The organism is Novosphingobium sp. SG720 (genome assembly GCF_012275365.1).
Classification (GTDB): domain Bacteria; phylum Pseudomonadota; class Alphaproteobacteria; order Sphingomonadales; family Sphingomonadaceae; genus Novosphingobium; species Novosphingobium rhizosphaerae.
In genome coordinates this window covers 332,484-389,070 of the sequence record NZ_JAAZQN010000004.1, presented here as the reverse complement: position 1 = coordinate 389,070, position 56,587 = coordinate 332,484, and the positions used below count along the sequence as shown (strand labels likewise).

51 protein-coding genes and 1 riboswitch (1 of these 52 running past the window's edge) are annotated in these 56,587 nt (G+C 66.8%); of the genes, 30 read left to right on the top strand and 21 right to left on the bottom strand.

What is annotated here, in order from left to right; all coding sequences use genetic code 11:
* The first annotated feature begins 1 nt into the window (after position 1).
* Positions 2-1,648, top strand: coding sequence for an ATP-binding protein (locus FHW94_RS16525; RefSeq protein ID WP_168556916.1), 1,647 nt, complete (start codon positions 2-4; stop codon positions 1,646-1,648).
* Positions 1,649-1,661: 13 nt separating this feature from the next.
* Positions 1,662-2,288, top strand: a complete 627-nt coding sequence (locus tag FHW94_RS16520) for a response regulator transcription factor (protein ID WP_168556915.1) — start codon at positions 1,662-1,664, stop codon at positions 2,286-2,288.
* Between the two features lie 78 nt (positions 2,289-2,366).
* Here FHW94_RS16520 and FHW94_RS16515 read toward each other — a convergent pair whose 3' ends face one another.
* Positions 2,367-3,212, bottom strand: coding sequence for a class III extradiol dioxygenase family protein (locus tag FHW94_RS16515; protein WP_168556914.1), 846 nt, complete (start codon positions 3,210-3,212; stop codon positions 2,367-2,369).
* Positions 3,209-3,616 (bottom strand): protocatechuate 4,5-dioxygenase subunit alpha, encoded by a 408-nt coding sequence (locus FHW94_RS16510; protein WP_210425703.1) that lies wholly within the window; start codon positions 3,614-3,616, stop codon positions 3,209-3,211. Before FHW94_RS16510 ends, FHW94_RS16515 begins: the two co-directional genes overlap by 4 nt.
* Positions 3,617-3,809: 193 nt before the next feature.
* Here FHW94_RS16510 and FHW94_RS16505 point away from each other — a divergent pair, with 193 nt between their 5' ends.
* The 5 genes from FHW94_RS16505 to FHW94_RS16485 all read left to right on the top strand — a co-directional run bounded on the left by FHW94_RS16505 (position 3,810) and on the right by FHW94_RS16485 (position 10,194).
* Positions 3,810-4,178, top strand: coding sequence for a hypothetical protein (locus FHW94_RS16505; RefSeq protein WP_168556913.1), 369 nt, complete (start codon positions 3,810-3,812; stop codon positions 4,176-4,178).
* 129 nt (positions 4,179-4,307) lie between these two features.
* Positions 4,308-5,291, top strand: a complete 984-nt coding sequence (locus FHW94_RS16500) for a sensor histidine kinase (protein WP_168556912.1) — start codon at positions 4,308-4,310, stop codon at positions 5,289-5,291.
* A gap of 159 nt (positions 5,292-5,450) precedes the next feature.
* Positions 5,451-7,181: a type I secretion system permease/ATPase gene (locus FHW94_RS16495; protein WP_210425702.1), complete on the top strand. Its 1,731-nt coding sequence runs from the start codon at positions 5,451-5,453 to the stop codon at positions 7,179-7,181.
* The gene (locus FHW94_RS16490; protein ID WP_168556910.1) at positions 7,178-8,530 is read left to right on the top strand and encodes an HlyD family type I secretion periplasmic adaptor subunit; all 1,353 of its coding nucleotides are present in this window, start codon (positions 7,178-7,180) and stop codon (positions 8,528-8,530) included. Before FHW94_RS16495 ends, FHW94_RS16490 begins: the two co-directional genes overlap by 4 nt.
* A 14-nt stretch (positions 8,531-8,544) precedes the next feature.
* Positions 8,545-10,194, top strand: coding sequence for a TolC family protein (locus FHW94_RS16485; protein ID WP_168556909.1), 1,650 nt, complete (start codon positions 8,545-8,547; stop codon positions 10,192-10,194).
* 13 nt (positions 10,195-10,207) lie between these two features.
* On the opposite strand, the gene FHW94_RS16480 is transcribed toward FHW94_RS16485, so the two are convergent.
* From FHW94_RS16480 to FHW94_RS16465, 4 genes are all read right to left on the bottom strand, one after another.
* Complete coding sequence (locus tag FHW94_RS16480; protein ID WP_246866184.1) at positions 10,208-11,506, bottom strand: alginate export family protein; 1,299 nt, start codon at positions 11,504-11,506, stop codon at positions 10,208-10,210.
* A 156-nt stretch (positions 11,507-11,662) separates the two neighbouring features.
* Positions 11,663-13,219, bottom strand: coding sequence for a methyl-accepting chemotaxis protein (locus tag FHW94_RS16475; protein WP_168556907.1), 1,557 nt, complete (start codon positions 13,217-13,219; stop codon positions 11,663-11,665).
* Positions 13,220-13,349: 130 nt separating this feature from the next.
* On the bottom strand, positions 13,350-14,075 hold the full coding sequence (locus FHW94_RS16470; RefSeq protein ID WP_168556906.1) for a response regulator transcription factor: 726 nt from the start codon (positions 14,073-14,075) through the stop codon (positions 13,350-13,352).
* Between the two features lie 3 nt (positions 14,076-14,078).
* Positions 14,079-15,617, bottom strand: a complete 1,539-nt coding sequence (locus tag FHW94_RS16465) for a DUF4118 domain-containing protein (protein ID WP_168556905.1) — start codon at positions 15,615-15,617, stop codon at positions 14,079-14,081.
* Positions 15,618-15,766: 149 nt separating this feature from the next.
* Between FHW94_RS16465 and FHW94_RS16460 the strand changes: the two genes are divergently transcribed.
* Positions 15,767-17,731 (top strand): potassium transporter Kup, encoded by a 1,965-nt coding sequence (locus FHW94_RS16460; RefSeq protein ID WP_168556904.1) that lies wholly within the window; start codon positions 15,767-15,769, stop codon positions 17,729-17,731.
* Positions 17,732-17,922: 191 nt separating this feature from the next.
* On the opposite strand, the gene FHW94_RS16455 is transcribed toward FHW94_RS16460, so the two are convergent.
* The 3 genes from FHW94_RS16455 to modA are packed head-to-tail and all read right to left on the bottom strand — an operon-like array spanning position 17,923 to position 20,028.
* Positions 17,923-18,543 (bottom strand): ATP-binding cassette domain-containing protein, encoded by a 621-nt coding sequence (locus tag FHW94_RS16455; protein ID WP_168556903.1) that lies wholly within the window; start codon positions 18,541-18,543, stop codon positions 17,923-17,925.
* Positions 18,533-19,243 (bottom strand): molybdate ABC transporter permease subunit, encoded by a 711-nt coding sequence (modB, locus tag FHW94_RS16450; RefSeq protein ID WP_168557014.1) that lies wholly within the window; start codon positions 19,241-19,243, stop codon positions 18,533-18,535. Before modB ends, FHW94_RS16455 begins: the two co-directional genes overlap by 11 nt.
* Positions 19,244-19,251: 8 nt before the next feature.
* A complete protein-coding gene (modA, locus tag FHW94_RS16445; protein WP_168556902.1) occupies positions 19,252-20,028 on the bottom strand; it encodes a molybdate ABC transporter substrate-binding protein in 777 nt (258 codons plus the stop codon).
* 163 nt (positions 20,029-20,191) lie between these two features.
* Between modA and FHW94_RS16440 the strand changes: the two genes are divergently transcribed.
* The 3 genes from FHW94_RS16440 (at position 20,192) to FHW94_RS16430 (ending at position 22,554) form a co-directional block, all read left to right on the top strand.
* Complete coding sequence (locus tag FHW94_RS16440; protein ID WP_168556901.1) at positions 20,192-20,944, top strand: thioredoxin domain-containing protein; 753 nt, start codon at positions 20,192-20,194, stop codon at positions 20,942-20,944.
* An 80-nt stretch (positions 20,945-21,024) separates the two neighbouring features.
* Positions 21,025-21,480, top strand: coding sequence for an Lrp/AsnC family transcriptional regulator (locus FHW94_RS16435; protein WP_168556900.1), 456 nt, complete (start codon positions 21,025-21,027; stop codon positions 21,478-21,480).
* A 3-nt stretch (positions 21,481-21,483) separates the two neighbouring features.
* Complete coding sequence (locus FHW94_RS16430; RefSeq protein ID WP_168556899.1) at positions 21,484-22,554, top strand: serine hydrolase domain-containing protein; 1,071 nt, start codon at positions 21,484-21,486, stop codon at positions 22,552-22,554.
* Here FHW94_RS16430 and FHW94_RS16425 read toward each other — a convergent pair whose 3' ends face one another.
* Entirely contained in the window at positions 22,555-24,033 is a 1,479-nt protein-coding gene (locus tag FHW94_RS16425) for an MFS transporter (protein ID WP_168556898.1), read from the bottom strand. It lies immediately after the preceding gene.
* A 115-nt stretch (positions 24,034-24,148) separates the two neighbouring features.
* Entirely contained in the window at positions 24,149-25,183 is a 1,035-nt protein-coding gene (locus FHW94_RS16420; RefSeq protein WP_168556897.1) for a substrate-binding domain-containing protein, read from the bottom strand.
* 370 nt (positions 25,184-25,553) lie between these two features.
* Here FHW94_RS16420 and FHW94_RS16415 point away from each other — a divergent pair, with 370 nt between their 5' ends.
* The 6 genes from FHW94_RS16415 (at position 25,554) to FHW94_RS16390 (ending at position 36,011) form a co-directional block, all read left to right on the top strand.
* Positions 25,554-28,385, top strand: a complete 2,832-nt coding sequence (locus FHW94_RS16415; RefSeq protein ID WP_168556896.1) for a TonB-dependent receptor — start codon at positions 25,554-25,556, stop codon at positions 28,383-28,385.
* Positions 28,386-28,479: 94 nt separating this feature from the next.
* Complete coding sequence (locus FHW94_RS16410; RefSeq protein ID WP_168556895.1) at positions 28,480-30,000, top strand: tryptophan halogenase family protein; 1,521 nt, start codon at positions 28,480-28,482, stop codon at positions 29,998-30,000.
* Positions 29,997-31,847: an alpha-amylase family glycosyl hydrolase gene (locus tag FHW94_RS16405; protein ID WP_168556894.1), complete on the top strand. Its 1,851-nt coding sequence runs from the start codon at positions 29,997-29,999 to the stop codon at positions 31,845-31,847. The genes FHW94_RS16410 and FHW94_RS16405 overlap by 4 nt, the downstream gene beginning before the upstream one ends.
* Entirely contained in the window at positions 31,844-33,469 is a 1,626-nt protein-coding gene (locus tag FHW94_RS16400) for an alpha-amylase family glycosyl hydrolase (protein WP_168556893.1), read from the top strand. Before FHW94_RS16405 ends, FHW94_RS16400 begins: the two co-directional genes overlap by 4 nt.
* Positions 33,470-33,475: 6 nt before the next feature.
* Entirely contained in the window at positions 33,476-35,545 is a 2,070-nt protein-coding gene (locus FHW94_RS16395) for a glycoside hydrolase family 97 protein (RefSeq protein WP_168556892.1), read from the top strand.
* A 142-nt stretch (positions 35,546-35,687) separates the two neighbouring features.
* The gene (locus FHW94_RS16390; RefSeq protein ID WP_168556891.1) at positions 35,688-36,011 is read left to right on the top strand and encodes a GIY-YIG nuclease family protein; all 324 of its coding nucleotides are present in this window, start codon (positions 35,688-35,690) and stop codon (positions 36,009-36,011) included.
* A 24-nt stretch (positions 36,012-36,035) separates the two neighbouring features.
* Here FHW94_RS16390 and FHW94_RS16385 read toward each other — a convergent pair whose 3' ends face one another.
* Together FHW94_RS16385 and FHW94_RS16380 are read right to left on the bottom strand one after the other, a co-directional pair.
* Positions 36,036-36,479, bottom strand: a complete 444-nt coding sequence (locus tag FHW94_RS16385) for a c-type cytochrome (RefSeq protein WP_168556890.1) — start codon at positions 36,477-36,479, stop codon at positions 36,036-36,038.
* A 142-nt stretch (positions 36,480-36,621) separates the two neighbouring features.
* Entirely contained in the window at positions 36,622-37,599 is a 978-nt protein-coding gene (locus FHW94_RS16380; protein WP_168556889.1) for a GAF domain-containing protein, read from the bottom strand.
* Between the two features lie 225 nt (positions 37,600-37,824).
* Between FHW94_RS16380 and FHW94_RS16375 the strand changes: the two genes are divergently transcribed.
* A complete protein-coding gene (locus tag FHW94_RS16375; RefSeq protein ID WP_168556888.1) occupies positions 37,825-38,874 on the top strand; it encodes an aldo/keto reductase in 1,050 nt (349 codons plus the stop codon).
* A 197-nt stretch (positions 38,875-39,071) separates the two neighbouring features.
* Here the strand turns inward: FHW94_RS16375 and FHW94_RS16370 are convergent, their stop codons facing one another.
* Positions 39,072-39,254 carry a Flp family type IVb pilin gene (locus FHW94_RS16370; protein WP_168556887.1) on the bottom strand — a complete coding sequence of 61 codons (183 nt, stop codon included), beginning with the start codon at positions 39,252-39,254 and terminating at the stop codon, positions 39,072-39,074.
* A gap of 224 nt (positions 39,255-39,478) precedes the next feature.
* Positions 39,479-39,943, bottom strand: coding sequence for a preQ(1) synthase (gene queF, locus FHW94_RS16365; protein ID WP_168556886.1), 465 nt, complete (start codon positions 39,941-39,943; stop codon positions 39,479-39,481).
* Positions 39,944-40,135: 192 nt separating this feature from the next.
* On the opposite strand from queF, the gene FHW94_RS16360 reads away from it, so the two are divergent.
* The 4 genes from FHW94_RS16360 (at position 40,136) to FHW94_RS16345 (ending at position 44,639) form a co-directional block, all read left to right on the top strand.
* On the top strand, positions 40,136-41,416 hold the full coding sequence (locus FHW94_RS16360) for a hypothetical protein (RefSeq protein ID WP_168556885.1): 1,281 nt from the start codon (positions 40,136-40,138) through the stop codon (positions 41,414-41,416).
* A 120-nt stretch (positions 41,417-41,536) separates the two neighbouring features.
* On the top strand, positions 41,537-42,394 hold the full coding sequence (gene sseA, locus FHW94_RS16355; protein WP_168556884.1) for a 3-mercaptopyruvate sulfurtransferase: 858 nt from the start codon (positions 41,537-41,539) through the stop codon (positions 42,392-42,394).
* 53 nt (positions 42,395-42,447) lie between these two features.
* The gene (gene metC / locus FHW94_RS16350; RefSeq protein WP_168556883.1) at positions 42,448-43,695 is read left to right on the top strand and encodes a cystathionine beta-lyase; all 1,248 of its coding nucleotides are present in this window, start codon (positions 42,448-42,450) and stop codon (positions 43,693-43,695) included.
* Positions 43,692-44,639, top strand: a complete 948-nt coding sequence (locus tag FHW94_RS16345) for a mechanosensitive ion channel domain-containing protein (protein ID WP_168556882.1) — start codon at positions 43,692-43,694, stop codon at positions 44,637-44,639. The genes metC and FHW94_RS16345 overlap by 4 nt, the downstream gene beginning before the upstream one ends.
* Here FHW94_RS16345 and FHW94_RS16340 read toward each other — a convergent pair.
* The 3 genes from FHW94_RS16340 to FHW94_RS16330 all read right to left on the bottom strand — a co-directional run bounded on the left by FHW94_RS16340 (position 44,607) and on the right by FHW94_RS16330 (position 47,425).
* Complete coding sequence (locus FHW94_RS16340; RefSeq protein ID WP_246866183.1) at positions 44,607-45,887, bottom strand: chloride channel protein; 1,281 nt, start codon at positions 45,885-45,887, stop codon at positions 44,607-44,609. The genes FHW94_RS16345 and FHW94_RS16340 overlap by 33 nt on opposite strands.
* Positions 45,888-45,968: 81 nt before the next feature.
* A riboswitch (Fluoride riboswitch) is annotated at positions 45,969-46,057 on the bottom strand.
* 136 nt (positions 46,058-46,193) lie between these two features.
* Positions 46,194-46,436 (bottom strand): hypothetical protein, encoded by a 243-nt coding sequence (locus FHW94_RS16335; RefSeq protein ID WP_168556880.1) that lies wholly within the window; start codon positions 46,434-46,436, stop codon positions 46,194-46,196.
* Positions 46,437-46,555: 119 nt separating this feature from the next.
* Positions 46,556-47,425 (bottom strand): GGDEF domain-containing protein, encoded by an 870-nt coding sequence (locus FHW94_RS16330; RefSeq protein ID WP_168556879.1) that lies wholly within the window; start codon positions 47,423-47,425, stop codon positions 46,556-46,558.
* 319 nt (positions 47,426-47,744) lie between these two features.
* Here FHW94_RS16330 and cobA point away from each other — a divergent pair, with 319 nt between their 5' ends.
* From cobA to FHW94_RS16290, 8 genes are all read left to right on the top strand, one after another.
* Positions 47,745-48,512, top strand: coding sequence for a uroporphyrinogen-III C-methyltransferase (gene cobA / locus FHW94_RS16325; protein WP_168556878.1), 768 nt, complete (start codon positions 47,745-47,747; stop codon positions 48,510-48,512).
* 26 nt (positions 48,513-48,538) lie between these two features.
* Positions 48,539-48,838 (top strand): DUF2849 domain-containing protein, encoded by a 300-nt coding sequence (locus FHW94_RS16320; RefSeq protein ID WP_168557013.1) that lies wholly within the window; start codon positions 48,539-48,541, stop codon positions 48,836-48,838.
* A gap of 2 nt (positions 48,839-48,840) precedes the next feature.
* On the top strand, positions 48,841-50,475 hold the full coding sequence (locus FHW94_RS16315; protein ID WP_168556877.1) for a nitrite/sulfite reductase: 1,635 nt from the start codon (positions 48,841-48,843) through the stop codon (positions 50,473-50,475).
* A complete protein-coding gene (locus FHW94_RS16310; RefSeq protein ID WP_168556876.1) occupies positions 50,468-50,908 on the top strand; it encodes a DUF934 domain-containing protein in 441 nt (146 codons plus the stop codon). Before FHW94_RS16315 ends, FHW94_RS16310 begins: the two co-directional genes overlap by 8 nt.
* 4 nt (positions 50,909-50,912) lie before the next feature.
* Entirely contained in the window at positions 50,913-51,722 is an 810-nt protein-coding gene (locus FHW94_RS16305; RefSeq protein ID WP_168556875.1) for a phosphoadenylyl-sulfate reductase, read from the top strand.
* A 107-nt stretch (positions 51,723-51,829) separates the two neighbouring features.
* Positions 51,830-53,224, top strand: coding sequence for an MFS transporter (locus FHW94_RS16300; RefSeq protein ID WP_210425700.1), 1,395 nt, complete (start codon positions 51,830-51,832; stop codon positions 53,222-53,224).
* A gap of 88 nt (positions 53,225-53,312) precedes the next feature.
* Positions 53,313-53,519, top strand: a complete 207-nt coding sequence (locus FHW94_RS16295) for a DUF2945 domain-containing protein (protein WP_168556874.1) — start codon at positions 53,313-53,315, stop codon at positions 53,517-53,519.
* A gap of 3 nt (positions 53,520-53,522) precedes the next feature.
* Complete coding sequence (locus FHW94_RS16290) at positions 53,523-53,849, top strand: hypothetical protein (RefSeq protein ID WP_168556873.1); 327 nt, start codon at positions 53,523-53,525, stop codon at positions 53,847-53,849.
* A 242-nt stretch (positions 53,850-54,091) separates the two neighbouring features.
* Here the strand turns inward: FHW94_RS16290 and FHW94_RS16285 are convergent, their stop codons facing one another.
* The 3 genes from FHW94_RS16285 to obgE all read right to left on the bottom strand — a co-directional run.
* Positions 54,092-55,027: an NAD(P)-dependent oxidoreductase gene (locus FHW94_RS16285; RefSeq protein ID WP_168556872.1), complete on the bottom strand. Its 936-nt coding sequence runs from the start codon at positions 55,025-55,027 to the stop codon at positions 54,092-54,094.
* 10 nt (positions 55,028-55,037) lie between these two features.
* Complete coding sequence (proB, locus tag FHW94_RS16280; protein ID WP_168556871.1) at positions 55,038-56,171, bottom strand: glutamate 5-kinase; 1,134 nt, start codon at positions 56,169-56,171, stop codon at positions 55,038-55,040.
* 125 nt (positions 56,172-56,296) lie between these two features.
* Positions 56,297-56,587, bottom strand: partial view of a GTPase ObgE gene (obgE, locus tag FHW94_RS16275; RefSeq protein WP_168556870.1) — the end only. Its footprint extends 765 nt past the window's final position; the window shows 291 of its 1,056 coding nt (coding positions 766-1,056); its start codon lies off the right edge, out of view; its stop codon occupies positions 56,297-56,299.

The following is a 56,587-nucleotide window of genomic DNA, read 5'->3' as shown; positions in this document are numbered from 1 at the left end:
CATGTTCTCGCGGCGCAGCGGCAAGGTTCTCGCCTTGTGCCGGATGACGATGGCGCTCCTGTTCATGGCCGGCATCGTGTTTGCCGCCGACGTATCCTTGCGCAATCCCGATCTCACCACGCTCCTGGCGGGCGGCTACGTGCTGTGGGCCATCGTGCTGGCGGGCATTGCCTGGCAAGACTGGTGGTTCGATTGCCGCCTGGCCCCGGTTGCGCAGATCATCGATTTCATCGCCTTTGCCTCTGCCATCTATTTTACCGAGCAGCCCCATGGCGTGTTGACCGGCCCATTCCTGGTGTTCGGCACGTTCCTGCTGCTGGTGGCGCTGGTTCGCTGGGGCACGATCGGCGTGGCCGCCACTGGCATGGGGCTCATACTCTCGGCAATCGTCCCTGCAGCGGCGCTGGCCATGGAAAGCGCCGGCCCCGATCCGCTGCGCTTCGTGCGCGGGCTGATCTGCATGGTGGTGGTATCCATGCTGATGCTGTGGCTGGCCAGCCGCCAGCGCGGCTTGCGCGTGGTCACGCTGCCAGACCCGATCGGCGCGCCCGGTGCCCGGCGCAACCGCGTGTTGACCGGCGCACTGGGGCAGGCCTGCGCCACCATGGGCGCACGCGGCGCGGCACTGGCCGTTGCCTGGGGTGACGAACCGTGGATCGACCTGCTGGTCGAGCGTGACGGCGTCGTCACCACCGAACGCCAGGGTCCGGGGTTGCTGTCGGAAACCCTGGGTGCGCCAGGGTACCCCACCTTGTTCGATTTGCGCCGCCGCCGCCGCATCGGCCTGGCCGCCGAACACCAGTTGGTGATCGAGCACGAAGCCTTCACTGCGCCGCTGGCCGTCCGCTGCGAGGTGAACGAAGGCATCATCGCCACGTTCAATTCGGTTTCGAGCCAGGGGCAACTGCTGGTCTGGGGCATTCCCGCCATGGCCGTGGACGATCTGCCCTGGATGGCAGCACTCGTGCGCGAAATCGGCCTGGCACTCGATCGCGAGGAAATGGCAACCCTGGCAAAGAGTTCGGCCGTGGCCGAAGTGCGCAATGCCCTGGCCCGCGACCTGCACGACAGCGTGGTGCAGTTCCTGGCGGGCACGATGTTTCGCCTCGAGGCGCTGCGCCGGCGGCTGCGCGATGGCAAGGACCCCGAAGGCGAAATCGTGGCCATGAAGGACGCGTTGCGCCGCGAACAGGCCCAGTTGCGCGTGATGATCGACCGCCTGCGCCGGGGCGAGGACGGCGACCGCGCCACCGACCTGACCGAGGAATTGCGCAGCCTCGTCGAAGAGATGTCCGCCCACTGGCGCATCCGCGTGACCTTTGCCGCCCATGTCGGCTCGCTGTCGGTTCCGATCCACTTATCCTATGAATTGCGACAAATGGTGCGCGAGGCTGTTGCCAACGCAGCGCGACATGGCCAGTGCAGCGAAGTGTCCATCTCGCTCGATCACGACGGCTCGCTGCTGACCGTCACCATCGCAGACAACGGCATCGGCTTTCCCCGTGCCGGGCAATTGCGCCAGCCCCGCTCCATTACCGAGCGCGTCGCCGCGCTGGGCGGGCGGATGCATATTGCCGAACATTCCAACAACCACCTGCGTCCGGGCGCCCGTCTCGATATCGAAGTGCCCATCCGCCTCTATGCATGACAGGCCTCCAGGCATGACCAGCGTTCTTGTCGCAGACGATCACGGCTTCATCCGCGCTGGCGTGGCCGCCGTGCTGCGTGACAGCCAGTTCCATTTGGTGGCGGCCACGGCCAGCGGCGAAGAAACGCTGGCGGCGATCACCACCCACGATCCCGATATCGTACTGCTCGATATCAACATGCCCGGCATGAATGGCGTGCAGGTGCTCGAAACCCTGCGCGCGCGCGGCGACAAGCGCCGCATCGTCCTGCTGACCGCAGAGCTGACCGACCGCAATCTGCTGGCCGTGATGCGTGCCGGGGTGGAAGGTATCGTGTCCAAGGACGGCGCGGGAGACGAACTGATCGAAGTGCTCGACAAGGTCCAGGACGGCGAGCGTGCGATCTCCGCCGATCTGCTGCAACGCGCGCTCGATCTTTCGCTTCATCCCGAAGGCGCGGGCCCGCTCGACCGGCTCAACCCGCGCGAGCGGCGCATTGCCCGGCTGGTGGCACGTGGCATGCGCAATCGCGACATCGGCGCCGAACTCAATATCGGCGAAGGCACCGTGAAGGTCTATCTCCACGCGATGTACCAGAAGCTGGGCATCGAGAACCGCACCGAACTGGCGCTCATGGCGGTGAACGACCTGGCAGAGTGAACCGGCGCGCCCTCCCCCCAGGAAGACGCGCCGGCCAATCGATCCACGCGTGCGGCACCTGGACCGAACGGCAAACGCTCACGCCGGCGTCAGCACCAGCGTGGCCGCGGCGGTATTGCTGATCGGGATATGATAGTTGCGCGTCACTTCGGCCTGGGCGCCATCGCCCAATGCCCCGCGCGCGGCGATCCAGTTGACGATCTCCACCCCCTGCGTCCCGGCGATGGCCGCCACTTCCTCGGTGGAATGGCGCAGCAGGGCCTGCGGATCGTTGGCCAGGTGATCCAGGCAGAACCGGTCGTAATCGGCATTGATGAAGCCAGCCCGCGCCCCGTCGAGCTGGTGCGACAACCCGCCCGAGCCGATCACCACCACGCGCGTATCGTCCTGCCAGGATTGCAGCGCCCGGTTTACCGCGCGGCCCAGGTCATAGCAGCGCTGGGGTGAGGGCAGCGGATATTGCACCGTGTTGATCGCGATCGGCACGATCTTGACCGGCCAGGCATCGGCATCGGGATAGGCCAGTTCGAAGGGGATCGACAGCGCATGGTCCACTTTCATCTTCTGGCACATGGTGATGTCGAACCCGCTGCCCACCAGTTCCTCGATGATGTGCCAGGAAAGCCCGGGATCGCCCTGAAACGTCTTGTAGACCGGCAGGCCCCAGCCCTCGTCCTCGTTGGGATAGGATGCTGCCGCACCCACGGCAAAGGTCGGCATCGCGTCGAGGAAGAAGTTGAGCCCGTGATCGTTGTAGAACACGATGGCGACATCGGGCCTGGTCTGGGAAAGCCACGCGCGCACCGGGGGATAGCCATCGAAAAACGGCTTCCAATAAGGCTTGTCCTGGTCACCCCGAGCGATTGCCCCGCCGATGCCGGGCACGTGGCTGCTGAAATAGCCGCCGATGATCTGCGCGCTCATGCCGCCAATCCTTCATCCTTCCGCGCCGCGACGCAGCCTGCCGCCGTTCCCTGGTCGATCAGGTACTGCTTGAATTCGGGCACGCTCATGCCCGTTTGCAGCGCGCCCAGATCCTGCACGTTAAGACCGAATATCCCGGCCAGCTTGGCCAGGTAATAGACATTGCCGCCGGCCTCGATCATGCCCAGCACGTCGCGCCGGGCCACGGCATCGCGCTGTTCGGGCGTGAGGCGATACCGCGCGCAATAGCCTTCCTCGTCAGCGAGGAACGCGGCGCGATTGGCGCTGTCGTTGAACGAAAAGCACATCGCGTTGAGTTCGAAACCCCGGCTGGCCAGTTCGCCGTCGAACAACAGCGTGCCGGCGATCCCTCGCCGCAACGCCATACTTTCAGGATTGGTCATCGCTGCATCCTCCTTGCCCATCCGCCCGATCGCCGTTGCGGATCAAGCCACCATGCTACGATAGCAAGGCTGCGCCCGCCCTCCTTGACGCATGTCAAATGGGCCAGCGCATGTGGGTCAACGGGCATAGGGATGGTTACGCAAGGGCGTGACCGGGCTTTCCAAGCGCAAGAAATCCCCGTCTAGGCATGCCATGGCCCTGACCAATGCCGAAAGGCAACGCCGCTATCGCCAAAAGCTAAAAGCCCGCGCATCGGGAGAAGCGGCGGGAGACCTGGTGCGCGCCATGGTCGAGCGCGCCATCGGCGTGCTGTGGCGTATCCAGGCGGCGGCATCGCCCGAAGATGCCTTGATCGTCACCGGCCAGTCCGACGCCAACGCGCACGTGCACTCGCTAGCCGAGTTCCGGGCCAACCTGGCGCGCCATCCGGCCAGCCTGCTTGCGCTGTGCCGCGCCACCCTTAACCATGGCGTTGCCCTTCTCCCCGAAGAACGGGCGCTCCTGGCCAGCCTGCTGGAAATAGAAGCCGCCTTGCGCCTTGCGCCACCCCGCCCGCGTTGACGGATTTAACCCCTTTCGCTTGACCCAGGATAAAAAAGCGCTGCGGTTTGCAGGCTATGCCGTTAACACTGTTTTGCAAACGGTCTGACACTGCGGATTCGCGATTCTGCAAGGGCTTAAGGGGCGTAAATGAAAGTCTTGACCGGGGTTTCCGGTGTGATGCAGGCCGCGCTGATCAAGCAGCGCAGCCTGGCCGAGCAGGCCTTGCTGTCTGCCGGCCTTGCCATCGTGCCTGCGCTCCTGCGCCTCGTGATAGATCCCGATCCTGGCACGATGCCGTTCCTGGTGTTCTGGCCCACCGTGCTGCTGTCCGCGCTGCTGCTCGAACCATGGTTCGCCGCGCTGGCCGTGATCGGCTCGTTCGCCTTGGCCCTGATGCTGTTTGTCCGCCCGCTTGCGCAGATGGCGTGGACGGGGCAATTGCTGGTATCGCTGGTTCTGGCCCTGTGCTGCGTCGTGCTGGCAATGACCATGGCGATCGTGGCGCGGACCACCGTGCGCGAGTTGCACTCGGTGACGCGCCAGCAGGACTCGTTCAACCGCGAATTGCGCCACCGCACGCGCAACCTGCTGGCCATCATCCAGGCGCTGTCCGCGCGCGGCCCGCGTGCCGAAAACCCGCTGGATTTCTTCCGCGAGTTTTCCGATCGGCTCGAAAGCCTGGCCAAGGCCAGCGACCTCTTGCGCATCGGCACAGAGGCGGAAGGCCACCTGCCCGAACTGATCGAGCGCACCATCGCGCCGTTCAGCCTGGGATCGCGCATCCGCCTGAGCGGCACCGCCTGCGTGGTGCCCGATCAAAGCTGCATTCCGCTGATCATGGCCGTGCACGAGTTGTGCACCAACGCCATCAAGCATGGCGCCCTGTCCGGCCCGGCCGGCTGGGTCGACTTGCGCTGGTTCCTGGCGCCAGACGGCAACCGGCTTTACCTGCTGTGGAAGGAAACCGGCGGCCCGCTGGTGGCGCCCCCCGCGCACGAAGGGACGGGCTCGCACCTGCTGCGCGCGCAGCCCGGCCTCGAAGCAGTCGACCTGATGTTCGATCCCAAGGGCGTATGGTGCGAGATGCTGATCGTGGGCGCGCGCGCCACCGCCGAACACGAAATGGCCTGACCCCACCCCCCGGCCGGCCTTTCCACACACCGCCGCGCACAGCGGTTCCAAACGCTATTGTTCCGCGGCGGAAGTATTTGGCAACGTGGTCTTGGCGCATGCTGCTATAGCAGTGGCGATTGAGGGCCTTGTTGGGGGTGTTTGAACGTGGATCGGCAAATGCTGCGCCTTTTCCTGCGCAGGTATCGCGGAAATCTCGCGCTGGTGGCGGTGGCCAGCCTGCTGCTCAATGTCCTGGTCTTTGCCGGATCGGGCTACATGATGCTGGTCTACGACTCGGTTTTGCCCAGCCGCAGCATCCCCACCCTGGTGGGGCTCTTCGTGATGCTCGTGCTGATCTACGTATTTCAAGCGGTTTTCGAGGCAATCCGGGCAGAGGCGCTGCTGGGCGTTGCCAATGGCGTGCACGATGACCTGTTCGGCGCGGTGCACTATGCCACCGTTTCGCGGCCACTGCGCGCCGGGGCCGAAAAGGGCGATGGCCTCCAGTTCGCGCGCGATCTCGATTCGGTCCACACTTTCCTGGCCGGGGCGGGACCGGTCGCGCTGATCGACCTGCCCTGGGTGATCATGTTCCTGATCGTGCTGGCCGCGCTGCACTGGTGGCTGGGCCTTACCGCATTAGCCGGCGTACTGGTCATGGCGGTGCTGGCCCTCATGTCCAACCGCCGCACCCAGACCGCCTCGCGCGAATTGGCGATGATCACCGGGCAACGCAGCGCAGCCACCCTCTCGGAAATCCGCTTTGCCGAATCCGCCTTTGCCATGGGCATGCAGGACCGCCTGGTGGCCCGCACCTCGGGCTGGGAAAGCCAGTTCATCGCGGCACAATCGGCCCTGGCGCGCACCGTCTCGCGCCTGGGCGGCGCCAGCCGCACGTTCCGCATGCTGCTGCAATCGATCATCCTCACGGTGGGCGCGCTGCTCGTCATCGATGACAAGGCCAGTGGCGGCGTGATCCTGGCGTCCTCGGTTCTGTCGGGCCGGGCCCTGGCGCCGGTCGATTCGGCCATCGCCAACTGGAAAGGCCTGGTTGCCGCGCGCAGCGGCTGGACCCGTATCGTCCAGGCCATCACCACGTTCCGCCGCCCGCCCGAACGGCAGGTGACGCTCGATCGCCCCCGCGGCGAACTGGCGTTGCGCGATCTGTGGGTGGCGCCGCCGGGAACCCAGCGGTTTACCGTGCAGGGCGTGTCGCTGTCGGTGCAACCCGGTCAGGCGCTTGCCGTGATCGGCCCCAGCGCAGCGGGCAAGACTTCCCTGGTGCGTGGCATCCTCGGGATATGGAAACCCAACCGCGGGGAGGTTCGCCTGGACGGCGCCACGCTGGATCAGTGGGATGCCGAAGCGCTGGGCAGCGCCTTTGGCTATGTCCCGCAAACGGTGGACCTGATCGAAGGCACGGTGGGCCAGAACATCGCGCGGTTCGATCCGGCCGCCACGTCCGATGCGGTGATGGCTGCTGCCCGCGCGGCCAGCCTGCACGAGGCGATCCTGGCCCTGCCCGATGGCTATGACACACAGGTGTCGGCCGGCGCGAGCGAGCTTTCGGCCGGACAACGCCAGCGCGTGGGCCTGGCCCGCGCGCTTTATGGCAATCCCCATCTGCTGATCCTGGACGAGGCCAATTCCAACCTCGATGCCACCGGCGACGCCGCGCTCAACCGCGCGGTGCTGGAAATGCGCCAGCGCGGCGGCATCGTGATCATGATCACCCATCGCCCCGCCACGCTCGGCCCGATCACCCATGTCGCCGTGATGCAAAACGGCCGCCTGGTCGATTTTGGAGAGCGCGACGCGGTGATGCAGCGCACGCTCCAGGCAAACGATGGCGCCGCCGCGCCCGGCGCACCCGCACCCGGCCGCCTGGCCCAGGAGGCCGCACGATGAACGCGCCCCTTTCTCCCGATGCCGTGCGGCAGCTTCTTCCCGCGCTGTGGGTTGACGAGCCTGGCGAGCCCAAGCCCCATGCCCCGCGTCTTTTGGTGCGGCTCGTCGTCGCGCTGGCCGGCCTGATGGTCCTGCTGTTCGGCCTCGCCGCCATCGTGCCGATCGGTGGCGCGGTGATCGGCGGAGGCCAGGTGGGCGTGGAAAGCCGGGTCAAGCGCATAGCCCATCCCACCGGCGGCGTGATCACGGCAATTGCCGTGATCAACGGCCAGCACGTGCGCCAGGGCGAACTGCTGATGCGGCTGGATGACCGCGTGACCGGCGCCGATGCCACCTATTCCAACCTCACCGTGGAACAGTTGCTGGCGCAGAAAGCGCGGCTTGAGGCCGAACGGCTCGGCCTGGGCCAGGTGGTATTCCCGCCCCAGCTGACCGGCTCTGCCAATCCCAGCGCGCGCAAGGCCATGGCCGATGAACAGCATCTGTTCGCCATGCGCCAGACCGAAGAGGGCCAGTTGCGGGCCCAGCTTGCGGCGCGCGTGGTGCAATACAACCAGCAGATCACCGGCCTTCAGGCGCAGATCGATGCCTTGCGCCAACAGCGCCACTTGATCGAACCCGAACGCCAGGGCGTGCGCGACCTGTGGGACAAGCAGCTTGTCACGATCAATCGGCTCAACCAACTGGAACGCACCGCCGTGGATATCGATGGCCAGGTGGCGCAGTTGCAATCGCAGATCGCCCAGACCCGTGCCCGCATTACCGAAGCGCAGGAGCAATCGATCCAGACCGTGCAGACCCGCCGCGTGCAGGCCGGCACCGATCTTGCGCAAGTGAACACTTCCCTCAACCAGCAGCAGTTGCGCAACGTCAGCGCATCGGACCAGAAGGACCGCAGCGAAATCCGCGCGCCTTATTCCGGCACGATCGAAAAGATTGCCTTTGCCGCGATCGGCGATGTGGTGCGCCCGGCCGAACCGATCATGGAAATCGTGCCCGATCACGACGTGATGGTGGTCGAAGCCTCGATCAGCCCCACCGATGTCGACCAGGTGCGCGTGGGCCAGGCCGCGCGGGTACGCTTCTCGGCCTTCAACCGTGCCGCCACGCCGGAAATACCCGGCCGCGTGGTCTATGTCGCCACCGACCGGACGGATAACCAGGAAACCCGCCAGGCCTATTACACTGTGCGGATCGAAGTGGACCAGGGCGCGATCCAGCGCGAGGGGCTGGCATTGCGCAGCGGCATGCCAGCCGAAACCTATATCGAAACCGGCAACCGCTCGCTGCTGTCCTACGTCACCAAGCCGCTGCGTGACCAGTTCATGCGCGCCTTCCGCGACAATTGAGGGGGAATTTCGCCATGCGCCGCAACGCCTTGCGCCACCTGCGCCTTCATTGCCGGCGCGCCCTGCCCAGATCGTCGGCATCAGCCGCGGTGATTCTTGCCTTGCTTGCCACGCCGGCCGCGCACGCGCAGGATGCCACGCAGGACGAAGATGCCGCCCCTGCCTATGCACCCGAATTGCCGGCCGACACGCCGGCCGACATCGTGGAGGGCGCCGCGGCGGGGCGGCCCGTTACCACGCTCGCCGATGCCTTGCGCTATGCCTATTGGACCTCGCCCACGCTGCTCGCCCAGCGCAGCAGCGCGCAAAGCAGCGATTGGGGCGTGGCCCAGGCGCGCGCCGCTTATGGTCCCAAGCTCGATTACGCGCTGACGTATGGCTGGACCAAGGATCGCTTCGAAATCGCCAAGGGGGTTTACCTCGGTCGCCGCGGCTGGACCTCCACCGCCACGGCCGTGCTGACCCAGCCCCTGTTCAGTTTCGGCCGCTCCTTTGCCAACGAGCGCGGCGCGCGGGCGCAGGCGTCGTACCAGCGCGCGGTGCTGCACTCGGCCGAGCAGCAGGCCTTGCTCGATGCGGTGGACGCATTTGTCGGCCTGCGCCGCACCCGCGCGGCCGTGGCCATCGCGGCCGACAACCTGTCCGCTCTCACCCGTGAATTGACCGACAACCAGGCCCGGCTCAAGGCGCATGAAGTGACAGCCACCGATATCCAGCAGGTGGAAACGCGGGTGGAACTGGGCCGCGTGCAACTGCTGGCCGCGCAGCGTGACGCCGGCAGTGCCGAGGCTGCTTTCATCCGCATGATCGGCACCCGCCCTGGCGATCTCGCCGCGCCACCCGCGCTGCAACTGCCCGTTTCCGGGCTGGAAGAAGCCTATGCCTATGCCGAGGCACACAATCCGTTGATCCTGGCGGCGCAGGAACGCGAGCGTGCCTCGCGCGCCAGCGTGGAAGGCGCCAAGGCCGACCAGCGCCCGCGCGTGGATTTCCAGGGCACTGCCGCCCTGCTGCCCTATTCCAGCGGCTTTTCCAATTATTCCGACAGCTTGCGCCAGACCGAGATCAAGGGCGTGGTCACCCTTTCGGGCCCCTTGTTCGACAGCGGAGAGCGCGCCGCGCGCATCCACGCGGCCGAAGCGGCCAACGATGCCGATTGGCGCCTGATGGACGCCACCTTGCGTGAAAACCGCGCCGCCCTCGCCAGCGCCTGGAACGACTGGCAAGCCCAGACCAGCGCGATCGACAACCTCGCCAAAGCGGTCGAATCTGCGCAAAAGGCCTATGACGGCGCCGTGCTGCAAGAGCGCGCCGGCATGTTCACCACGCTCGACGTGCTGCAACTGGCGCGCGAACTGCTTCAGGCGCGCAGTTCCTATAACGAAGGCATCGCTGGCGCCTATATCGCCAAGGCGCAAGTGCTGGCCGCGCTTGGCGCGCTCGATGCCACCTGGCTGCTGCCCGATGCCCCGCGCCACGATGCGGAAAAAGACGCCTGGCGCGTGGCCGGCAAGGCCGACGTCCCCCTGATCACCGCAACGGTGCGCGCGCTGGACGGGCTGGTCGAAGGCCCCGCCCGCCCCCGCCCCACGCGCGACCCTGCTGCTGGCACCCATGCTCCGGCGGCCACGATCGGCGTTCCCGAAACCCCGGCAATGCCCTGATCGGGTTTGGGCCCTAAAAGGAAGCGGTCAGGTTGAGCGCGCCATAGGCCGTGGTGCCATGGGCCGGTGCATTGGGGGCGTCTTCCAGAAACCGCCCCTTCATCAGCAACACCCCGTCCATTTCGAACCGCAACTTGGCCGGGCGCACCCACCAGCGGAAACGCCCGTCCAACTGGTGGCCGGCAAACCCGCCCGATCGGCCCGAAGCATCGCGCACGCCCGTTGTCGAGAAACTGTCGGTCCGCGATGCCAGCCACAAGGCTTCATACGTGGTAAAGGCATCCCACCGGGGCGACGGGGCGACCTCTACCCTGATGCCGGGCGTCGAGACATTGGCCCGGCCGACGGCGTTATAAAGCCCGGCCGGCGCCAGGTCTGCCCGGCGCATGCCATAGAGCGTGTCGAAGTGGCGATAGGTTCCGGGCGCGCCATCGCCGCTGGCGCGATCGTACTGCACCGAAACGCGCGTTTTCCAAGCGTCATGCAGGCTGTAGCCCATCGCTGCGTGGATGAACCAGGCCGCAACCGGCAATGTCGCGGCACCCGGCGCAGCCGAAGCGCTGACCCGGCCCGATTGCGCAAAGGCCTCCACCTCTCCATCGAGTTTTCCCGCCGCCGGCTCGCGCAGCAGGCGGCCGCCATACGTGTCGAGCGAGCGATCGCGCGTGGGATGGCCCGGCGTGTCGCGCTCACCCAGGTGAAAATAGCTGGCTTCGGCCGTGAGCGGCCCGATCGCCTTCGCCTTGGCGAGCACACCGCCCCACAGCACCAGATCGAACCCTTCGCGATCGACGGCAAAGGCGTTGCGCCGTAGCGATGCCGGATCGTCGGGCCGGCGCTGCTGCGGCAGGACGTAGATCGCTGTTGCCGTAATCCCGTTGCGGGTGGCCACGTCTGCGCGCAAGCCGGTGTAGCCGTTGGTCGTGTTGCGATATTCGTCAGCGGCCACCAAGCGGCGCGACCCGATGTTGAGCAGGAACCGCCCCGCCTGGACGGAAACCTTGGCGTGCCCGACCACGCTCTTCACCGCCACGAAGGCCTGCACCAGTTCCAGCGTATTGACTTCGCCCGTGGTGATCGGCGTGCCCTTGTCACCGCCATAGACGCGGCTGTCCCACAGTTCCCCGCCGATGGTGAACGGACCGGACTGGTATTTGGCCATGAGCGTGGTGCGCAGATTGACCAGATCGTCGTTCTGATTGAACCCGGCGCGCGGTTGATTGGCAATCGCCTCGTACCGCAAGCGCGCGGTGCCGGATAGCGCGAAGCCCCCGCCGTCATCGGCCCATGCAGGCGCGGCGAAAGCGATCAATCCGATGCAACACATTGCCCTGACCATCAGCATCCCCCCGGCGCCGCTGTTTGTCTAGCGGCGCCATAGGGATTTGCCGGCGCTGGGTCACAGAAGTTTATCTTCCAAACGAGACACGACGCCTAGGCAGACCGGGATGCGACGGATCGAGGCCCCTTAGAACTCCGACCAATCGTCTTCCGACAATGCGGTATTGCCGACGCTGCGCGGGGCGGGCGCCGGGCGTGGACGCGGTGGCGCAGCGGGCGGCGCAACCGGCGCGGCGGCCGCCGGCGGGGGGGCCGACGGCACGGGGGTTGGCAACGGCGGCGGGGCTGCCGGCCTGACAGGCACCGCAACCGGCGCTGCCACGGGGGTCGGCGCGGGCACTGGGTCAGGCGTGGGCGCGCGGGGTGCCGTGGTGGGGGTGGGGGCCGCCTGCCCGGCGGCAAAGCGGAACTTGCCCAACTCGCGCGCCATCACGCCGGCCTGATCGGCCAGGTTGCGCGCCGTGGCAGTGGCTTCCTCGGCCATGGCGGCGTTCTGCTGGGTGATCGAATCGACATCGCGCACGGTGGCGTTGATCTGGCCCAGCGTTTCGGCCTGCTGGGTGGAGGTGCCGCTGATCCGGCGCATGACATCGTTGATTTCGCTGACGCTGGCGGCAATACGCTCCAGCGCGTCGCCGGTGGCGGTGACCAGCCCCACCCCGCTGGAAACCTGTTCGGTGGAACTGCCGATGCGGGCGCGGATGTCGCGCGCGGCGTCGCCAGCGCGCTGCGCCAAGGCCCGCACTTCGCTCGCGACCACGGCAAAGCCCTTGCCGGCGTCCCCGGCGCGGGCCGCTTCCACCCCGGCGTTGAGCGCAAGCAGATTGGTCTGGAACGCGATGGCGTCGATCACGCCAACGATTTCGGCGATTTCCTGCGAGGATTTCTCGATCGCGGCCATGGCGTCGATGGCGCGTCCCACCACTTCGCCCGATTGCCGTGCCTCGTCCAGCGTTGTCTGCACCATCGCGCTGGCGTGGCCGGCTTCCTGCACCGACTTCTGCACGCTTTCGTTGATCTGGCGCAGCGCGGCAGCGGCTTCCTCAACGGCTGCGGCCTGCTGTTCGGTACGGGTGGAAAGGTCTTCCGATCCAGCCAGGATCTCGGCCGATCCGTTGGACACCTGCTCGGCAATGCCGCCCACCGATCGCATCGCGCCGGCCATCGCATCGACGGCGGAATTGAACGCCGTGCGCAGGCATTCGTAGTCCTGGCGGAAGGCGCGCGTCAGGCGGCAATCGAGGTCGCCGCCGGCAAGCCGCTCCAGCCCGTCGCGCAGGGCATCGACCACCGCAGAGGTTTCCGCCTGGCTCTGCACCTGGATGATCAGCGCATCACTGCCATCCATCTCCAACGGGGTAAGCGTCACCAGCATGCGCAGCGGCTGGCCCTGGCGATCGAGATTGAGCCATTCGAACCGCGAGAAGCCCTGGCGCTGGGCTTCGGCCAGCCGCTCGGCCACATGGACATCCGAGGGGCGGCCATCGGCCTGGCGCGGCGCCGCCAGCGAGCCCGGCGTGGCCCCGATGATTTCCTGGCGGGTGCGCTGATAGACGCGTTCGGCCGCCGCGTTGCACAACGTGAAGTAACCGTTCTGCATCAAGAGGAAGCCGTCGGGCGACCGCTCGAGCACGGCCTGCGCAAATCGGGTCTCGAGCGGAACGACAACGCGCCTTTTGAACATGCAACCTTTCCCCGGTTCCGGTGGACTGAACAGACGGGTCCGGCGCTATCATCGCGACGCTCAAACGCAGCTTAAACGATGGCCACGTAAACATCCGGGTGGGGCGCTGTGGCTTGGGTGAAGCCCGGCGTCATCCCCGCGCAAGATCAAGACGATAGCCGATGCCTGGCTCGTTGCGCAGGGCGGATTGGCCGGGTGGCCGGTCGCTTTCCAGCTTGCGCCGGATGCCACGCGCGGCAACGCGCAGGTATTCCACGTCGGTTTCATGGCCCGGCCCCCAGATCGTGCGCAAGAGCTGCGCATGGGTCACCACGCGCCCGGCATGGCCGGCCAGTTCGGCCAGGAACGCATATTCCTTGGGCGCGAGATGCACTTCCACGCCCGCTTTGCGCACCTGCCGCGCCGCAAGGTCGATCTCCACATCGGCAAAGCGCAGCAACGCGCCGCCTGCTGCCCCGGCGCCGCCGGCCAATCGCGCGCGGTGGCGCAGGGCGGTGCGCACGCGGGCCAGGATTTCGTCGGGATCGAACGGCTTGGTGACATAGTCGCTGGCGCCAAGATCGAGCGCGGCAACCTTTTCCGCCGTGGCATCGCGTGCCGAAAGCACCACCACGGCAAGGCCCGCAGCCACCAGTTGCGGCAGGATTTCCAGGCCGTCGCGATCGGGCAGGCCCAGATCGAGCAGCGCCAGATCGGGCGCCTGGGCGGCCCGCTGGTCCAGTGCCTGGGCGGCGCTGGCGGCCTCGCTCACCACATAGCCGGCCTGGCCCAGGGTGTGGTGCAACAAGGCGCGGATGGCAGGATCATCATCCACCACGAGCACCCGCGCGTTCTTCGCCTCGACCACGCCGCTCATGCCTTACGCCTCCACCGCGCGAACCAGCGCGGACGGCACATGCAGGGCAAAGCGGGCGCCGCCGTCTGGACGATTGGCCGCCGTCACCGCCAGCCCCATGGCTTCGGCAAAGCCCTTTACGATCGCGAGGCCCAGGCCAGTGCCGCCCTGCCGATCAGACCCTTCCAGCCTGGTGAACATGCCGAAAATTCGCTCCTCCTCGCCAGGCGTAACGCCGGGCCCATTGTCACACACGGCCAGTTCCACCCCGCCCTGCCCGTCAGCCAAGGCCTCTACGCGGATCGCGCCACCGCCGCCATGGCGGGCAGCGTTGTCGATCAGGTTGATCAGGCAATGGTGCAACAGGCGCGGATCGGCCAGCACCAGCGGCAAGTCCTCAGGCACGGCCAGGTCCACCTGTCGCGCCAAACCGGCCGGGGCCAGGTGATCGAGCGCAGCATCGCAGGCTTCGGCCAGGTCCACCGGCTCGGGCTCGCGGCGCAAGGCACCGGTTTCCATCCGCACCATCTCGATCAGGTTGGCAACAAACCGGTCGAGCCGCTCTGCCTCGCTCCGCGCGCTGGCCAGGGCCACGGCCTGCTCGTGATCCAGAGGGCGCAGCGCGCGCAGGGTGCCGAGCACGGTGGTCAGCGGCGTGCGCAGATCATGCCCGATCGAGGACAGCAAGGCACTGCGCAGGCGTTCGCGTTCTTGCACGCGGCCCAGCGCCAGCTTTTCCTCTTCCAGGCCGATCCGCGCCAGGGCCAGCCCGGTCTGCGCCAACAGGCTTTCCAGCAAGGGCGCCTGCGCGCCTTGCAAGGGCAGATCGGCATCGGGGTCGCCCACGCCCACCACGGCCAAGGGGCCATGGCTGCCCGGCACGGGCAGGAACAGCCATTCCGATGCGGTGGGCACCAGCCCGCCCGGCCCGGCAGAGCGGCCACTGTCCAGGCACCACTGCGCCGCCGCCGCTTCGAGAAGATCGAGCCGGTCATGCGCAGGGCGTGCCGCCACCAGTTCCACGATGCCCTGCGCATCGGGCGCTGCCACCAGCACGCGCAGGCCGAACAGATGCGCCACTTCGCTGGCCAGCAAGGTCCACAGCGCGTCGCGCCGGGTCACGCCCATCAATCGTCCGGCAAAGCCGGCCAGCAAGGCGTCGCGCCCGGCCTGCGCCTGGGCCAGCATTGCCTGCTGGCGCAGGCGCGCGGCCATGTGGCTGCCCACCAGCGCCACGCCCAGCAGGATGACCAGCGTGATCAGGTGCGATGGATCGGCCACCGCCATGGTGAAGCGGGGCGGAATAAAGAAGTAGTTGTAGCACAAGGACGACAGCACGCCCGCCGCCAGCCCGGGCCGCAATCCCAGGCGAATGGCGGCAAACATCACCGGCACCAGATAGAGCAGCCCGATATCGGCAATGTCGCCCCGCGCCAGCAGCGTCAGCCCCATCAACGTGGCAAGGCCGATCAGCGCGGCCGTGGCCAGGAGGCCGGCAAGCAGCCCATCGCCCTCGGCAGTGCCGGTCGGAGGCGCAATGCGGTGGGCGTGAGCAAGGGTCATGGCCATGGGATGCCGCACCAGTGCCCCTGCTGTCGAGAGGCCAGGCTGTCGCACCCGGTCGCGGCCTCACGACAAAGAAGGCGTGAAGCGGCGTAAAGAATGCATAAATTTCGTCGCGCCCGGTCACGCCGGGGCGTAGCGGCGCCGCCATGACTGCCATACCCCTTTCGGCGGCGCCCGATTCCGCGGCCGCCAGTGCGTCCGCTGCCACCGATCATGCGCCTGCCAACGCTTCGCCCGGAACACATGATGGCCACCCGCCACAGGGCCTGCTGCCCCTGGCCGTGGGCGCCATCGGCGTGGTGTTCGGCGATATCGGCACCTCGCCGCTCTATTCGCTGAAGGAAAGCTTCATCGGGCACCATCGCCTGGCGGTGGATGCCGATCATATCTTCGGCGTGCTCTCCCTGATGTTCTGGACCATGACGCTGATCGTCACGGTCAAGTATGTCTTCGTGATCCTGCGCGCCGACAACAAGGGCGAAGGGGGCAGCCTGGCGCTGCTCGCGCTGATCGGCCGGCAACTCAAGCCGGGCCGGTGGACGGCGTTCACCGCGATCCTGGGCATCGTCGCCACGGCCCTGTTCTATGGCGACGCCATCATCACACCGGCGGTTTCGGTGCTTTCGGCGGTGGAAGGGCTCACCGTGGTGCACCCCGCCTTTGCCGACGTGGTCCTGCCGATTTCGATCGCCATTCTCATCGGCCTGTTCGCCATCCAGTCGCGCGGCACGGCGGCGGTGGGCAAGTTGTTTGGCCCGGTCATGCTGGTCTATTTCCTGGTCATCGCGCTGCTTGGCCTCAACGGCATTGCCCGTGCGCCGGAAATCCTGCTGGCGGTGAACCCCTGGTATGCGGTGAAATTCTTCACGCTCGATCCCCTGCTGGCGTTCCTGGCGCTGGGTTCCGTCGTGCTGGCGGTGACCGGGGCCGAAGCGCTCTATGCCGACATGGGCCACTTCGGCCGTCGCGCGATCATGGTGGCGTGGCTGTGGGTGGCGTTTCCCTGCCTGCTGATCAACTATGCCGGGCAATCGGCCCTGCTGCTGCGCAACCCGGCCATGGTGGAAAATCCGTTCTTCCTGATGGCCCCGGATTGGGCGCGGCTGCCGCTGGTGATCCTGGCCACCCTGGCCACGGTCATCGCCAGCCAGGCGGTGATCTCGGGCGCGTTCTCGGTTTCGCAGCAGGCGGTGCAGCTTGGCTTCCTGCCGCGCATCCGCATCCTGCACACCAGCGCCAGCGCGGCCGGCCAAGTCTATGTTCCGCTGGTGAACTGGGTCTTGCTGGCGATGGTCATCCTGCTGGTGCTGGCGTTTCGCACGTCGAGCAATCTGGCCTCGGCCTATGGCATTGCCGTGACCGGTACGATGTTCATCACCGCCTGCATGCTCGGCGTGCTGACGTTTGCCGTGTGGAAGTGGCACCCGCTGGTGGCGGGCCTGGTCACCGGCACGTTCCTGGTGATCGACGGCGCCTATTTCGCCTCGAACGCCACCAAGATTCCCGATGGCGGCTGGTTCCCGCTGCTGGTGGCGGCGATCACGTTTACCGCGCTCACCACCTGGGCCACCGGGCGGCGCATCCTGCGCGAGCGCCTGGCCGAAGACGCCATGCCGTTCGACCTGTTCCTGGGTTCGGTGTGCGAGCGCGTGCGCCGCGTCAAAGGCACGGCGGTGTTCATGGCGTCGACCGTTGAAGGCATCCCGCCCGCGCTGCTGCACAACTTGAAGCACAACCACATCCTGCACGAACGCGTGGTGATCCTGACCGTGATGACCGCCGGCGTGCCCCACGTGCCCGATCACAAGCGGCGCGACGTCGAAGACATGGGCCACGGCTTCTATCGCATGATCATCAACAGCGGCTTTATGGACGAGGCGGACATTCCCGCCGAACTGGCCGCGGAAACCCGCGCAGGCGGACCGTTCAAGCCGATGGAAACCAGCTATTTCCTGGCGCGGCAAACCCTGATCGCGTCAAAGCGGCCGGGCATGGCGATCTGGCGGGAAAAGCTGTTTGCCTGGATGGTGCGCAATTCGGAAAGCCCGATGCAGTTCTTCCGCCTGCCCACCAACCGCGTGATCGAACTGGGCAGCCAGTTGGAAATCTAGGAGTGGTCGCGCGAGGGCTTCGACAGGCTCAGCCCAACCGATAGCCGTTCCAACTCCCCCTCCTCTTCGCAAGGAGGGGGTTGGGGGTGGTGGAACCCTTGCGCGAGGCTTCGCACCACCCCCGGCCCCTCCTCTGAAGAGGAGGGGAGAATCGGCCTGCATCTCAACTCGTTCGCCAGGATTCAGGCCCGCTAAATTTCCACCACCGCATCAGCCAGCCGCGCCACATCCTGCTGCTGGTGCGATACCAGCAGGACCGGCAGGGCAAACACGTCGCGGATGCGCGCGATCAGGGCAATCACCCCTTCGCGCCGCGCCGGATCGAGCGCGGTCAGCGGTTCGTCCATCAACAGGAAACGCGGGGCCGACAGCAGCGCCCGGCCGATCGCCACGCGCTGCGCTTCCCCGCCCGACAACGTGTGCGGGCGCCGGCCAAGCAAAGGCGTGATGTCAAGGAATCCGGTCACTTCCTCCAGCGTCAGCGTGCGGCGTTCGGCTGGGGCGTGGCGCCAGCCGAACAGCAGGTTGTCCCGCACGGACAGGTGCGGGAACAGGCGCAAGTCCTGAAAGACATAGCCAGCGGCGCGGACCTGGGGTGGTAGGTCGATCCCGCCGGCGGCATCGAACAGGACGGCGCCATCCACGGCGATGCGGCCCGAACGCGGGCGCAACAGGCCGGCGACGGCATCGAGCGTGCTGGTCTTGCCCTGCCCTGACGGGCCAACCAGCGCGGTAATGCCGGGCCCGCCGGCCACGCGCACGGCAAATTCGCGGCCACCGCGCGCCAGCACGATGTCGATATCAAAGGACATGCGCGCCCCTGCCCCCCTGCAAGCCAACGCCCCCCTGGCGCCGCGCCAGCCATTCCGAGCCGACCAGCGCCAGCAGCGACAGCACCACCGCCACCACGGCCAGGCGCCAGACCGTGGCTTCGCCGCCGGGCACCTGCAACGCAGCATAGATCGCCAGCGGCAGCGTCTGGGTTTCCCCCGGAATGTTGGACACGAACGTGATCGTGGCGCCGAATTCGCCCAGCGAGCGCGCAAAGCCCAGCACCGCACCGGCGAGCATGCCCGGCGCGCAGAGCGGCAAGGTCACCTGGCGGAATGTGGCCCATGGCCCGGCGCCCAGGGTGCGCGCGGCCTGCTCCAGCCGGGGATCGACCGCTTCAAGCGACAGGCGGATGGCCCGCACCATCAACGGCAGGGCCATGATCGCGGCAGCCAGTGCCGCGCCGGTCCAGCGGAACAGCAGGGTCACGCCAAACGTGCGCCACAGCCAGCCACCCACCGGGCCGGCCGGCGCGAATGCCACCAGCAGCATCCAGCCGATCACCACCGGCGGCAAGACCAGCGGCAGGTGCACCAACGCATCGAGCACCAGGCGCCCGCGAAACCGCCCGCGCGCCAGCGCCCAGGCCAGCGCAAAGGCGATGGGCAGAACGCCCAGGATGGCAACGCCGCTGACTTTGGCCGACAGCGCCACCACGCCCCATTCCTGTGCCGAAAGCAGCATGCCCGTCAGTGCGCCACAAAGCCGAAGCGACGGAAAATCGCCTTGCCCTGCCCAGACAGCAGGAAGCGACGAAAACCTTCGGCATCGGGATGGGTGGAACTGGCCAGCCGGGCCAGCGGATAGGTGATCGGCGCATGGCTGCCGGCGGGAAACACCCCCACCACCCGCACGCCCGGTTCGGCCCGCGCATCGGTGGCATAGACGATGCCCAGCGGCGCGGCGCCGTGGGCGACCAGGGCCAGCGCGGCACGCACGTTTTCGGCCCGCGCCACTTGTCCCTGAACCTGGCTCCACACCCCCAGCCGTTCCAGCGCCGCCTTGCCATAGCGGCCGGCGGGCACGGCGTCGGGATCGCCCATCGCCAGCTTGCCCCCGCCCAGCGCGCGCGCCAGCGGGAAACCAGGCGCGGGATAGAGCCGCAAGGCGCTGCCCGCCGGAGCCACGATCACCAGCGCGTTGGTCACCAGCCGCGCACGCGTGCGCGGTGCCAGGAGACCGGCATGCGCAACATCGTCCATCCAGTCTTCATCGGCCGACACGAACAGGTCAGCCGGAGCATGGGCCTCGATCTGTCGCGCCAGCGCCGAAGAGGCCGCGAACGATACCACCGGCCGTGCATGGCCCAACGCCGACCAGCGATCGGCCGCGGCGTTCATCGCTTCCTGCAGGCTGGCTGCGGCCAGCACCAGCGGCCCCTTGCCCAGGCCCTGCGCGGCGGCGGGCGCGGCGCTCGTGGCCAGAGCGGCGATCACGGCAAGAAAACGCAGAACAAGGCGGCCCATGGCAACTCCACAAAGGATGCGCTGTATTTGGCGGGATATATTCAGCTGCCCTACAGCCAGCCAGGGCGAAATGCAAAAAGCACGGGCGCGGCAAAGCGGGCTTGCCGCCTGCCCCGGATTGGGCAAGAGCACGCACACGCAAGCGTAAGGACAAGGAACAGCAATGCGCGCATGGTTCCGGGCTATGGCCCTGGCGGCAACGATCACGGTCTCTGCGATGGGCCCCATGGCCGCCCAGGCACTGGCCGCGCCGGCCCAATTGCCCGATATCCCGGCCCCTTGGCGCACCGTTCCCGATGTGGGTGCGCTGCTGGCGCAAGATCGCGTCTCGGGCCCGGTCCAGGCGCCCGTGAGCGTGGTGGTCTGGTCTGATCCCGAATGCCCCTATTGCAAGCAGTTTTCCGGCGTGCCCGACGCGGCCATTTCGCGGGCCAAGGGCCAGGCCAACCTGGCCATTCGCATGCTGCCCCTGCCGTTCCACGGCGCGGCCGCCGTGCTGGGCGGCATGGCGGCGCTGTGCGTGGCCGATCAGGGCGGGTCGGCGGCCTATTACCGTTTCCTGGGCGATTACTTTGCCCGCACCGGCGGCAATGGCCGCGGCCTGCCTGGCAATGGCACCGATCGCGGCCGCGGCGCGGTGGTCGCGCTCGCCCGGCAAGATGGCGCCGCCGACGCGGCCAAGCTCGACGCCTGCCTGCGCAGCGACGATACCCTGGGGCGCCTGGCGGCCGAGGGCGACGCCGCCGAACGCGCCACGGTACAGGGCACGCCGGCCGTTGCCGTGCGCAACAACACTACGGGCGAAACCATCCTCGTCGATGGGGCGATCGATGGCGAAACCCTGGACGCGGCGGTCGCCCTGATGGCTGCGCGCAGCACCCGCCACGGCCCGCCGCCGGCGGATTATTCGCGTTGATCCAGATCGAGCCCCAAATTGAGCCAAAGTTTCCCGCGAATCAGGCTTCAAACGCCAAGTTTTCGCGCTAAACGGCAGGGATGGACCGCATAGATCGCAAGTTGCTGGCTGCACTGCAGGCAGATTCGCAAAGTTCGCTGGCACAACTGGCCGATCGGGTGGGGCTTTCCAGCTCTGCCTGCCACCGGCGGATGCGCGCGCTGGAAGAAAACGGCACGATCACGGGCTATGGCGCACGGGTTGACGCGGGCAAGATCGGGCTCAACCTGCATGCCCTGATCGACATCACCCTAGAAAGCCAGAGCCGCGAAGCGATGGAACGGTTCGAACGCGCTGCGCTGGATTCGACTGAAATCCTTGAATGTTATCTCATCTCGGGCACGGGTGATTATCGCCTGCGCATCGGCGCGCGCGACATGGCCGATTACGACCGGCTGCACCGCGATTGCCTGGCCCGCCTGCCCGGGGTCAGCGCGATGCACACCAGCTTCGTGATCCGCCCGATCAAGGCATGGAACGGCTATGCCCTTGGATAGGGCATGATCATGGCACGGCGCGGCATGCTCGGCCTGTTGGCTGGATTGCCGTGGGCGGGCCTGGCGCGCGCGGCGTCGCTGTCCTTTCCGCGCGACACGGCGGCCGCTGCCCGGCTGCGCCGCCGCCTGGGGGTTCCCGCGCTGTCTGCCGGTTGGCGCGCAGGCGCCACGGCGGGTGAAACCTGCGCCGGCCTGCGCATGACCGGCGCTACCGCGCCTGTCGCACAAGGCGATGCCTGGCACTGGGGCTCCGTCACCAAGCCGGTCACTGCCACGCTGATTGCCCTGGCGGCGGAAGCGGGTGAGCTTGCCTGGGACGAGCCGCTGCTGGCACGCCTGGCCTGGCACGATGCACCGGCCTGGCAGGGCGTGACGCTCTTGCACCTGCTGTCCCATACCAGCGGCTTTCCCCGCTTGGACAGCGATGGCGAAATGGATGCCTTTCCGGCAGAGGAAGCCGATCCGCGCGCCAGCCGCCTGGCCCTGACCCGCATGACTCTCGCCCGCGCGCCCGAGGCCGCGCCCGGCACACGCTTTATCTATTCCAACCGCAATTATGTGGCTGCGGCCGCGATGCTTGAGGCGGCCTGCGGCCAGCCCTGGGAAACGCTGGCCCAGCGCCTGTTCGCGCCGCTTGGCATGGCCGGGGCGGGCTTTGGCGCACCGGGCACGCCGGGCATGCTGGACCAGCCGGTGGGCCATGCCTGGTGGCCCGGTGAAGCCGGCGTGCCCCACCCGCCGGGCGTGCCACCGAACGACAATCCCGCCGTTGCGGGGCCCGCCGCAAGGCTGCACGCGCCCATCGCCGCGATGATCGCGTTCCTTGAGGCCCACCGCACCCGCGCGCCACTGTTGCGGCCGCAAACCTGGCAGCGGCTGCACACCCCGCCGTTCGGCGGCAACTATGCGCTGGGTTGGGTCGTGCGCCCCGACGGCAGCTTGTGGCACGATGGCAGCAATAACCTGTGGACCGCGCAAGTGCTGGTGAGACCCGATGCCGCGCGCGCGATCGCCACCAACTGGGGCGATCACCAGCGGCTGGCAACGCCGCTGGAGGCGGCGCTGCGCAGTTGATCAATCGGTCTCTTCCACCCGCGCCATGGCCACCACCGCGCCAGCCATGACAAGCGCCGCCACCAGCATCGTCCACTTCGGCTCGTCAGGAAAAAAGCTGCGCATCACCCCACCCATGGCCGTCGCCACGATGAGTTGCGGGATCACGATGAACAAGTTGAACAACCCGATATAGATGCCGAACTTGCGCGGGGGCAGCACCCGGGTGAGGATCACATAGGGCATGCCCAGGATGGAAGCCCAGGCCACGCCCACCAGCGCCATCGGCACCAGCAGCAGCGTGGCATCGCGGATCACCAGCAGCAGCACGAAGGCCAGCGCCCCGGCGCCAAGCCCCACCATATGCGTGCGCACATTGCCGATCCGCCGCGCCAGCACCGGCAGGGCAAACGCCGCCAGTGCCGCAACGCCATTGTAAAAGGCGAACATCACGCCCACCCAGTCGGCCCCAGCGTTATAGGCTGCGCCACTGGTGTCGGTGGCATGGAACACTTCGCGCGTGACCACCGGCGTGGTGTAGATCCACAGGATGAACAGCGCGACCCAGGTGAAGAACTGCGCCAGGGCCAATTGCCGCATTGCGCGCGGCATCTGCGCCAGGTCGCTCACCACATGGGCCAGCGCGCCGGTGCTGCCCAATGCCCGCACCACCACCTGCAACACGCCGAACGCCACCAACCCGCCGCCCAGCACCAGCAACTGCTTGTCGAGGCCCAGCGCCAAGACCAGGCCGAGCAGCACCGCCCCGCCGATGATCCACAGCGGCCCACGCGCGGGATAGACCAGCGGCCCATGGCTGGCCTCGGTTTCCGGCTCTTCGGCAAAGGCGGCCATCTGCGCCGGGCTGTATTCGCGCACGCGCAGCGCGGTCCACGCCACTGCCGCCACCATGGCAAAGGCGCCGAGGTAGAAACTATAGCGCACCGAGGGTGGGATCACCCCTTCAGGTGCGGTATTGGCAATGCCCATTGCCTTGAACGCAGCCGGCGCCAGGCTGCCCAGCACCGCGCCCGCACCGATGAACCAGGTTTGCAGGGCAAAGCCCTGGGCGCGCTGGTGCGGCGGCGTCATGTCGCCCACAAAGGCGCGGAACGGTTCCATCGCCACGTTGAGCGAAGCGTCGAGCAACCAGAGGAACAGCGCGGCCAGGATCAGCAGCGGCGTGTTGGGCAGGCCCAGCAGCGCCAGCGCCGCCAGAACCGCGCCCGCCACGAAATAGGGCCGCCGCCGGCCGAATTTGCCCCAGGTGCGATCCGACCAGTGCCCGATCAGCGGCTGCACCACCAGGCCAGTGACCGGCCCCGCGATCCACAGGAATGCCAGATCGTCCACCTTGCTGCCCAGCGCCTGGAAAATACGGCTGACGTTTGCGTTCTGCAGGGCAAAGGCCAACTGGATGCCGAAAAAGCCGAAGCTGGTGTTCCACAGCCCCCAGAATGTCTGTGGGGGTTTTTGTGCCCCAAACGCAGCGGTGCTCATGGCGTCCTCTCTTCATTTCCCGCCTGCCGCGATGCGCCAGAGCGACCGCAGGAGCGAGATGCATACGAATGCTATGCGTTGGCCGGGTGGTGGAACCCTCGCACTGGCAGCAATCCTACCCCCCGCTGCTCGCCCGCACCACCAGCCGGGTGGGCAGCACGGCGGGCGGCGGAATGCGCTCCTCGATCTGCGCAAGTACCGATTCCACCAGGGCTTCCCCCGCCAGGCGGATGTCCTGCACCACGGTGGTGAGCGGGGGATTGGCAAAGCCCGCGGCGGGAATATCGTCGAACCCCACGATCGCCACGTCGCCGGGCACGGCCAGCCCGGCATCGGCCAGCACGCGCTGCGCGCCGATGGCGATCAGGTCGCTGGCGGCAAAGATGGCATCGAACGCCACCCCGCGCGAGAGCAGCGTGCGCGCCGCGCCATGGCCGGATTCTTCCGAACTGATCGCATCGACCACCAGCGCCGGGTCTTGCGACAAGCCCGCTGCCGCCAGCGCGCGCAGCAGGCCTGCATGGCGTTGTTCGAATTCGGGATAATGGCTGTCGGCCTGGCCCAGGAATGCGATGCGCCGGCGGCCTCGCGCGATCAGGTGCTCGCCCGCCAGCCGCCCGGCACCGAAATTGTCCGATCCCACCGTGGCGCCGATCGTGCCCTGGTCAACCGAACCCCAGCGCACGAAATGGGTGCCGGCCTTCACCAGTTGGCGCAGGCGGCTTTCATAGAGGGTATAGTCGCCGTAACCCAGCAGGATCAGCCCGTCGGCGCGGTGGCTTTCCTGATAGCGGCGGTGCCAGTCGTCCTCCAGTTTCTGGAAGGATACCAACAGGTCCAGCCCCTTGGCCGCGCAATGCCGGGTGATCGAGCCCAGCATCGAAAGGAAGAACGGGTTGATGTTGGATTCATCGGGCGTGGGATCTTCGAAAAACAGCAGCGCCAGGGTGTTGGAGCGCTGCGTGCGCAACGAAGAGGCGTTCTTGTCCACCGTGTAATTGAGCTGGCGGGCGATCGCCTCGATCTTTTCGCGCGTCGCCTTGCTCACCGATTTGCTGCCGCGCAGCGCCCGGCTGACGGTGGGCTGCGAAACCCCGGCCAGGTAGGCGATTTCGAAACTGGTCGGCTTGTTCGAAGGCTTGCGCCCCATGGCGTGCTCTCCCACCCCGGATTGTTACCGCGCACACTATGCATAATTTTTAATTTATGCAACAACGCGTGGGCATATGCCCCGCCAATGGCATGATCTTCAAATCTATACATATGGAAAAAAAGACATTTTTTCGCATAAGCGAAATATGCTGGAATGCATGGTATACGTATGCCTTATTCGCTCCGACCTTGCTTGGGCGTAGTTTGTAAACAAGCGAGATCCGGTGGAACCAGGTGTCACACATGCCGCCCAGCGGGATGGATGAACCTGGCGGGTATCGCGCATATGCCGATCGCCCAAATGGCGATGGGCCCGCCAACAAGGTTCGTGGCCGGTAAGAGTGCCGGCTGGGGGAGTGGAAGGTATCATGGCACATCACGCAGTTTCTGCGGGCGGCTTGCGCTGCTCGCTGGTCGCGCTGGCGACCGTTCTGGCCGGCAGCAGCCCGGCTCTCGCTCAGGAAGCGGCACCCGCGACGGCGCCGCAGGCAACCGCAGATGCCACTCCCGAACAGGGCGCCATCGTGGTTTCGGGTATTCGCGCCTCGCTCAATGCCTCGGCCTCGATCAAGCGCAATTCGATCGCCATCGTCGAAGCGGTTTCGGCCGAAGACATCGGCAAGCTGCCCGACGTCTCGATTGCGGATTCGCTCGCCCGCCTGCCCGGCGTGACCGCGCAGCGCCTGGAAGGGCGCGACCAGCGCCTGTCGATCCGTGGCCTTGGCCCGGATTTCTCCACCACGCTGCTCAACGGCCGCGAACAGGTGACCGTGGGCGATAACCGCGGCGTCGAATACGATCAGTACCCGTCGGAATTCTTCAAGAACGTGGTCGTCCACAAGGCCGCCGATCCTTCGCTGATCGCGGCGGGCATTTCCGGCACGGTCGATCTGCGCATGCTGCGTCCGCTCGCCCAGGCCGGCCGCGTCATCGCCGTGCAGCTGCGCGGCCAGATGAACGGCATGAAGAAGCTCAACCCCGATGGCCAGCGCTATGGCTATCGCGCTTCGGCCACGTATGTGGACAAGTTCGCCGACGACACCTTCGGCATCGCCATCGGCGTTTCGGCCACCTCGGCCCCGTCGCAGGACGAACGCTACAACGCCTGGGGCTTCCCCACGCTCTCCGATGGCAAGACCCTGATGCTGGGCGGCGCCAAGCCCTATGTGCAGTCCAACCTGCTCAACCGCTATGGCGCGGTCGCCACGCTGGAATACCAGCCCAACGACAACTGGCACTCCACGCTCGACGTGCTCTATTCGCACTTCAAGGAAACGCAGCACCTGCGCGGGATCGAATTCCCGATCTTCCCCGATTGGTCGGGCCTGGGCGGCGGTGACACCACCACGATCCAGCCGGGCTACACGGTGAAGAACGGCTTCGTCACCGATGCCACGATCACCAACGTCAAGGCGGTGATGCGCAACGACTATAACCAGCGCAAGGCCGACAACCTGTCGATCGGCTGGAACAACGTGTTCGGCCTGTCCGACACGATGCACCTGACGGTCGATGCCAGCTACAGCCACGCCAAGCGCACCGACTTCCTGCTCGAAAACTATTCGGGCACCGGCTATATCACCGGTGGCGCGCGCGACACGCTGCACATCACCCAGAACAGCAACGGCACGTTCGATATCGTGCCCACGCTCGACTATGGCAACGCGGCGAATTTCGGCATCACCGATCCGCGCGGCTGGGGCTACAACGGCACCACCGCCGTGGTCCAGGCCGGCTTCCTCAACAAGCCCAGCTTCAAGGACGATCTGGCCTCGCTGCGCGCCAGCCTGGATGGCGAATTCGCCTCGGGCGGGTTGCTCAAGGGCTGGGAAGTGGGCGCCAACTACAGCTATCGCAAGAAGACCTCGGCGTTCACCTCGTACTTCCTGTGCCCCAAGGGCGGCGGCACCGGTTGCACGCCGGGCAGCGGCACCACCACGTTCGCGCCCATCCCGCAGGCCGCCGTCATCGGCACGGTTCCGCTCGCCTACCTCGGCGTGCCGCGCATGCTCGCGCTCGATCCGATGTACCTCTACAACAACGCCTACAACTCGGTGTACGACAACCGCCCGGTCTCGCTGGTGCGCGACAACTCGGTGACGGAAAAGGTCTGGACCGGCTATGCCATGATCAAGCTGGATGGCGACGTGGGCGGCAAGCGCCTGTCGGGCACCATCGGCGTTCAGGGCATCTACACCGACCAGAGCAGCAAGGGGTCGCTCTCGAACTTCGACAGCACCACCGGCGCGGTGATCGTGACGCCCGCCACCGGCGGCGCCAAGTACTGGAACGTGCTGCCCAGCGCCAACTTCGCGCTGGAACTGGCCCCGGCCACCTACCTCAAGCTCGCCGGCTCGCTCACCATGGTGCGCCCGCGGCTTGACCAGGAACGCGTGAACCAGGAATTCTCGATCAACCCGACCAACATCGGCTCCACCGATCCGACGCGTCCGTTCTTCAGCTCGAACGGCGGCAACGCGGCGCTGCGTCCCTACAAGTCGGCCAATCTCGACCTGTCGGCCGAGCACTACTTCGCCAAGGGCGGCTATGTGTCGGCAGCGCTCTATTACAAGCGCCTGACCGACTTCGTCGATCCCAACAACTCCTACGCCTATGACTTCAAGTCGGTCGTCGCCAGCCTGCCGGCCGCGATCCGCGACCAGATCGCCACCACGATCGGGCCGGTGACGGCGCCGGGCAACACCGGCAAGGGCACGGTCAAGGGCGCCGAAGCGACGGCTTCGCTGCCGTTCGGCATGTTCACCCCGGTGCTCGATGGCTTCGGCGTGTTCGGCTCGGTCAGCTATACCGACAGCCGCATCGTCTTTGCCAAGAACCCGGACGATCCGATCACGCTGCCGGGCCTCTCCAAGTGGGTGGCCAATGCCTCGGTCTATTATGAAAAGGCCGGGTTCCAGGCGCGGGCCAACTATCGCTTCCGCTCCAGCTTCCTGGCGGAAGTGGCGGGTCTTTCGGCCAATCCCACCTATCGCACGGCCAAGTCGGAAGGCATTCTCGATGCACAGATCGGGTATGAATTCCAGCCCGGTTCGTCGCTGGCAGGTCTGGCTGTCATGTTCCAGGCCAAGAACCTCACCGATCGTCCGTTCATCACCTACCAGAACAACGATCCGCGCCAGGTGATCGATTACCAGCGCTATGGCCGCGATTTCTATCTGACCGTAAGCTACAAGCTGTAAGTTCCCTCCGAAAGCGGGTGGCTCTGCCGGGCCACCCGCTTTCAACCCCCAGGGTGCGAAACGTCGTCACGCTCTAACCGGAAGGCGCCCGGCCATGGACAGCCAAGCAGCACGTTCGATCACCATCGTGGGCGGTGGCACCGCCGGCTGGATGTGCGCGGCGGCCCTGGCCCATTTCGTGGGCGAAAATACCCGCATCACCCTGGTCGAAAGCGATGCCATCGGCACCATCGGCGTGGGCGAGGCCACCATTCCCCAGATCCGCATGTTCAACCAGACGCTGGGGATCGACGAGACCGATTTCATCCGCGCGACGGGCGCCACGTTCAAGCTGGGCATCGAATTCGCCGGCTGGCTCCGCCCCGGCCACAGCTATCTCCACGCCTTTGGCGACGTGGGCCGCGACATTGGCCTGGGCGGCTTCCGCCATTTCTGGTCGCGCGCGCATCGCCTGGGCCTGGCCCGCCCGCTGGGCGATTACAGCGTGAATGACCTGGCCGCCCGCGCAGGCAAGATGCACGACGGCGCGCCGCTGACCAACCGCAACGTGCCCGCCGTTCCCCACGCCTTCCATTTCGATGCCGGGCTCTATGCCGCCTACCTGCGCCGCTACGCGCAAAAGCATGGCGTGGTCCGCCAGGAAGGCACGATCGTGTCCGTCGCACGCGATGGGCAGAACGGCGATGTCACCACCCTCACCCTGGCCGATGGCCGCGTGGTGGCCGGTGACCTGTTCATCGATTGCTCCGGCCTGCGCGCGCTGCTGATCCAGGACACACTGGGCGTCGGGTTCGACGATTGGTCGCACCTGCTGCCCGCCAACAGCGCCGTGGCCGTGCCCAGCGAACGGACCGCACCGCTCACGCCCTATACGCGCGCCACCGCCCACCCCGTGGGCTGGCAATGGCGCATCCCGCTGCAACATCGCACCGGCAATGGCCGCGTCTATTGCAGCGCCTTCCTCAGCGATGACGAAGCCGCCGCCGGCCTGCTCGCCCATCTCGACGGCGCCCCGCTCGCCGATCCGCGCGTGATCCGCTTTGCCACGGGTCGCGCGCGCCAGGCTTGGTCGCACAACGTGATTGCCATGGGCCTGGCCAGTGGGTTCCTCGAACCGTTGGAATCCACCTCGATCCACCTGATCCAGTCGATGATCGCGCGGATCATGGCGTTTGGCCCCACCTGCCGCCCGGCGCCTGCCGTGCGCGCGACGTTCAACCGCCAGTTTGCCGACGAGATGGAACGCATCCGCGACTTCATCGTGCTGCATTACTGGGCCAACGAACGCGAAGAACCGTTCTGGCAGGCCTGCCGCAGCATGGCCCTGCCCGACAGCCTGGCCGAAAAGATCGAACTTTTCCGCAGCGCCGGACACCTGTTCCGTGATCAGTCCGATCTGTTCAGCGAAGTGGGCTGGCTGCAAGTGCTGGTCGGCCAGGGCATCGTGCCCGCCACCAGCCACGCCCTGGCCGAAGCGGTCTCGGAAAGCGACCTGGCCGCCTGGCTCGATACCCTGCACACGCTCTATGCCCGTGAAGTGGCCGCCTGGCCCACCCACGCCGATTACATCGCGCGCCATTGCGCCGCGCCTTCCCCACAAGGACTTGTTGCATGATCCTGCGCCGCCGCGCTGCCGCCCTGGCGGCCGCTCTTGCTGCTTCCGCCCTGGCGCCGGCCCATGCCGCGCCCGCTCCCTCTGCCGTGGCCGCGCGCCCGGCGGCGGGCGAGTCGATCTATTTCGTTTTGCCCGATCGCTTTGCCAATGGTGACAACGCCAACGACACCGGCGGCTTGAAGGGCGGGCGCCTGCAAACCGGCTTCGATCCGGCCGACAAGGGCTTTTACCATGGCGGCGATATCAAGGGCCTGATCGCGAGGCTGGATTACATCAAGGGCATGGGCTTCACCGCCGTCTGGGTCGGCCCGGTGTTCAAGAACAAGGCCGTGCAGGGCGCGCCGGGGCAGGAAAGCGCCGGCTACCACGGCTACTGGATCACCGATTTCACCCAGGTCGATCCGCATTTCGGCACCAATGCCGAATTTGCCGCACTGGTCACCGCCGCCCATGCGCGCGGCTTGAAAGTCTACATGGATATCGTGGTCAACCACACGGCCGACGTGATCCAGTATCGCGAAGCGCCGGCTGGCACCGCCGCCCCCTATCGCGACAAGGCCAGCTATCCCTACAGCCGCAAGGGCGGCCTGTCCGGCCCGGCGATCAACCAAGGCTTTGCCGGGGACGAAGATTCGAGCGAGGCCAATTTCGCCCGCCTCACCGATCCCGGCTATGCCTACACGCCCTTCATTCCCAAGGGCGAAGAGCACGCCAAAGTGCCCGATTGGCTGAACGACGTGCGCTATTACCACAACCGGGGCGACAGCACATTCAGCGGCGAAAACAGCCGCTTCGGCGATTTCGTCGGGCTGGACGACGTATTCACCGAGCATCCGCGCGTGCGCGCCGGGATGATCGCGATCTATGCCGACTGGATCCGCAAGTTCCACGTAGACGGGTTCCGCATCGACACCGCGCGCCATGTCGATCCCGGTTTCTGGCAGGCCTTCATCCCCGCGATGCAGCAAGTGGCCAAGGCCCAAGGCATTCCCCATTTCGCCATCTTCGGCGAAGTGGCGCGCGAAAACCCGGACAACGGCTATATCGCCCGCTTTACCCGGCGCGACGGCTATCCCAACGTGCTCGACTTTGCCTTCCACGCCGCCGTGCGCGCCGTGCTGGCGCAGGGCAAGGGCACCGATGTGCTGGCCGACCTGTTCGATGGGGATGTGCTCTACCAGGGCGGAGACGCGGCCGCGCTGGCCCAGCCGACCTTCATCGACAACCACGACGTGGGCCGCTTTGCCTGGCTGGTGGAGCACGACATGCCCGGCATCGGCCAGGACGAACTGCTCGCCCGCACGGCGCTCGCCCATACCATGCTGCTCACCCTGCGCGGCAGCCCGGTGGTCTATTACGGCGACGAACAGGGCATGATCGGCCATGGCAACGACCAGGCCGCCCGGCAGGACATGTTCGCCAGCAAAGTGCCCAGCTACAACGACCAGCCGCTGCTGGGCACCACCCGCACCACGACGCAGGACAATTTCAGCCCCGATCACCCGCTCTACCAGCTGATCGCCCGGCTCAACGGCTTGCGCGCCGCGCATCCCGCCCTGGCGCGCGGGCGGCAGGTTACCCGCAGCTATGGCGAAAAGCCCGGCTTGTTCAGCGTTTCGCGGTTCGATCCTGTCACGGGCGGAGAATATCTGATTGCCTTCAACACCTCAGGCCAGCCCATCAAGGTGGCCAGCACGATCGGCACGAGCGCGAAAGACTTGCAAAGCCTGTTGGGCCAGTGCCCCGCCCATGTGGCTGCGCCAGGCTCGGTTGTGCTTGACTTGCCCGCTTACGGCAGCGCTGTCTGCCGCGTCCTTCCCACTTCCTCTCCTAAGCAAGGCCAATGACCCAGCAAACGCCCCCGTCTTCCGCCCAAGACCTGCCCTGGTGGCACGGCGCGGCGATCTACCAGATCTATCCGCGCAGCTTTGCCGATTCCAATGGTGATGGCGTGGGCGATCTGGCCGGCATCACCGCCCGGCTCGATCACGTGGCGCGGCTGGGCGCCGACGCCATCTGGATTTCCCCGTTCTTCACCTCGCCGATGCGCGATTTCGGCTATGACGTTTCGGATTACTGCAATGTCGATCCGGTGTTCGGCACGCTCGAGGATTTCGATGCCCTGGTGGCGCGCGCCCACGAACTGGGCCTGAAAGTCACCATCGACCAGGTCTATGCCCACACGTCGGACCTGCACCCGTGGTTCGTGGAAAGCCGGCAGAGCCGCGACAATTCCCGCGCCGACTGGTACGTCTGGGCCGATCCCAAGCCCGATGGTTCGCCCCCTTCCAACTGGCAATCGGTGTTCGGCGGCCCGGCCTGGCGCTGGGACGCGCGGCGTTGCCAGTATTACCTGCACAATTTCCTGGCCGAACAGCCGCAGGTCAACGCCCACAACCCCGCCGTGCAGGAAGCGCTGCTGGGGGTGATGAAGTTCTGGCTGGATCGCGGCGTCGATGGCTTCCGCATCGATGCGCTCAATTTCCTGATGCACGATCCCACGTTGCGCGATAATCCGCCCGCGCCCGAGGATGGCCGTCGCCGCACCCGCCCGTTCGATTACCAGCTCAAGATCTACAACCAGTCGCACCCCGGCATCGTCACCTTCATCGAACGCCTGCGCGCGCTGTGCGACAGCTATGGCGCGGTGTTCACCGTGGCCGAAGTGGGCGGTGACCTGGCCGAAACCGAAATGAAGGAATACACCGCCGGCCCGGCGCGCCTCAACAGCGCCTATGGCTTCGATTTCCTCTATGCCCCGCAGATCACGCCGGTGATGGTGCGCGATGTCCTGGCCAAGTGGCCCGATGAACCCGGCATGGGCTGGCCGAGCTGGGCCTTCGAAAACCACGATGCGCCCCGCGCCCTTTCGCGCTGGGCCACGCCCGAGGCGCGCGATGCCTATGCCCGGATGAAAGCCGTGCTGTTTGCCGCCCTGCGCGGCAACATCATCGTCTACCAGGGCGAGGAACTGGGCCTCACGCAGGTGGAAATCCCGTTCGAGCAGTTGCAGGACCCCGAGGCGATTGCCAACTGGCCGCTGACGCTCTCGCGCGATGGCGCCCGCACCCCGCTGCCGTGGCAGGCGCAAAGCGCGATGGGTGGCTTCACCGCCGGCCCGGCCCCCTGGCTGCCGCTCGGCGAGGAAAACCTGGCGCGCGCGGTGGACCGCCAGGAAGCCGATCCCGCCTCGCTGCTCTCGCTCACCACGCGGCTGCTGCACTTGCGCCGGGAAAGCCCGGCGCTGCGCCACGGCAGCTTCGATGTGCTGCAGGCCGATGCCAGCCTGCTGGTGGCGCGCCGCCGGTTCGGCGGCCAATCGCTGCTGGTGCTGATCAACATGGCAAACCAGCCGGTCGCCTGGCCGCAGGACGTGGCCGCTGAAGGCACCGTGCTGGTGGCCGAAAATGATGCCAGTCTGGGTTACCTGCCTGGCTTTGCCGCCCTCATCGTCGAAGAGAGGATCTAACCCCCCATGTCCGTTCTGACCCGTCTTGCAGCGCCGCTGGCGCTGACGCTGGCTTGCGCCCCGCTTCCGGCGCTGGCCCAGGCCGCTGCCCCGGCCGATGCGCCGGTTACCGCCGCCTCCCCCGATGGCAGCCTGGTGCTGACCGTGGCGATCGACGGCGACGGCCGCCCCACCTACAGCCTCTCGCGCAAGGGCAAGCTGCTGATCGGCGCCTCCTCGCTCGGCTTCATCCTCACCGATGGCCCCACGATGGTGCGCGGCAACCACATCGTGGGCAGCGAAAGCGCCAAGCCTGCCGCCACCACCTGGGAGCAACCCTGGGGCGAACGCCGCTTCGTCACCGACAACCACACCGAATTGCTGGTCAAGTTCAAGCAGGTTCCCGAATGGGGCGGGCGCGAAATGAACGTGCGCTTCCGCCTGTTCAACGATGGCTTCGGCCTGCGCTATGAACTGCCCACGCAAGCCGCGATGACGACGATGAAGATCGCCGACGAGCTGACCGAGTTCAACCTCGCGCAGAACGGCACCGCCTGGTGGATCCCCGGCGGCGAATGGAACCGCTACGAACAGGTCTATCAAAAGACCCCGATCGACGGTGTGTCCACCGCGCACACGCCGATCACGATGAAGCTGGCCGATGGCACGCACCTGGCGTTCCACGAAGCCGCGCTGGTCGATTATTCGGCCATGTGGTTCAAGCGGATCGACGGCACGAGCTTCCGCTCCACCCTCTCGCCCAATCCGGGCGGGCCGAAAGTCACGCGCGACCTGCCGTTCAACACCCCCTGGCGTACGATCCGCATTGCCGACAACGCCGCCGGCCTGGTCGAAAACGACCTGGAGCTGAACCTCAACGAGCCCAACAAGCTGGGCGATGTCAGCTGGGTCAAGCCGATGAAGTATATCGGCATCTGGTGGGGCATGATCCGCGGCGACTGGACCTGGGCCGAAGGCCCGAACCACGGCGCCACCACCGCCCGCACCAAGCAATACATCGACTTTGCCGCCAAGAACGGTTTCGGCGGCGTGCTGGTGGAAGGCTGGGACAAGGGCTGGAACGGCAACTGGTTCGGCAACGGCAAGGATTTCAGCTATACCCAGGCGACGCCCGATTTCGACATCAAGGCCGTCACCGACTATGCCCGCAAGAAAGGCGTGGAACTGATCGGCCACCACGAAACCGGCGGCAATATCGCCAATTACGAAGCCCAGCTTGATGACGCGATGAAGCTCTATGCCTCGCTCGGCGTTCATTCGGTCAAGACCGGCTATGTGGCCGATGCCGGCGGCATTCTCGCCCCCGGCGCCACGCCGGGCACTTATGCGATGGCCTATCACGATGGCCAGCGGCAGGTGGAACACCATCTGAAAGTGGTGGAAACGGCGGCCAAGTATCACATCGCCATCGACGCCCACGAACCGGTCAAGGACACCGGCCTGCGCCGCACGTATCCCAACTGGATCGACCGCGAAGGCGCGCGCGGCATGGAATACAACGCCTGGGGGCAGTTCGCCAACGGGCCGAGCCATGAACCCACGCTGGTCTATACCCGCATGCTGTCCGGCCCCATGGACTTCACGCCGGGCGTGCTGAGCCTGGAAGGCGCCAAGCACGCCCCGCTCGCCTCCACGCTGGCCAAGCAGCTGGGCCTGTACCTGGCGATCTATTCGCCGATCCAGATGGCCGCCGATTTCATCGAAACGCTGGCCGCCCATCCCAAGGAACTGGCCTTCATCCGCCAGGTGCCGGCCGACTGGTCGGAAAGCCACCTGATCGCGGGCGAAGTGGGCGAATACGCCATCTTCGCGCGCAAGGACCGCAAGAGCGATGACTGGTACGCCGGCGGCGTCAACGATGCCACCGCCCGCACCGTGACGCTCACCTTCGACATGCTCGACCCGGGCAAGACCTACACCGCCACGATCTACAAGGACGGCGAAGGCGCGACCTACGAAACCGACGCCCGCCACAAAATCGCCTACGACACCAAGACGCTGAAAAAGGGCGACACCCTCACCCTCTGGCTGGCCCCCGGCGGCGGCGCTGCCATCCGCCTCCACCCCACGAAGTAAACGCAAGAGCCCTCTCCCCTTCAGGGGAGAGGGTTGGGTGTGGGGGATGCTGGGCGCAAGGGTTGGAGCTAACTACCCGTCGCCCCGTGCTTGACACGGGGCTTGGCTTCCCTTGCGACCCTGCGTTTGGCATGCTGGCAAAATGGAAAAGGGCGGCTGGCTCTACATCATGGCGAACCGCTATCGTGGCGGCATGTATATCGGCGTCACCGCGGACTTGATCCGGCGCGTAGCACAGCATCGCGAGGGTAGCGGCTCGATCCACGCTAGGGACTTCGGCAAGAGGAAGCTGGTCTATGCCGAGCGACACGGCGAAATCGAACCCGCGATTGCCCGTGAGAAACTGGTCAAAAAGTGGCGCCGGGAATGGAAATTCGCGTTGATCGAGGCGAACAATCCCGATTGGCTGGATCTTTGGGATCAATGGTATCCAGTGGCGGCGGCGCATGGCGAGATCCCAAGTTAGTCAAGCACGGGGCGACGACGCATGCTAGCGCCCCTGAGACCGCAGATAAGCAATCACATCCGCCCGGTTGAGCGGGTCGGAAATCCCCCCAAACATCATCGCCGTGCGCGGCACTACCGCCTGGGGATTTTTCAACCAGGCATCGAGCGTCGCATCGTCCCATTTGCCGCTGGCATCGCGCAGCGCGGCGGAATAGCCGAAGGCGGGGCGGTTGCGGCCCATGGGCTGGCCATAGGCGCCGTGCAGGTTCGGCCCGGCCATGTCCGGGCCGCCGGCATCGAAGGTGTGGCAGGCCTTACACGAGGCGGCCTTGCGATCCCCGATTTGCGGATCGGCCACGCGCATCAGCGCGGCGAGCGAGGGGTTGGGACCGGCCTTGGCCAGCCGCGCATCGTGGGTCTTGTCTCCGCCGCAGGCAGACAGCGAAAGCCCGGCAAGGGCGGCGATCATGAGGCGCAGGCGGATCATGCGCCGGGCCTATGCCGCCGCATGCCCACGCGCGATATGGCATTTTGTCCCGCCGCGCCCAGTTGCACATTTTGCATTGCGCCCATCACACCGGCAAAAAATTTGCTCACGGCCGCGCAAATGGCGGCCGCGCCGGCGCGAATCAATGCCGCAGCGACAGCCCCACCCGCTCCATCCGGCGGTAGAACGTGGCGCGGCCGATGCCGAGCAGGCGCGCCGCGCTGCTGACGTTGCCGCCCGCGCGGGCCAGGGCCTGGCGCAGCACGGCGCGTTCGCCATCACCGAAGCAGGCTGGCTGGCCATCGCCCAGGAACTCTCCCAAGGGGCGCGGGCTGATCGCCGTGCCCGAACCCAGGCGGAAATGCTGGCGCGCGGCGCGCGTGGCGCCGATTACCAGGTCGTCACGGTCCACCGCCAGCAGGGCATGGCCGCGCGCGGCCGGATCGGTGCCGGCCAGCACGATGCGCGCATCGGCATAGCGGCGGCAGAACAAGTCGCGCTCGATATGCCGGGCCGCGTCCTGCACCAGCGCGGCGATCAAGGCGGCCATGGCGCGATCATGGTCCCCACGCGCGGAAGATATGTCGAGCGCGGCGACCAGGCGCCCCTCGGCGTCGAAAATCGGCGCATCCATGCAACTTACGCCCACGTTGCGGCTGGCAAAGTGCTCGTCACGGTGGATGGTCACCGCGCGTCCTTCGACCAGGCAAGTGCCGATGCCATTGGTGCCTTGCGCCGCCTCTGCCCAGGAAGCGCCCGGCGCCAGGCCCATATCCTCGAACGGGGCGGCATCGGCATCGCCGGCGCGCCAATCCAGCACCACGCCGCCGGTATCGGCGATCATCACGCAGGCCCCGGCCAGTCCCACGCTGCCGAACAGCCGATCGAGCACGGGCGCGGCCACGGCCAGCAATTCGCCGTTGGCGGCGCGCAAGGCGTTGAGTTCGGTCCCACTCAGCCGCTCTGCCGCAGCATCTGGCGCGGCCGGGTCCAGCCCGTGGTGCAGGGCCGAGCGGCACCACGAGGCCGCCACCGCCGAAACCGCCGCGCGCGAGGAATGCACCGCGCTGAGCACGCGGGCGGCATGATCGGGATCGGACACGGGATGCAAAACGGCCATCGGCACTGCCTCTCCATCGGCTGGGCTGCATGATTGCGATGCGGGCCTGCGCCGGCGCTTGTGCGGCACGGCCCCCTTTGCGGCGGGTTTATCTGGCTCCATCACTTCCATTTGCAAGGCATTTCAACCCTTGCCCATTGGCCTTTCGGCCGATGAGAAATCCTCATGTGCTTTTCCGCAATTCCCCGGCAAAGAAGGCGCGGCACCCAACGATGGAGCATTGTCTTGCAAACCCGCAAACTTGGCACGACCGGTCTTGATGTCAGCCTGATCTGCCTGGGCACGATGACCTACGGCTCGCAGAACACGGAAAGCGAAGCCCACGCCCAACTTGACTACGCCGTCGATCACGGCGTCAATTTCATCGACACCGCCGAAGCCTATCCCGTCACGCCGTTTCACAACGACACCATCGGCCGCACCGAGGAATATATCGGCACCTGGCTGGCCCAGCCGGGCAAGCGCGACAAGGTGATCCTGGCCACCAAGGTGGCCGGCCCCGCGCGCGACATGGTGCGCAAGTTCCGCGGCGGCGACAACAAGCTGGACCGGCGCAACATCCTTGCCGCCATCGACGGCAGCCTGGCCCGCCTGCGCACCGACTATGTCGACCTTTACCAGGTGCATTGGCCCGAACGCCACGTGCCGATGTTCGGCGCGCGCGGCCTTGCCCATGTGCAAGACCGCGAAGACTTGACCCCGCTTGAGGAAACGCTCGATACGCTGGGCGAACTGGTCAAGGCCGGCAAGGTGCGCCACGTGGGCGTATCCAACGAAACGCCCTGGGGCGTGGGCGAATACCTGCGCCTTTCCCGCGACAAGGGCCTGCCGCGCATCGCCTCGATCCAGAATGCCTACAACCTGGTCAATCGCCTGTTTGAAAACGGCCTGGCCGAAGTGGCCTTGCGCGAAAGCGTGCCGCTGCTGGCCTATTCGCCGCTGGGCGCCGGCAACCTGACCGGCAAGTATCTGGGTGGGGTCATCCCCAAGGGTTCGCGCCGCGACGTGGCCAACCAGTTCACCCGCTACAACACGCCCAACGCCAACGATGCGATCGCCCGCTATGTCGCTATCGCGCACGCCTTTGGCCTGGATCCGGCCACCCTGGCGCTGGCTTATGTCAACAGCCGCCCGTTCGTGGCGGCCAACATCATCGGCGCCACCACGCCGGAACAGTTATCGCTGGCCATTGCCAGCGCCGACGTGACGCTGCCGCCCGAAGCGCTGGCCGCGATCGAGGCGGTCCACGCCGTGCTGCCCGATCCCTGCCCGTGATCGCTGCTGGAATTCCGGCGGAACCGGAATTCCAGGTTGCGGCACCAACCCGCACAAAAAGAAAGGGAGCCATTGCTGGCTCCCTTTCCCTCTACCGTGGATGGCCCACGCCCCGATCCGCACGGATCGTCGCAGGCCCTGGGACAGCCCAGGCCAGCGCATCGGCGCGGCCTGGGCCATCAAGCCAGGATCAGGCCTTAGAGGTGGCCGTCCTGCGCGTTGTTCATGTCGTTCGACACGAGGTTGAAGGTGCCCGAGAGCGAGTTGCCCAGCGCGCCCATGGCGGTGATGGCGGCAACGGCGATGAGAGCAGCGATCAGGCCGTATTCGATGGCGGTGGCGCCTTCGGTGTCCTTGATGAGCTTGCGGAAGAAGGTCATGTCCAAGTCTCCTGTTTGAGTAACCCCGCCGCTCTTTTGGCAAAATCCCCCTAACCAATGGTAAATGCCCTAAGGAATTTCACAGGGATGCTGCGTTGCAACACCCTGTCCCCGGCGCAACTCGTGGTTAATCTTTTGCAACCAATCCGGCGGGCGCCAGCCCCCAAGACAAAGGGGGCAAACTGCCCCCTTCATCCAAATCGATACGAAATCAGGAAATTTGCTCAACCGCGGCCCCGATAGCCGGGCACGCCCTGGTCGGGCAGCCACAGGCCGGCGGGCGGCGTAGCCGATTGCCAGAACACGTCGATGGGAATGCCCCCGCGCGGATACCAATAGCCCCCGATTCGCAGCCATTGCGGCTTCATTTCATCGAACAGCCGCTGGCCAATGCCCACGGTCACGTCTTCGTGAAAGCCGTTGTGGTTGCGGAACGAGCCCAGGAACAGCTTGAGCGACTTGGATTCGACGATGGTCTCGCCCGGTGCATAGTCGATCACCAGGTGGGCAAAATCGGGCTGGCCGGTCACGGGGCACAGCGAGGTGAATTCCGGCGCGGCAAAGCGCACCAGATAGAGCGAGCCCACGCGCGGGTTGGGCACATAGTCCAGCACCGCTTCTTCGGGCGAAGCGGGCAAGGCGCTGTTCTGCCCCAGGTGCAGCGGAGCCGGGTGATGGGGGTCTGACATGACGGGGGAGTCCTTTCTCTTGGGCCGCGCCATGCACCGAAACCCGCGTGCCAGGCAAGCCGGCGGCTTGCGCCTGCCCATTCAGGCACTATTCAACGCCCTCCGGCCGTATCCGGCCAGAGAGGGCGCGGCAACGGCCCGATCATGCCATAGAGGCGACACATCTTGAGACGAGGCAGTTCAGGCCAGGCCATGCGCGGCATTTCCATCCTTCTTGCATCGACCCGCACCCTGCTGGTCACTGGTACTCTGCTGGCCATGCCGGCCATGGCATCGGCGCAGACCGCTTCGCAGGCCACCCCGCAGGCGGCACCCACGCAGCCCATCGTCTCGGCAGTGCCTACGCCGTCGCTGCCCACGCTCAATTCGCCGACGCCAGCCCCGGCGATCAAGCCGTCAGCACCTGCCGCGTCCACGCTCGTGCCGCTGCCCCAGGCGGGCACCCCGGCTGTGGTGCTGCCCCAAGGCACGCCAAACCGCACCGCGCCCACGCGCCGCCCGGCGGCGCAGCCCAAGCCGCCCGCGCCCGCGCCCGCAGCCGTGACCACACCCGCTGCATCGGCAACGCCCGCGCCGGAAACGACGCCAACGCCAAGCCTATCGCCTGTGCCCGAGCCATCACCCAGCGCCGCGCTGGAAGCGGCCACCGACACCCCGGCGCCCGAAACCAGCGCAACGCCTGCCCCGCTTGCCCCCGCCACCGCCAGCGATGGCGCCGCCACGGCATGGTGGCCCTGGGCCGCCGGCCTTGGCGCGCTTGCCGTGATCATCGCCGCGCTGGCGCTGCGCCGCCGCCGCGCCACCCCGGTGCAAGCGCAGCCCACGCCCGCCCCGGTGCCGGCGCCAAAGCCCACGCCCGCCGCTTCGCCGCCCGCGGCGCCGCCCCCCCTGCCCCTGCCGTCGCAGCCCCTGCCGCCGCAACCCGCGCCGCCACAGCCCGTACCGCCGCAGGCCGATCAGGCCGCACCAGGTCTTGAACTGGCCCTCTTGGCCGATCGGCTCAGTGCCACGCTGGTCAACGCCACGCTGTCCTGCCGCCTGGTGCTGACCAACCATGGCGCCGCGCCGCTGATCGACCTTGCGCTGTCGGGAGACATGACCTCGGCCCATGCCTCACGCCCGATGGACGAACAGCTGGGCCTGGCCGGGCCTGAATTGCCGCCACTGCGCCTGGTGGAGCAACTGGCGCCGGGCGAAAGCGTCACCGTCGCTGCGGAAATGCGCCTGCCGCTATCGTCCATCCTGACGATTCGCGCCGGCGCGGCGCAATTGTTCGTGCCGATCGTGCGCGCCAGCGTCTGGGCGACCAAGGCCGACGATGGCGGCGCGCAGCACGCCCACGGTGCGTTCCTGGTTGGCCAACCCGCCGCCCCAGGCGATCAGGCGGCGCGGCTGCAACCTTTCCGCCTGGACCAGGGTCCACGCGTGTTCGACGCGCTCGACCAGCGCGCGATGCCGCTGCCGGCGTTGTAATGCCGAAACGGCACACGTCGATTGGCCATTTTTGCAATCGACGCCACCGCGCTTGGGCTTTAAGTTCGGTCCCCAAAATGAACCCGCGCCAGACGGGTCGCACGCAGGCAGGAGAAATTCATGGAACCGCTGGTCTCCACCCAATGGCTCGCCAACGAGATGGGTGCGAGCGATCTGCGCATCGTTGATGCCAGTTGCTTTTTGCCCGAACACCGGCGCGATCCCGCGCTGGAATATGAAGCGTGCCATATTCCCGGCACGGTCTTCATGGATCTGGGCAACCTGGTAGACAGCGCCACCGGCCTGCCCAACACGCTGCCACCGGCGGAAAAATTCGCCAGCCGGATGCAAAGCCTGGGCCTGGGCGACGGCAGCCGGATCGTGCTTTACGATGACAGCCCGATCAAGTCGTCAACCCGCGCGTGGTTCCTGCTCACGCTGTTCGGCGCGCAGAACGTGGCCTTGCTCGATGGCGGGATCGCCAAGTGGAAGGCCGAAGGGCGGCCCTGTGCCCAAGGGCGCGAAACCCTGCGCCACCGCCATTTCACCGCCTGGAGCGACTTGCGTGCGCTGCGTTCCAAGGACCAGGTCATGGCCAACCTGGCCAGCCATGCCGAACAACTGGTCGATGCGCGCGGCGCCGGGCGCTTTACCGGCGAGGTCAAGGAAACCAACCCTGCGCTGGCCAGCGGCCACATCCCCGGCGCGCGCAACGTGCCTTATGCCAGCCTGTTTGCCCCCGATGGCACCTGGAAAAAGCCCGAAGGCCTGCGCGCCGCCTTTGCCGATGCCGGGGTCGATCTCGGCCGGCCGGTCATCGCCAGCTGCGGTTCGGGAATGACGGCCAATGTCGTGATCTTTGCCCTGCACCTGCTCGGCAAGAGCGACGTTGCACTTTACGATGGCAGCTGGAGCGAATGGGGCGCCGATCCCGCCACCCCGAAGGAAACCGGCCCGGCCACCTGCCTGGTAGACTGACGCAACGGTATGCGGGCTTTCGGATCGAGCGCAACTGTGCTTTGCACGCGGGCATGACTGCCCCTTCCGACACGCCGCCGCAAGACAGGCCGCTTCAAACCGCCACCCGAATCGTTGCCGCCGGCCGCCGTCCGGAATGGACCGGCACGGCCAGCCATCCCGCTGCGGTGGTCAATCCTCCGGTCTGGCGCGCGAGCACGCACCTTTACCCGGACATGGCCGCGCTGCGCAGCCATCCCGGCAATGCCGATGGGCATTTCTATTACGGCCGGCGCGGCGCGCCCACGCAATGGGCGCTTGCCGAAGCGCTGACCGAACTGGAACCGGGCGCGCAAGGTGGCGGCACCGTGCTTTATCCCTCCGGCGTCAGCGCGATTGCCGGCGCGCTGCTCACCGTGCTGCGCCCCGGCGACACCCTGCTGCTCACCGACAATGCCTATGAACCCAGCCGCGCCATGGCGCGTGGGCTGCTGGCCGATTTCGGGGTGAAGACGATCTGGTTCGATCCGATGGACACCACAGCGTTCGCCGCGCTGTGCCCCGGCGCTGCAGCCGTGCTGCTGGAAGCGCCGGGCAGCCTGACGATGGAAGTGCCCGACATGCCCGCCCTGATCGGCGCGGCCAAGGCGCAGGGGCTCACCGTCCTGGTGGACAACACCTGGGCTTCGCCTCTCGGCTTTGCCCCGCTGACCCATGGCGCCGATATCAGCATTGCATCGCTGACCAAGCACGTCAGCGGCCATTCCGACGTGGTCATGGGCAGCGCCACCGCCGCGGCCCCCTGGTATGGCAAGCTGCGGCTGCGCAGCCAGAACCTGGGCCTGGTGGTTTCGCCCGACGACGCGGCGATGATGCTGCGCGGCCTGCGCACCATGGGCCTGCGGCTGGAAGCGGCAACGGCGGCCGCGCTCAGCGTGGCGCAATGGCTGGCCACGCGGCCCGAAGTGGCGCGCGTGCTGTGCCCGATGCTGCCAGGATCGCCCGGCCATGAATATTGGCGGCGCGATTTCACCGGCGGGTGCGGCCTGTTCAGCTTCGTGCTCAAGGGCGGCACAGCCAAGGCGCGCGATGCCCTGATCGATGCGCTCACCTTGTTCGGCATCGGCTACAGCTTTGGCGGGTTCGAAAGCCTGGCCACCCCGGTCGATCCCGCCGCGATCCGCACGGCCAGCCCCTGGCCGCGTCCCGACATGGACAGCGCCGATCGCTTTGGCGTGCGCCTGGCCATCGGTCTGGAAGACGCGGGCGACCTGATCGCCGATCTGGAACAGGCCCTGGCCGCCTGGGCTGCCGCACAATGAGCTGGATGAGCCGCAAGGCGCACCACCAGGTAAACGATTTCCTCCAGTCGCTCGACGATCTGGGCTTTGATATCGGCCATTACCACATCTCGGTGTTCAACGCCGCCAAGATGGTGCTGGTGGTCGTGGCCATGTTCATGCTCGCCCGCCTGGGCAGCAAGCTGGCGCGCTATTTCTTTGCCCGCGCCACCAGTCTCGATTCCACCCAGCAGGTGCTGGGGGAAAAGATCGTCTCGCTCCTGGTCTGGGCGCTGGCGTTCTTCATGGGCATCGACCTGCTCGGCATCAATTTTACAGCGCTGACGGTCTTTTCCGGCGCCTTTGGCCTCGCCATCGGCTTTGGCCTGCAAAAGACCTTCGGCAACCTGATTGCCGGGCTGATCCTGTTGATGGACCGTTCGATCAAGCCCGGTGACGTGATCGCCATCAACGATGGCAAGGGCAACACCGTGGGCCAGGTGCGCAAGATCGGCATCCGGGCGGTTTCGGTGGCCACGCGCGATCACCGTGAATACCTGATTCCCAACGAAATCCTGATGACGACCCAGGTCGAAAACTGGTCGTACTCCAACACCCAGATCGTGCTGACCATCCCGATCAGCGTGGCCTATGGCACCGATATCGACCTGGCCGAAAAGCTGATGCTGGAGGCCGCCCGCGCCGCGCCGCGCGTGCTGGCCGAACCGGGGCCGTCGGTGGTGGTCACGGCGCTCGGCGTCAACGGGATCGAGATGGCGATCTATGTGACGATCGAAGATCCCGAAGAAGGCACGGCCAACGTGCGCAGCCAGGTGTTGCGCGCGCTGTGGCGGCTGTTCCAGCAGCACGGCGTGGAAGTGCCCTTTCCGCAATCGGACGTGCGCCTGCGCGATACCGCCGCGCTGCGGGCATTGCTTGAACCGGCGCCGCCGTCACAGCCAGACGCGGCGCACGGCCCGCAGTGATGCTCCGCCGCTGCGGCGTGGCCACTTGGGCCGGGCGATCCGCTGCGAAAGATAGATGCCGCCGTGGCCCGAGGCGAGATAGGCGCTGACGCAAGCCACGATCAGCGCCGGCGCCGCATCGATGCCGAACAGTTCCAGCCCCATCACCGCGCAGGCGACCGGGGTATTCGCCGCTGCACCGAACAGCGCGATCATGCCCATCGCGGCCATCAACGGCACCGGCAGCCCAAGCACGGGCGCCAAGGCGGAACCAAGCCCTGCACCGATGAAGAACAGCGGCGTCACTTCGCCGCCCTTGAACCCGGCGCTCAAGGTCGCCACGGTAAAGACCAGCTTGATCAGCCAGCTCCAGCGATCGGGCGGCGCCAAGAAGAAACCCGGCAGGGTCGGTGCACCCGGATGGGCCGAGAGCACGCCAAGGCCAAGATAGTCCTGCGTGCCGAACGCAAACGTCAGGCCAATCACCAGAGCCCCGCCGATTGCCGGGCGCCACAGCGGATTGGCCACAAAGCGCTTGTACAGGTCAGCAAAACCATGGTTCGCCTCGGCAAACAGGCGCGCCACGGCCCCGCTGGCCACGCCCACCAGTGCGGCCTTGGCCAAGAGCGTGGCAAAGCCGGCCAGATTGGCCAGCGGCTCGGTCAGCGGCAAATCGACGTGTGGATAGGGTGTGTGATGCACGCCCCACAGGCGGCAGGCGAAATCGCCGGCCAGCGCCGCCGCCAGGCACGGCACCAGCGCGGCCAGGTCCAACCCGCCGAGCGCCAGCACCTCGATCGCGAACACCGCACCGGCCAGCGGGGTGCCGAACACCGCACCAAAGCCGGCGGCCACGCCGCCCATCAACAGCAGGCGCCGCGCCTTGCCCGTCAGCGCCAGCCGATCGACCAGCCCGTGCGCCAGGCTGCCGCCCAGTTGCACCGCCGTCCCTTCGCGCCCGGCCGATCCACCGAACAGGTGCGTCGCCACCGTGCCGATCACCACCAGTGGCGCCATGGCCAGGGGCACGCCGCCGCCCGGCTCGTGAATTTCGTCCAGGATCAGGTTATTGCCGCCTTCGGCCCGCGCCCCGAACCGGCGATAGAGCCAGGCCACGCCCACCCCGCACAGCGGCAGGCCATAGAGCAGCCAGGACGCGGCGAAGCGTGTCCGCGTGGCCGCGTCCAGCGCCCACAGAAAGCCAGCGCAGGCCGTGCCCACAGCCAGGGCCATGGCAAGCAGCGCCAGCACGAAGCGAAGGCGGGTCATCAAGACGGGAGAACGGGTGAAAAATGCGCGCACGATTCCTCCTGTTGCACGGGCCGGCATGAACCATCATGGGGCCACTGGTTTCAGGTAGGAATCATCAGCCCTGGCGCCTTGCGGCGTGGCGGGCGGTTCGGCCAAAGGCCCGGCGGAAATCCATCGCCTTGGCCCGCGCTATGCCCAAGGCCCGCCGTTCGGTCAAGATGGTGCAGAATGCGAGGCTGCAAGGCGCGCTGTCAACGATCCGGCCAGGCTACGGCGCAGCCAGGCCGTGACAGGGGCGGCCCCCGCCCCTGCCCGCCATGGCGATCAGCGATAGCGCCAGCCGCGATGCCATTCGTGATAGCGCGGCCCATAGCCATGCCAGCCACGATAATAGCCATAGCCGTAGCCATAGACCGGCCGTTCGACTACGACCGTGCGCCCCATGGCATAGCAGCGGCCGTCCCAGGCGCGATACCAGCCCGCGCCACAACCATCGCGCGCCAGCGCCGGGGCCGTTGCCGCGAGGGAAGCGACCGCAACGGCCGCTGTCAGCAGGATCTTGTTCATATCAACCTCGTCTTGCCATTGATCCAGGCGTGTTTCCTGTGCCTGGTATGGGGTTGAACGCCGCAACGCCTGCTTTCCGTCGCTTCGTTTCGTCGCGGATGATACCGGATTGGGCGAACTCAGGGTCGTGGCAACGTGGCCAGTTGCTCGTCCCGCTGGGTGGCATGGCACACCACCTGGTCGCGCCCACGATCCTTGGCGCAATAGAGCGCTTCGTCGGCGCGCAGGACGGCGGCCGCCACGTCGCCATCGGTACAGGCGCTGATCCCGGCGGAAAAGGTGATGGCCCGGCCGCCAACCTGCCCGATCGGGGCCTGGCGCATGACCTGGGCAATGCGGCCCATGATCCGGCTGGCCTCTTCCTCCACGCAACCGGGCAGGAAGACCACGAATTCCTCGCCGCCCCAGCGCGCGACCAGGTCCACCCGGCGTGTCTGGCGCGACAGCAAGGCCGCCAGCGCGCCCAGGATGCGGTCGCCCTCGTCATGGCCCAGCGTGTCGTTGACCGACTTGAAGTAATCGACGTCGAGCAGCACCACGCAGCCGCGCACCCCGTCGTTGATCAGCGTGACGATCTCATCCAGGAAACCCCGCCGGTTGAGAATGCCGGTCAGCGCATCTTCCTGCGCCGCCACCACCAGCGCCTGGATCTGTGCCCCGGTGGACACGGCGGCGCGGTGCACGCCGGCATAGAGCGACTGGATCACATCCATTGCCGGCGGCAGCGCGGGGTTCTCGGCGGTGTTGAGACTTTGCGCCAGGACATGGATCGGATCGAGCAGCGCACCGATCCCCAGCAAGGCCATGATCGCGCCGATCACGGTGGCCAGCGTCAACAGCACGAATTCGGCCAGTTCGATGCGGCCTGTGGCAAGGCCCCAAGCGCAATAGCTGGCCAATGGCACGTGCGTGGTGACAAAGCACACCGTGAACAGCCGCAGCCGCAAGGAGCGCGGAAATATGAAAGACGTTGCGAGGTAGAAACGCATGATTGGTCCTCGGTGATCGGCCCGCCCGAGATTTATTGAACCCTGGCGCCCATGATCGGTGTGCGTAGATCAACAAATCTTTGGGGAAATTGGTTAAGTTGCGCCGGGCCAGCGGCGCGCCCAGCACCGCTGCAACCGCGCATAGCCGCCACTGCGGCGGCGCGGCGGTGCGTTAACCCATTGCCGCGAAATTGATCCTGTTCGACAAGCCGTGCTGCGGGCGCGAGCGGCCGTGCCGGGGCCGCCCTAAAGTTCGCCTAGCCCCTGCCCAATCCATTCTCGCTGGCAGGATGGCTTGGGTGGGGCCACATGCGCCACCATGACTGATCCCACACCTTGCGGAACCGTGTTCCTGGTCGGCGCCGGCCCCGGCGATCCCGATCTGCTGACCTTGCGCGCCGCGCGCCTGCTGATGAAGGCAAGGCTGGTGGTTCATGATGGCCTGGTCGATCCGGCCATCCTGGCGATGGTGCCGCGCGGTGCCCGGTTCATCTCGGTAGCCAAGCAACGCGCCCGCCACACCATGCCACAAGAGGCGATTAACGCGCTGCTGGTGGCAGAGGCGCAGGCCGGCCACGATGTGGTGCGCCTGAAAGGCGGCGATCCCTTTATCTTCGGGCGCGGCGGGGAAGAGGCGGAAGCCTGCCATGCCGCCGGGGTGCCCGTGCAGGTGGTGCCCGGCGTCAGCGCGGCACTGGGCGCGGCGGCATCGGCGCAGATCCCCCTCACCCACCGCGAGAACGCGTCGATCGTCTCATTCGTGGCGGGGCAATGCAAGGGCCTGTCGGATCAGAACTGGGCGGGCCTGGCAGGCGTTGGCCGCACCCTGGTGATCTACATGGGCGTGGCCACGGCCGCCGCCATTGCCGAAAAGCTGATGGCCGATGGCCTGGCGCCGACCATGCCGGTGGCCGTGATCGAAAATGCCTCGCGCCCGCAGATGCGCGTGGTAAGGGGCGCGCTGGCGGGCCTGGCCGATCTGGTGGCACGCGAACATATCAAGAGCCCGGCACTGATCGTCATTGGCGAAGTGACCGCGCGGGGAGATATCATGGAATTGCAGCAGGTGGTGGAGGCCGCGCGATGAGCGACAAGATCCCGGTGACGGACAAGATCAAAGTGATCACCGGCAGCGATCTGCGCACCGGCGACGTGATCTGGTGGACCGGTGAAGGCTGGTCGCGCCATGTCGACAACGCCGTGGCGGTAGATCACGATGCCGATGCCATCATCGCGCGCGAAAACGCCAAGCAGGTGGTGACCGACACCCATGTGATCGACGCCTTTGCCGGCCCGGACGGCACCGTGCGCCCGGCCCACATCAAGGATCGCATCCGCGCCCTTGGCCCCACCGTTCGCCTCGATCTTTCGCTCAAGCCTGCCGATCCGCAGGCCGGCACCTGGGTAATCTGACGATGTATCAATACGATCAACACGACCAGGCGATGGTCGATGCCCGCGTGGCCGAATTCCGTGGCCAGGTCGCGCGCCGCCTTTCGGGCGAACTGACCGAAGACCAGTTCAAGCCGCTGCGCCTCAAGAACGGGCTCTACCTGCAGCTCCACGCCTATATGCTGCGGGTTGCGGTGCCCTATGGCACGCTCAATTCCGCGCAGATGCGCGTGCTGGGCGATATCGCCGACAAGTACGACCGCGGCTATGGCCACTTCACCACGCGCCAGAACATCCAGTACAACTGGATCAAGCTGGCCGATGCCCCCGATATCCTGGCCGACCTCGCCAAGGTCCAGCTCCACGCGATCCAGACCAGCGGCAATTGCATCCGCAACACCACGTCGGATCACTTTGCCGGCGCTGCCGCCGACGAAGTGGCCGATCCGCGCCCCTATGCCGAACTGCTGCGCCAGTGGTCCACGTTCCACCCGGAATTCGATTACCTGCCGCGCAAGTTCAAGGTGGCGATCATCGCCAGTGACACCGACCGCGCGGCCATGCGCCTGCACGACATCGGCATCCAGATCGTGAAGAACGAAGCGGGCGAAATCGGCTGCAAGTTCTTTGCCGGCGGCGGCATGGGCCGCACCCCGATGATCGCGCCGTGCATTGCCGAATTCGTGCCCCCGCTGCAGATGATCAGCTTTCTCGAAGCGGCCCTGCGCGTCTACAACCGCCACGGCCGGCGCGACAACAAGTACAAGGCGCGGATCAAGATCCTCGTCCATGAAATCGGCGTGGCCGAATACAGCCGCCAGGTGCAGGAAGAGTTCGCCCACATCCTCACCCAGGGCCTCGAACCGCCGCCAGAAGAACTCGAACGCATCAAGGCGATGTTCGCCGACCCTGGCCTGGAAAGCGGCCTGCTTGACGATCTGGACCTCAGCGATCCCGATTTCGCGCTGTGGGTGGATCAGAACGTCCACGCCCACAAGCAGCCGGGCTATGCCATCGTCACGATCAGCCTCAAGCCGACCGGCGGCATTCCCGGTGACGCCAGCGCCGACCAGATCCGCCTGATGGCCGATCTGGCGCGCGACCACAGCCTCGATGAACTGCGCGTCAGCCACGCGCAGAACATCGTGCTGCCCCACGTGAAGAAGGCCGATCTCTATCGCGTCTGGCAGGCGCTTGATGCAGCGGGCCTCGCCACGCCCAACCTTGACTTGATCACCGACATCATCGCCTGCCCGGGCCTGGATTACTGCGCGCTCGCCAATGCCCGCTCGATCCCCCTGGCGCAAAAGATCACCGATCGCTTTGCCGACGTTGGCCGCCAGCGTGAGCTGGGTGAGCTGAAGCTCAAGATCTCGGGCTGCATCAACGCCTGTGGGCACCACCACGCCGGCCACATCGGCATCCTCGGCGTGGATCGCAAGGGCGTTGAAAACTACCAGCTTTTGCTTGGCGGGGCGGAAAGCGCCGATACCTCACTCGGCACCATCACCGGGCCGGGCTTCTCCGAAGACGGCGTGGTCGATGCCATCGAAAAGGTGACCGACGTCTATCTCGCCCGCCGCGATGCCGGGGAACGCTTCCTCGATACCTATCGCCGCATCGGCATGGCCCCGTTCAAGGAGGCGATCTATGGTTGAGTCCGTCCTGCGCTATCGCGATGACGAGCCGGTGGGCGATCCGGCCGTGACCGTCGATTCCTTTGCCGCGCAAGGCAATGCCACGGCCGTGCGGATCGAGCCGGGCGATGATGCCCTGGCCTTGCTGCCCTACCTCGATCGCATCGCGCTGATCGAAGTGAACTTCCCCAACTATGCCGACGGGCGTGGCTATTCGGCCGCCCGCAGCTTGCGCGAACGCGGCTATACCGGCGAATTGCGCGCCGTGGGCGATGTGCTGGTCGATCAGCTTTCGCACATGCGGCGCTGCGGCTTCGATTCCTTTGCGCCGGAAAAGCCGATCAGCGCAGAGCAGGCCGAAGCCGCCTTTGCCACCTGGAGCGAAGTCTACCAGAAGACCGTCGATGGCCGCGCGCCGATCTGGGCCGCCCGCCACGGCAAGCAAGGGGCCTGAAGCCATGGCCAGCCCCGCCCGCACGCCCGACATCCTCGACACCGCGCCGCGCTTTACCGCGGATGACGTGGCCGCGCTCAACGCGCGGTTTGCGCAGGCCAGCACGCAAGAAATGCTGGCGGCGGTGCTGGGTGAAGGGCTTGCCGGCCGGGTGGCCGTCGTCTCCAGCTTCGGCGCGGAAAGTGCGGTGCTGCTACACCTGGTGGCCCAGGTCGATCCGGCCACGCCCGTGCTGTTCCTCGATACGCACAAGCATTTCCCCGAGACGCTGGCCTATCGCGATGCTCTGGTGGCGCAGCTTGGGCTGACCAATCTCGTCGTGCTCGAACCCGATGCCGCGGTGATCGCGAAAAAGGACGAAGCCGGCCTGCGCTGGTCTTGGGACCCGGATGGCTGCTGCGAAATCCGCAAGGTGGTGCCGCTGGCCAAGGCCCTGACCGGGCTGGATGCCACGATCACCGGGCGTAAGGGCTTCCAGTCGTCGACCCGCGCCGGCCTGCCCCGGTTCGAGCTGGACAGCAGCGATGCGGCCGGCCGCCTCAAGATCAATCCGCTCGCCAGTTGGACCAAGGACGCGCTGGAAGCCTATTTCACCGTCCATGGCCTGCCCCATCACCCGCTGGTGGCCCAGGGCTATCCGTCGATCGGCTGCGCCCCCTGCACCAGCAAGGTGGCGCCGGGCGAAGACCCGCGCTCGGGCCGTTGGAAAGGCTGGGACAAGACCGAATGCGGCATCCACGTGCCCGGCGCCAAGGACGACGACGAGAGCAAAGGTGGGGGCGAACTCCCCCCCGGCTACGAACCGGTGTTTTGATCAAACCGCAATAACCGCAACGATAAATTTCATCGTTGCGCCGGGCTTGATCCCGCGCCTCGCTTTGGCCAAGGCCGGCGCAGCCCCCCGCCAGGAAAGCCCCGCCCTTGACCGAAGAGATCACCCCGCTGCGCCGCCGCCTGATCATGTGGCTGGTCACCGGCGCGCTGTTCATGGAAATTCTCGACGGCACCATCCTTACCACCGCCCTGCCGTCGATGGCACAGACCTTCCGCACCACGGCGGTGGCGCTCGATATCGGCATCTCGGCCTATCTGCTCGCGCTGGGCGTGCTGATCCCGGCTAGCAGCTGGCTGGCAGACCGTTTCGGCTCGCGCCGCGTCTTCGTCACCGCGATCGCCATCTTCACCCTGGCTTCGGCACTGTGCGGCCAGGCGCAATCGGTGCCGGAATTCGTTGCCCTGCGCGTGTTCCAGGGCGTTGGCGGCGCCATGATGACCCCGGTTGGGCGGCTGGTGGTGATGCGCCACACCCCGCGCGACCAGTTGATCGCAACGCTGTCTGCGCTCATCTGGCCCGCGCTGTTTGCCCCCGTGGTCGGCCCGCCGGTGGGCGGCTTCATCACCGAACACCTTGGCTGGCGCTGGATCTTCTATTTCAACGTGCCGCTGGGCATCGTGGCGCTGGCTGCGGCGCTGTGGCTGATCCCCGATGTGCGCGGTGAACGCCGCCGGTTCGACTGGACGGGCTTTGCCCTCACCGCCGTGGGCGTGTTTGCCCTGCAGATCGGCTTCGAACACAGCGCCCGCCGGATCGACGCGCTGGGCCTGGGCCTTGTCGCCGCCGGCCTTGCCGTGCTTGCTGTCACCATGGCCCACTTGCGGCGCAGCGCCAATCCGCTGCTCGATCTGGCCGCGCTCAGGACGCCATCGTTCCGCGCGGCGGTCAGCGGCGGCACGCTCACCCGCATGGCGATCGGCGCGGTTCCGTTCCTGCTGCCGCTGATGATGCAGGCCGGCTTCGGATTTGGCGCGGTGCACGCCGGCCTGTTCGTGGTGGCGCTGTTTGCCGGGGACATCACGATGAAAGCCATGGTGGAACGCATCCTGCGCCGCTTTGGCCACCGCCCCGTGCTGATCGTCAACGGTGTCCTGTGCGCCGCCTCGCTGGTTTCACTTGCGGCGATCGGCCCCCACTCCCCTGCGCCGCTGGTGGCCGTGCTGCTCTATATCAACGGCCTGGGGCGCTCGCTCCAGTTCTCCACCCTCTCCACCCTCGCGTTCGCCGATGTGGATTCCGCCGCGATGGGTGACGCCAACGGCCTGTTCAACACCATCCTGCAACTGGGCGCCGCTGCTGGCGTGACTGCGGCAGCGATGAGCGTGCACGCGGGTGAAGCCCTCGCCGGCACGCTGGGCCTTGCGGGCGCCGGGGCGGATTACCGCTTCGCGTTCATCGCGATGGCGGTCCTGTCACTGGGCGGCCTGATCAGCGCGCTACGGCTGCCGCACGAGGCGGGACGGGCCCTGACCGCAGGCTAATAGCGGGCACTGCCGCGTTGCCCCACAGCCGCCTGGGAACGGCCTGGGTCACGTCTCGTTTTCGATTGCATAGCAAGAGGAAACGACCATGGCCGAAACGCTCCGCAAAGGCACCAAGGTAAAATGGAACAGCAGTGGCGGCACCGCGCACGGCAAGGTCGTGAAAAAGGTCACCAGCGAGACCAGGATCAAGGGCCACAAGGTTGCCGCGTCGCCGGATAACCCGCAGGTAATCGTCGAAACGGACGAAGGCGCGCGCGCGGCGCACAAACCCCAGGCCTTGAGCAAGGAGTGAGGCATGGCGACCCAGAGCTTCACGCCCACGCACAAGATGGCGGCCAACGCCAAGCGCGGTCTCAGGCTGCGTGAAAAGTTCAACCGGGGCGGAACGGACGTGGGCGTCAAGCGCGCGCACCAGCTGGCCGAACGCCGCACCGTCAGCGAAAAAGACGTCAAGGCGATGGCAAGCTATTTCGCGCGCCATGCCGTCGACAAGAGCGGTCAAAGCCACCAGTGGGACAGCGACGACGATCCCTCCGCCGGTTTCATCGCCTGGCTGTTGTGGGGTGGCGATGAAGGCAAGCGCTGGGCAGAGGCAAAGCGGAAATCGCTGGACGAAGCCTAAGGCCTGCCTGCGGCTTGCAGGGCAACCGAAGCAGGACGTTAAACGCGCCGCCGCCCGCAAAACGCAATCGCGCGCCCGCGGGATAGCGCCAGTCCGCGATCACCCCCTGCCGCGCAGCTGCGTTGGCGCTGATTGGCGCGGCGTTCGTCCAGATCAGGATCGTTCCGGCCATGGCCTGCGCGCAGGCTCGCGCGGATGGGCCGGCAATGCAAGGACGACGCAGGCGGGCGCGGCCTTGCCCCTTACAGCCAGCCCTCTTCCTTGTACCACGCTCCCGTTGCATGCAGGCCCAGCGTGGTTTCCACTTGCGGTTCCCACAGGCTGGCGGGTGGCCGCGCGCCGTCGCTCACAGTCCAATCGGGGTGGCACATATAGCCCACGCGATCGAGCGTGAGCTTGGCCTTGTCCTTGCGAGCCCAGCGATCGGCCTTGGCGGCCCATTCCAGCACGCCGCGCGGCAGGGGCAGCGGCTTGACCCGCTTGCCCACCGCCAAGCCGATGGCCCGGGCCAAGTCGGTGTGGCTCCAGCCGCCGGGCACGCCATCGTCGGGCTCGAATGTCTGGCTCGTTACGTCTTCGCCACCCGGCACGAGAGCCAGCAGCAGCCGCGCCAGATCACTGACGTGAATGATCGAAGCGCGCCCTTCGGGCGGCAGGGGCACCAGCCCCTTGCGCGCCAACTTGAACAGTTCGAACATCTCGGTGTCGCGCGGGCCATAGATCGCCGGCGGGCGCACCACGGTCCAATCCAGGCTGGACGCGCGCACGATCATCTCGCCCTTGCGCTTGCTGGCACCATAGACCGAAAGCTGCGGTTCGCGCGCCGAAAGCGAGGAGACGTGGATGAACCGCTCCACCCCGCCGGCGAGCGCCGCGTTGACCACATTGAGCGTGCCCGACACGTTGCCGGCGTGAAAGCCGGCTTCATCGGGCGCGTTCACCACCCCGGCAATATGCAGCACCACACCCGCGCCCCGCACCAGCCGCTTGAGCGCCGCGCTATCGTGCAGATCGCCCATCACCCATTCCACGCCACCACGCGCCGGCTGCGGGCGGCGGGTCAGCGCGCGCACGTCGATCCCGCAGCGCGCTGCCTGTTCCAGCACCGCCTGGCCAACAAAGCCGGTGGCCCCGGTGATCGCCAGCAATTCGCCGGGCCTTTGGCGCAGGGCCATCATGTGCGGCCCCTCACAACAGCACCATCTGGTCCCGATGGATCAGCGCCGAGCGCGGGGCATAGCCCAGGATTGCTTCATGGGCGGAAGACGGATGGCCCAGCAGGCGCGCCGCTTCGGCCGCATCGTATTCCGCCAACCCGCGCGCCAGGGTCTGCCCATCGGGGCCCAGCACGGCAACCACATCGCCACGTGCGAAATCGCCGGCAATGCCCGTGACCCCGGCAGCAAGCAGGCTCGATCCCCGTGCCAAAGCCGCCGCGGCACCCGCATCGACCGTCACCGTGCCGCGCATGCGCAGCCGCCCACCCAGCCAGGCCTTGCGCGCGGTGTGGCGGCGGCGCGGCAGGAACAGCGTGCCACGCGTGGTGCCAAACGCAGCGGCAATCGGCGAAACCGGCTGCCCGTCGATGATCGCCAGGGCCATGCCGGCCATTTCGGCAATTTCGGCCGCCTGCAGTTTCGACGTCATGCCGCCCGATCCCAGGCCGGACGAGGAGCCACCCGTGGCCATGGCGTGAATTTCGGGCGTCACCCCCTGCACCACGGGAATGCGCACGGCATCGGGCAGGCGCGGATCGCGATCATAGAGCCCGTCGATGTCGGACAGCAGCAGCACGCCCTGCGCGGCAGCGGCCTGGCCCACCCGCGCCGCCAGCCGGTCATTGTCGCCAAAGCGGATTTCCTGGGTCGCCACCGAATCGTTTTCGTTGATCACCGGCACCGCACCAGCGGCCAGCAGCCGGCCCAGCGTGGCCGTGACATTGAGATAGCGGCGGCGGTCTTCCAGGTCTTCCAGCGTCAGCAAGATCTGCGCGGCGGTGATGCCGTGGCCGGCCAGCAGTTCGGCCCACAACCCCGCCAGCGCAATCTGCCCAACCGAGGCAGAGGCTTGTGCATCGGCCAGGCTGCCCCGCCCGCCCTTGGCCAGGCCCAGCTTGCGCGCGCCCAGCGCAATCGCGCCCGAAGATACCACGATCACCTGCTGCCCCGCCTCGCGCGCGGCGGCGATTTCAGCCACCAGCGCCGCCAGCCATTCGCGGCGTGGCTGCCCGTCCTTCCCCACCAGCAAAGCCGAGCCGACCTTGATCACAAGGCGGGGGCAAAGGGCGGGATCGGCGAGATGGGAAAGCTGGCGAATGCGCATGATCGGCGCGGCTTAGGCCAAATGGCCGGGCAGGTGAAGGGCGCTTGAAGGAATTGTGACACGGTTGGGCTTGGGGGGTGTGGCTCAGGTTGCACCTGGCCCCACACCACCCCCAACCCCAAACATCAGAACGGCGACCAGGGCTTGGCGTCGGCCGCATCTTCCACTTCGCCCGAGGGCCGCTCCGTCGCGGTGGCGGCAGGCAGATGGTCGAGCACGGCGTCGAGCAAGTCATCCATGCCCTTGCCGGTCGCGCCGGAAATCGGGAACACCCGCGTCGCGCCGGCCTCGATCAACTCGCGCGAGAACGCGCGCACCAGTTCGGCATCGACCAGATCGATCTTGTTGAGCGCCACCAGACGCGGCTTGTCTTCCAGGCCGGCGCCATAGGCTTCGAGTTCGTCTTCCACGATCTG

Bases quoted from the DNA above. Each gene is read 5' to 3' on its own strand.
- FHW94_RS16305 (WP_168556875.1), top strand. From the start codon at position 50,913: ATGGCCAGCCCCGCCCGCACGCCCGACATCCTCGACACCGCGCCGCGC.
- FHW94_RS16330 (WP_168556879.1), bottom strand. From the start codon at position 47,425: ATGCGTTTCTACCTCGCAACGTCTTTCATATTTCCGCGCTCCTTGCGG.
- cobA (WP_168556878.1), top strand. From the start codon at position 47,745: ATGACTGATCCCACACCTTGCGGAACCGTGTTCCTGGTCGGCGCCGGC.
- FHW94_RS16485 (WP_168556909.1), top strand. From the start codon at position 8,545: ATGCGCCGCAACGCCTTGCGCCACCTGCGCCTTCATTGCCGGCGCGCC.
- FHW94_RS16285 (WP_168556872.1), bottom strand. From the start codon at position 55,027: ATGATGGCCCTGCGCCAAAGGCCCGGCGAATTGCTGGCGATCACCGGG.
- FHW94_RS16505 (WP_168556913.1), top strand. From the start codon at position 3,810: ATGGCCCTGACCAATGCCGAAAGGCAACGCCGCTATCGCCAAAAGCTA.
- FHW94_RS16380 (WP_168556889.1), bottom strand. From the start codon at position 37,599: ATGGCCGTTTTGCATCCCGTGTCCGATCCCGATCATGCCGCCCGCGTG.
- FHW94_RS16340 (WP_246866183.1), bottom strand. From the start codon at position 45,887: ATGACCCGCCTTCGCTTCGTGCTGGCGCTGCTTGCCATGGCCCTGGCT.
- FHW94_RS16345 (WP_168556882.1), top strand. From the start codon at position 43,692: ATGAGCTGGATGAGCCGCAAGGCGCACCACCAGGTAAACGATTTCCTC.
- FHW94_RS16295 (WP_168556874.1), top strand. From the start codon at position 53,313: ATGGCCGAAACGCTCCGCAAAGGCACCAAGGTAAAATGGAACAGCAGT.
- FHW94_RS16400 (WP_168556893.1), top strand. From the start codon at position 31,844: ATGACCCAGCAAACGCCCCCGTCTTCCGCCCAAGACCTGCCCTGGTGG.
- FHW94_RS16435 (WP_168556900.1), top strand. From the start codon at position 21,025: ATGGACCGCATAGATCGCAAGTTGCTGGCTGCACTGCAGGCAGATTCG.
- FHW94_RS16500 (WP_168556912.1), top strand. From the start codon at position 4,308: ATGAAAGTCTTGACCGGGGTTTCCGGTGTGATGCAGGCCGCGCTGATC.
- FHW94_RS16425 (WP_168556898.1), bottom strand. From the start codon at position 24,033: ATGAGCACCGCTGCGTTTGGGGCACAAAAACCCCCACAGACATTCTGG.
- FHW94_RS16310 (WP_168556876.1), top strand. From the start codon at position 50,468: ATGGTTGAGTCCGTCCTGCGCTATCGCGATGACGAGCCGGTGGGCGAT.
- FHW94_RS16495 (WP_210425702.1), top strand. From the start codon at position 5,451: ATGCTGCGCCTTTTCCTGCGCAGGTATCGCGGAAATCTCGCGCTGGTG.
- FHW94_RS16520 (WP_168556915.1), top strand. From the start codon at position 1,662: ATGACCAGCGTTCTTGTCGCAGACGATCACGGCTTCATCCGCGCTGGC.
- FHW94_RS16360 (WP_168556885.1), top strand. From the start codon at position 40,136: ATGCGCGGCATTTCCATCCTTCTTGCATCGACCCGCACCCTGCTGGTC.
- FHW94_RS16460 (WP_168556904.1), top strand. From the start codon at position 15,767: ATGACTGCCATACCCCTTTCGGCGGCGCCCGATTCCGCGGCCGCCAGT.
- proB (WP_168556871.1), bottom strand. From the start codon at position 56,171: ATGCGCATTCGCCAGCTTTCCCATCTCGCCGATCCCGCCCTTTGCCCC.
- sseA (WP_168556884.1), top strand. From the start codon at position 41,537: ATGGAACCGCTGGTCTCCACCCAATGGCTCGCCAACGAGATGGGTGCG.
- metC (WP_168556883.1), top strand. From the start codon at position 42,448: ATGACTGCCCCTTCCGACACGCCGCCGCAAGACAGGCCGCTTCAAACC.
- FHW94_RS16385 (WP_168556890.1), bottom strand. From the start codon at position 36,479: ATGATCCGCCTGCGCCTCATGATCGCCGCCCTTGCCGGGCTTTCGCTG.
- FHW94_RS16510 (WP_210425703.1), bottom strand. From the start codon at position 3,616: ATGACCAATCCTGAAAGTATGGCGTTGCGGCGAGGGATCGCCGGCACG.
- FHW94_RS16430 (WP_168556899.1), top strand. From the start codon at position 21,484: ATGATCATGGCACGGCGCGGCATGCTCGGCCTGTTGGCTGGATTGCCG.
- FHW94_RS16410 (WP_168556895.1), top strand. From the start codon at position 28,480: ATGGACAGCCAAGCAGCACGTTCGATCACCATCGTGGGCGGTGGCACC.
- FHW94_RS16470 (WP_168556906.1), bottom strand. From the start codon at position 14,075: ATGAGCGGCGTGGTCGAGGCGAAGAACGCGCGGGTGCTCGTGGTGGAT.
- FHW94_RS16465 (WP_168556905.1), bottom strand. From the start codon at position 15,617: ATGACCCTTGCTCACGCCCACCGCATTGCGCCTCCGACCGGCACTGCC.
- FHW94_RS16335 (WP_168556880.1), bottom strand. From the start codon at position 46,436: ATGAACAAGATCCTGCTGACAGCGGCCGTTGCGGTCGCTTCCCTCGCG.
- FHW94_RS16290 (WP_168556873.1), top strand. From the start codon at position 53,523: ATGGCGACCCAGAGCTTCACGCCCACGCACAAGATGGCGGCCAACGCC.
- modA (WP_168556902.1), bottom strand. From the start codon at position 20,028: ATGGGCCGCCTTGTTCTGCGTTTTCTTGCCGTGATCGCCGCTCTGGCC.
- FHW94_RS16440 (WP_168556901.1), top strand. From the start codon at position 20,192: ATGCGCGCATGGTTCCGGGCTATGGCCCTGGCGGCAACGATCACGGTC.
- FHW94_RS16525 (WP_168556916.1), top strand. From the start codon at position 2: ATGTTCTCGCGGCGCAGCGGCAAGGTTCTCGCCTTGTGCCGGATGACG.
- FHW94_RS16395 (WP_168556892.1), top strand. From the start codon at position 33,476: ATGTCCGTTCTGACCCGTCTTGCAGCGCCGCTGGCGCTGACGCTGGCT.
- FHW94_RS16405 (WP_168556894.1), top strand. From the start codon at position 29,997: ATGATCCTGCGCCGCCGCGCTGCCGCCCTGGCGGCCGCTCTTGCTGCT.
- FHW94_RS16490 (WP_168556910.1), top strand. From the start codon at position 7,178: ATGAACGCGCCCCTTTCTCCCGATGCCGTGCGGCAGCTTCTTCCCGCG.
- FHW94_RS16315 (WP_168556877.1), top strand. From the start codon at position 48,841: ATGTATCAATACGATCAACACGACCAGGCGATGGTCGATGCCCGCGTG.
- FHW94_RS16475 (WP_168556907.1), bottom strand. From the start codon at position 13,219: ATGTTCAAAAGGCGCGTTGTCGTTCCGCTCGAGACCCGATTTGCGCAG.
- FHW94_RS16515 (WP_168556914.1), bottom strand. From the start codon at position 3,212: ATGAGCGCGCAGATCATCGGCGGCTATTTCAGCAGCCACGTGCCCGGC.
- queF (WP_168556886.1), bottom strand. From the start codon at position 39,943: ATGTCAGACCCCCATCACCCGGCTCCGCTGCACCTGGGGCAGAACAGC.
- FHW94_RS16415 (WP_168556896.1), top strand. From the start codon at position 25,554: ATGGCACATCACGCAGTTTCTGCGGGCGGCTTGCGCTGCTCGCTGGTC.
- FHW94_RS16455 (WP_168556903.1), bottom strand. From the start codon at position 18,543: ATGTCCTTTGATATCGACATCGTGCTGGCGCGCGGTGGCCGCGAATTT.
- FHW94_RS16420 (WP_168556897.1), bottom strand. From the start codon at position 25,183: ATGGGGCGCAAGCCTTCGAACAAGCCGACCAGTTTCGAAATCGCCTAC.
- FHW94_RS16390 (WP_168556891.1), top strand. From the start codon at position 35,688: ATGGAAAAGGGCGGCTGGCTCTACATCATGGCGAACCGCTATCGTGGC.
- FHW94_RS16370 (WP_168556887.1), bottom strand. From the start codon at position 39,254: ATGACCTTCTTCCGCAAGCTCATCAAGGACACCGAAGGCGCCACCGCC.